The sequence below is a fragment of the Prauserella muralis genome (genome assembly GCF_003202285.1).
GTDB lineage: Bacteria > Actinomycetota > Actinomycetes > Mycobacteriales > Pseudonocardiaceae > Prauserella_B > Prauserella_B muralis.
In genome coordinates this window covers 1174276-1229686 of the sequence record NZ_MASW01000001.1, presented here as the reverse complement: position 1 = coordinate 1229686, position 55411 = coordinate 1174276, and the positions used below count along the sequence as shown (strand labels likewise).

The 55411-nt window shown below is 71.4% G+C and carries 54 protein-coding genes and 1 tRNA gene (2 of these 55 running past the window's edge); 20 read left to right on the top strand and 35 right to left on the bottom strand.

Annotated elements, in window-relative coordinates:
• A protein-coding gene (locus BAY60_RS06850) for a winged helix DNA-binding domain-containing protein (protein ID WP_112279924.1) crosses the window boundary here: on the top strand, positions 1-917 show its 3' portion. It extends 187 nt beyond the left edge of the window; the window shows 917 of its 1104 coding nt (coding positions 188-1104); its start codon lies off the left edge, out of view; its stop codon occupies positions 915-917.
• On the opposite strand, the gene BAY60_RS06845 is transcribed toward BAY60_RS06850, so the two are convergent.
• Together BAY60_RS06845 and BAY60_RS06840 are read right to left on the bottom strand one after the other, a co-directional pair.
• Positions 903-3200 carry a beta-glucosidase family protein gene (locus BAY60_RS06845; protein ID WP_245992356.1) on the bottom strand — a complete coding sequence of 766 codons (2298 nt, stop codon included), beginning with the start codon at positions 3198-3200 and terminating at the stop codon, positions 903-905. The genes BAY60_RS06850 and BAY60_RS06845 overlap by 15 nt on opposite strands.
• A gap of 57 nt (positions 3201-3257) precedes the next feature.
• A complete protein-coding gene (locus BAY60_RS06840; protein ID WP_112279923.1) occupies positions 3258-3962 on the bottom strand; it encodes a hypothetical protein in 705 nt (234 codons plus the stop codon).
• Between the two features lie 363 nt (positions 3963-4325).
• Between BAY60_RS06840 and BAY60_RS06835 the strand changes: the two genes are divergently transcribed.
• The 3 genes from BAY60_RS06835 to BAY60_RS06825 all read left to right on the top strand — a co-directional run bounded on the left by BAY60_RS06835 (position 4326) and on the right by BAY60_RS06825 (position 7473).
• Positions 4326-4736, top strand: coding sequence for an SsgA family sporulation/cell division regulator (locus tag BAY60_RS06835; protein ID WP_112279922.1), 411 nt, complete (start codon positions 4326-4328; stop codon positions 4734-4736).
• A 133-nt stretch (positions 4737-4869) separates the two neighbouring features.
• Positions 4870-5382, top strand: coding sequence for a hypothetical protein (locus BAY60_RS06830; protein WP_112279921.1), 513 nt, complete (start codon positions 4870-4872; stop codon positions 5380-5382).
• Positions 5383-7473: a bifunctional polysaccharide deacetylase/glycosyltransferase family 2 protein gene (locus BAY60_RS06825; protein ID WP_245992355.1), complete on the top strand. Its 2091-nt coding sequence runs from the start codon at positions 5383-5385 to the stop codon at positions 7471-7473. It begins immediately after the preceding gene.
• Here BAY60_RS06825 and BAY60_RS06820 read toward each other — a convergent pair.
• From BAY60_RS06820 to BAY60_RS06810, 3 genes are all read right to left on the bottom strand, one after another.
• Positions 7470-8639 carry a glycoside hydrolase family 3 N-terminal domain-containing protein gene (locus tag BAY60_RS06820; RefSeq protein WP_112279920.1) on the bottom strand — a complete coding sequence of 390 codons (1170 nt, stop codon included), beginning with the start codon at positions 8637-8639 and terminating at the stop codon, positions 7470-7472. The two genes, BAY60_RS06825 and BAY60_RS06820, sit on opposite strands and share 4 nt — an antisense overlap.
• A 2-nt stretch (positions 8640-8641) precedes the next feature.
• Positions 8642-9244, bottom strand: coding sequence for an RNA polymerase sigma factor (locus BAY60_RS06815; RefSeq protein ID WP_112279919.1), 603 nt, complete (start codon positions 9242-9244; stop codon positions 8642-8644).
• A 67-nt stretch (positions 9245-9311) separates the two neighbouring features.
• The gene (locus BAY60_RS06810) at positions 9312-9536 is read right to left on the bottom strand and encodes a DUF2188 domain-containing protein (RefSeq protein WP_112279918.1); all 225 of its coding nucleotides are present in this window, start codon (positions 9534-9536) and stop codon (positions 9312-9314) included.
• A 118-nt stretch (positions 9537-9654) separates the two neighbouring features.
• On the opposite strand from BAY60_RS06810, the gene BAY60_RS06805 reads away from it, so the two are divergent.
• Together BAY60_RS06805 and BAY60_RS06800 are read left to right on the top strand one after the other, a co-directional pair.
• On the top strand, positions 9655-10026 hold the full coding sequence (locus BAY60_RS06805; protein ID WP_112279917.1) for a helix-turn-helix domain-containing protein: 372 nt from the start codon (positions 9655-9657) through the stop codon (positions 10024-10026).
• A 1-nt stretch (position 10027) separates the two neighbouring features.
• Entirely contained in the window at positions 10028-10621 is a 594-nt protein-coding gene (locus BAY60_RS06800) for an ImmA/IrrE family metallo-endopeptidase (RefSeq protein ID WP_112279916.1), read from the top strand.
• Positions 10622-10796: 175 nt separating this feature from the next.
• Here BAY60_RS06800 and BAY60_RS06795 read toward each other — a convergent pair whose 3' ends face one another.
• The gene (locus tag BAY60_RS06795; RefSeq protein ID WP_112279915.1) at positions 10797-11270 is read right to left on the bottom strand and encodes a carboxymuconolactone decarboxylase family protein; all 474 of its coding nucleotides are present in this window, start codon (positions 11268-11270) and stop codon (positions 10797-10799) included.
• A 203-nt stretch (positions 11271-11473) separates the two neighbouring features.
• Here BAY60_RS06795 and BAY60_RS06790 point away from each other — a divergent pair, with 203 nt between their 5' ends.
• Positions 11474-11992: a pyridoxamine 5'-phosphate oxidase family protein gene (locus BAY60_RS06790; RefSeq protein ID WP_112279914.1), complete on the top strand. Its 519-nt coding sequence runs from the start codon at positions 11474-11476 to the stop codon at positions 11990-11992.
• Between the two features lie 22 nt (positions 11993-12014).
• Here BAY60_RS06790 and BAY60_RS06785 read toward each other — a convergent pair whose 3' ends face one another.
• From BAY60_RS06785 to BAY60_RS06770, 4 genes are all read right to left on the bottom strand, one after another.
• Positions 12015-12356: a VOC family protein gene (locus tag BAY60_RS06785; protein WP_112280767.1), complete on the bottom strand. Its 342-nt coding sequence runs from the start codon at positions 12354-12356 to the stop codon at positions 12015-12017.
• A 161-nt stretch (positions 12357-12517) separates the two neighbouring features.
• A tRNA-Ser gene (locus BAY60_RS06780) sits at positions 12518-12602 on the bottom strand.
• Positions 12603-12622: 20 nt separating this feature from the next.
• The gene (locus tag BAY60_RS06775; protein ID WP_112279913.1) at positions 12623-13099 is read right to left on the bottom strand and encodes a MarR family winged helix-turn-helix transcriptional regulator; all 477 of its coding nucleotides are present in this window, start codon (positions 13097-13099) and stop codon (positions 12623-12625) included.
• A 620-nt stretch (positions 13100-13719) separates the two neighbouring features.
• The gene (locus tag BAY60_RS06770; protein ID WP_112279912.1) at positions 13720-15246 is read right to left on the bottom strand and encodes a M28 family metallopeptidase; all 1527 of its coding nucleotides are present in this window, start codon (positions 15244-15246) and stop codon (positions 13720-13722) included.
• Positions 15247-15369: 123 nt separating this feature from the next.
• Here BAY60_RS06770 and BAY60_RS06765 point away from each other — a divergent pair, with 123 nt between their 5' ends.
• A complete protein-coding gene (locus BAY60_RS06765; RefSeq protein ID WP_112279911.1) occupies positions 15370-16344 on the top strand; it encodes an NAD(P)H-quinone oxidoreductase in 975 nt (324 codons plus the stop codon).
• A 9-nt stretch (positions 16345-16353) separates the two neighbouring features.
• Here BAY60_RS06765 and BAY60_RS06760 read toward each other — a convergent pair whose 3' ends face one another.
• Positions 16354-17553: a cysteine desulfurase-like protein gene (locus tag BAY60_RS06760; RefSeq protein ID WP_112279910.1), complete on the bottom strand. Its 1200-nt coding sequence runs from the start codon at positions 17551-17553 to the stop codon at positions 16354-16356.
• Between the two features lie 143 nt (positions 17554-17696).
• Here BAY60_RS06760 and BAY60_RS06755 point away from each other — a divergent pair, with 143 nt between their 5' ends.
• Positions 17697-18266: a bacterial proteasome activator family protein gene (locus BAY60_RS06755; RefSeq protein ID WP_170160317.1), complete on the top strand. Its 570-nt coding sequence runs from the start codon at positions 17697-17699 to the stop codon at positions 18264-18266.
• Here BAY60_RS06755 and BAY60_RS06750 read toward each other — a convergent pair.
• From BAY60_RS06750 to BAY60_RS06740, 3 genes are read right to left on the bottom strand one after another with little or no spacing between them, the layout of a single operon-like run.
• Positions 18263-19774 (bottom strand): hypothetical protein, encoded by a 1512-nt coding sequence (locus tag BAY60_RS06750; protein WP_112279908.1) that lies wholly within the window; start codon positions 19772-19774, stop codon positions 18263-18265. The genes BAY60_RS06755 and BAY60_RS06750 overlap by 4 nt on opposite strands.
• The gene (locus tag BAY60_RS06745; protein WP_112279907.1) at positions 19771-20757 is read right to left on the bottom strand and encodes a spore coat protein; all 987 of its coding nucleotides are present in this window, start codon (positions 20755-20757) and stop codon (positions 19771-19773) included. The genes BAY60_RS06750 and BAY60_RS06745 overlap by 4 nt, the downstream gene beginning before the upstream one ends.
• Positions 20754-21500, bottom strand: a complete 747-nt coding sequence (locus BAY60_RS06740; protein WP_112279906.1) for a cytidylyltransferase domain-containing protein — start codon at positions 21498-21500, stop codon at positions 20754-20756. Before BAY60_RS06740 ends, BAY60_RS06745 begins: the two co-directional genes overlap by 4 nt.
• A 40-nt stretch (positions 21501-21540) precedes the next feature.
• Here BAY60_RS06740 and pseB point away from each other — a divergent pair, with 40 nt between their 5' ends.
• Positions 21541-22524, top strand: a complete 984-nt coding sequence (gene pseB / locus BAY60_RS06735; RefSeq protein WP_112279905.1) for a UDP-N-acetylglucosamine 4,6-dehydratase (inverting) — start codon at positions 21541-21543, stop codon at positions 22522-22524.
• Entirely contained in the window at positions 22517-23653 is a 1137-nt protein-coding gene (locus BAY60_RS06730) for a DegT/DnrJ/EryC1/StrS family aminotransferase (protein WP_112279904.1), read from the top strand. Before pseB ends, BAY60_RS06730 begins: the two co-directional genes overlap by 8 nt.
• Before the next feature lie 7 nt (positions 23654-23660).
• On the opposite strand, the gene pseI is transcribed toward BAY60_RS06730, so the two are convergent.
• Genes pseI through BAY60_RS06710 form a run of 4 tightly spaced genes read right to left on the bottom strand, consistent with a single transcriptional unit; the run spans position 23661 to position 26377 of the window.
• Complete coding sequence (gene pseI / locus BAY60_RS06725) at positions 23661-24722, bottom strand: pseudaminic acid synthase (RefSeq protein WP_112279903.1); 1062 nt, start codon at positions 24720-24722, stop codon at positions 23661-23663.
• Entirely contained in the window at positions 24719-25219 is a 501-nt protein-coding gene (locus BAY60_RS06720) for a GNAT family N-acetyltransferase (RefSeq protein ID WP_112279902.1), read from the bottom strand. The genes pseI and BAY60_RS06720 overlap by 4 nt, the downstream gene beginning before the upstream one ends.
• 3 nt (positions 25220-25222) lie before the next feature.
• The gene (locus tag BAY60_RS06715; protein ID WP_112279901.1) at positions 25223-25690 is read right to left on the bottom strand and encodes a hypothetical protein; all 468 of its coding nucleotides are present in this window, start codon (positions 25688-25690) and stop codon (positions 25223-25225) included.
• Between the two features lie 27 nt (positions 25691-25717).
• Complete coding sequence (locus tag BAY60_RS06710; RefSeq protein WP_112279900.1) at positions 25718-26377, bottom strand: hypothetical protein; 660 nt, start codon at positions 26375-26377, stop codon at positions 25718-25720.
• Positions 26378-26463: 86 nt separating this feature from the next.
• Between BAY60_RS06710 and BAY60_RS06705 the strand changes: the two genes are divergently transcribed.
• Genes BAY60_RS06705 through glfT1 form a run of 4 tightly spaced genes read left to right on the top strand, consistent with a single transcriptional unit; the run spans position 26464 to position 29956 of the window.
• Positions 26464-27246, top strand: a complete 783-nt coding sequence (locus BAY60_RS06705) for a class I SAM-dependent methyltransferase (protein WP_112279899.1) — start codon at positions 26464-26466, stop codon at positions 27244-27246.
• Between the two features lie 50 nt (positions 27247-27296).
• The gene (wzm, locus tag BAY60_RS06700; RefSeq protein ID WP_425466445.1) at positions 27297-28244 is read left to right on the top strand and encodes a galactan export ABC transporter permease subunit Wzm/RfbD; all 948 of its coding nucleotides are present in this window, start codon (positions 27297-27299) and stop codon (positions 28242-28244) included.
• Positions 28245-28248: 4 nt separating this feature from the next.
• Positions 28249-29055, top strand: a complete 807-nt coding sequence (gene wzt / locus BAY60_RS06695; RefSeq protein WP_112279897.1) for a galactan export ABC transporter ATP-binding subunit Wzt/RfbE — start codon at positions 28249-28251, stop codon at positions 29053-29055.
• A 1-nt stretch (position 29056) separates the two neighbouring features.
• Positions 29057-29956 (top strand): galactofuranosyltransferase GlfT1, encoded by a 900-nt coding sequence (gene glfT1 / locus BAY60_RS06690; RefSeq protein WP_112279896.1) that lies wholly within the window; start codon positions 29057-29059, stop codon positions 29954-29956.
• A gap of 45 nt (positions 29957-30001) precedes the next feature.
• On the opposite strand, the gene BAY60_RS06685 is transcribed toward glfT1, so the two are convergent.
• The 4 genes from BAY60_RS06685 to BAY60_RS06670 all read right to left on the bottom strand — a co-directional run bounded on the left by BAY60_RS06685 (position 30002) and on the right by BAY60_RS06670 (position 33530).
• Positions 30002-31564, bottom strand: a complete 1563-nt coding sequence (locus BAY60_RS06685) for a PPE domain-containing protein (RefSeq protein WP_146770977.1) — start codon at positions 31562-31564, stop codon at positions 30002-30004.
• Between the two features lie 6 nt (positions 31565-31570).
• Positions 31571-32143, bottom strand: a complete 573-nt coding sequence (locus BAY60_RS06680) for a DUF3558 domain-containing protein (protein ID WP_112279894.1) — start codon at positions 32141-32143, stop codon at positions 31571-31573.
• Positions 32144-32149: 6 nt separating this feature from the next.
• Entirely contained in the window at positions 32150-32620 is a 471-nt protein-coding gene (locus BAY60_RS06675; protein WP_245992354.1) for a hypothetical protein, read from the bottom strand.
• A 133-nt stretch (positions 32621-32753) separates the two neighbouring features.
• Positions 32754-33530 carry an ESX secretion-associated protein EspG gene (locus BAY60_RS06670; protein ID WP_112279893.1) on the bottom strand — a complete coding sequence of 259 codons (777 nt, stop codon included), beginning with the start codon at positions 33528-33530 and terminating at the stop codon, positions 32754-32756.
• A 125-nt stretch (positions 33531-33655) separates the two neighbouring features.
• Here BAY60_RS06670 and BAY60_RS06665 point away from each other — a divergent pair, with 125 nt between their 5' ends.
• Complete coding sequence (locus BAY60_RS06665) at positions 33656-33898, top strand: hypothetical protein (RefSeq protein ID WP_112280765.1); 243 nt, start codon at positions 33656-33658, stop codon at positions 33896-33898.
• Between the two features lie 46 nt (positions 33899-33944).
• On the opposite strand, the gene BAY60_RS06660 is transcribed toward BAY60_RS06665, so the two are convergent.
• Together BAY60_RS06660 and BAY60_RS06655 are read right to left on the bottom strand one after the other, a co-directional pair.
• Positions 33945-35897 (bottom strand): glycosyltransferase, encoded by a 1953-nt coding sequence (locus tag BAY60_RS06660; RefSeq protein WP_112279892.1) that lies wholly within the window; start codon positions 35895-35897, stop codon positions 33945-33947.
• Positions 35898-35976: 79 nt separating this feature from the next.
• Positions 35977-36420 (bottom strand): GtrA family protein, encoded by a 444-nt coding sequence (locus BAY60_RS06655; RefSeq protein ID WP_112279891.1) that lies wholly within the window; start codon positions 36418-36420, stop codon positions 35977-35979.
• Positions 36421-36544: 124 nt separating this feature from the next.
• Between BAY60_RS06655 and dprE1 the strand changes: the two genes are divergently transcribed.
• A complete protein-coding gene (gene dprE1 / locus BAY60_RS06650) occupies positions 36545-37906 on the top strand; it encodes a decaprenylphosphoryl-beta-D-ribose oxidase (RefSeq protein ID WP_112280764.1) in 1362 nt (453 codons plus the stop codon).
• Positions 37903-38658, top strand: coding sequence for a decaprenylphospho-beta-D-erythro-pentofuranosid-2-ulose 2-reductase (gene dprE2 / locus BAY60_RS06645; RefSeq protein ID WP_112279890.1), 756 nt, complete (start codon positions 37903-37905; stop codon positions 38656-38658). The genes dprE1 and dprE2 overlap by 4 nt, the downstream gene beginning before the upstream one ends.
• 95 nt (positions 38659-38753) lie before the next feature.
• Here the strand turns inward: dprE2 and BAY60_RS06640 are convergent, their stop codons facing one another.
• The 6 genes from BAY60_RS06640 to BAY60_RS06615 form a co-directional block, all read right to left on the bottom strand.
• Positions 38754-40907, bottom strand: coding sequence for a hypothetical protein (locus tag BAY60_RS06640; RefSeq protein WP_211330191.1), 2154 nt, complete (start codon positions 40905-40907; stop codon positions 38754-38756).
• An 89-nt stretch (positions 40908-40996) separates the two neighbouring features.
• Complete coding sequence (locus tag BAY60_RS06635; protein WP_245992353.1) at positions 40997-42928, bottom strand: arabinofuranosyltransferase; 1932 nt, start codon at positions 42926-42928, stop codon at positions 40997-40999.
• Between the two features lie 45 nt (positions 42929-42973).
• Positions 42974-43906, bottom strand: coding sequence for a decaprenyl-phosphate phosphoribosyltransferase (locus BAY60_RS06630; protein WP_112279888.1), 933 nt, complete (start codon positions 43904-43906; stop codon positions 42974-42976).
• Positions 43903-44439 carry a phosphatase PAP2 family protein gene (locus tag BAY60_RS06625; protein WP_112279887.1) on the bottom strand — a complete coding sequence of 179 codons (537 nt, stop codon included), beginning with the start codon at positions 44437-44439 and terminating at the stop codon, positions 43903-43905. The genes BAY60_RS06630 and BAY60_RS06625 overlap by 4 nt, the downstream gene beginning before the upstream one ends.
• Positions 44432-45658, bottom strand: a complete 1227-nt coding sequence (glf, locus tag BAY60_RS06620; RefSeq protein ID WP_112279886.1) for a UDP-galactopyranose mutase — start codon at positions 45656-45658, stop codon at positions 44432-44434. Before glf ends, BAY60_RS06625 begins: the two co-directional genes overlap by 8 nt.
• 203 nt (positions 45659-45861) lie before the next feature.
• A complete protein-coding gene (locus tag BAY60_RS06615; protein ID WP_112279885.1) occupies positions 45862-46743 on the bottom strand; it encodes an LLM class flavin-dependent oxidoreductase in 882 nt (293 codons plus the stop codon).
• Between the two features lie 68 nt (positions 46744-46811).
• Here BAY60_RS06615 and BAY60_RS06610 point away from each other — a divergent pair, with 68 nt between their 5' ends.
• Entirely contained in the window at positions 46812-47627 is an 816-nt protein-coding gene (locus BAY60_RS06610) for an HAD family hydrolase (RefSeq protein WP_112279884.1), read from the top strand.
• Positions 47628-47717: 90 nt separating this feature from the next.
• On the opposite strand, the gene BAY60_RS06605 is transcribed toward BAY60_RS06610, so the two are convergent.
• On the bottom strand, positions 47718-49412 hold the full coding sequence (locus BAY60_RS06605) for a glycosyltransferase family protein (protein WP_112279883.1): 1695 nt from the start codon (positions 49410-49412) through the stop codon (positions 47718-47720).
• Positions 49413-49572: 160 nt separating this feature from the next.
• Here BAY60_RS06605 and BAY60_RS37005 point away from each other — a divergent pair, with 160 nt between their 5' ends.
• Entirely contained in the window at positions 49573-51531 is a 1959-nt protein-coding gene (locus tag BAY60_RS37005; protein WP_342769752.1) for a DUF6541 family protein, read from the top strand.
• A 107-nt stretch (positions 51532-51638) separates the two neighbouring features.
• Here the strand turns inward: BAY60_RS37005 and BAY60_RS06595 are convergent, their stop codons facing one another.
• The 4 genes in view from BAY60_RS06595 to BAY60_RS06580 are tightly spaced (each overlapping or abutting the next) and all read right to left on the bottom strand, a layout consistent with a single transcriptional unit that may run on beyond the window.
• Positions 51639-52574 (bottom strand): lysylphosphatidylglycerol synthase transmembrane domain-containing protein, encoded by a 936-nt coding sequence (locus tag BAY60_RS06595; RefSeq protein ID WP_112279882.1) that lies wholly within the window; start codon positions 52572-52574, stop codon positions 51639-51641.
• Positions 52571-53800 carry an acyl-CoA reductase gene (locus tag BAY60_RS06590; RefSeq protein ID WP_112279881.1) on the bottom strand — a complete coding sequence of 410 codons (1230 nt, stop codon included), beginning with the start codon at positions 53798-53800 and terminating at the stop codon, positions 52571-52573. Before BAY60_RS06590 ends, BAY60_RS06595 begins: the two co-directional genes overlap by 4 nt.
• Positions 53797-54840, bottom strand: a complete 1044-nt coding sequence (locus BAY60_RS06585; protein WP_112279880.1) for a LuxE/PaaK family acyltransferase — start codon at positions 54838-54840, stop codon at positions 53797-53799. The genes BAY60_RS06590 and BAY60_RS06585 overlap by 4 nt, the downstream gene beginning before the upstream one ends.
• A protein-coding gene (locus BAY60_RS06580; RefSeq protein ID WP_211330190.1) for an AMP-binding protein crosses the window boundary here: on the bottom strand, positions 54837-55411 show its 3' end. The gene runs 826 nt beyond the window's last position; 575 of the gene's 1401 nt are visible here — the last part of the coding sequence; its start codon lies off the right edge, out of view — the gene reads right to left on this strand; the stop codon is at positions 54837-54839. The genes BAY60_RS06585 and BAY60_RS06580 overlap by 4 nt, the downstream gene beginning before the upstream one ends.

Below are 55411 nucleotides of genomic sequence, written 5' to 3'. Positions count from 1 at the left end.
GGCTGCTGCTCGACCGCGAGGTCGTGCGGATCGTGCTGATGCGCGGCACCGTGCACCTGGTCAGCGCGGCCGATGCCGCCGCGCTGCGCCCGCTCACCCAGCCGATCCTCGACCGCGACCTGCGAGGCAACACGACGTTCACGCCCAAGCTCGCCGGGCTCGACCTCGGCGAGCTGGAACGTGAGACCCGCACGATCCTCTCCGGCGCACCGCACACCTCGGCCGAGCTGGGCAGAGCCCTCGCGCGGCGCTGGCCGGACCGCGAACCGGCCGCCCTCACCTACGCCGCACGCAACCGGCTGCCGCTGGTGCAGGTGCCGCCGCGCGCGGTGTGGGGCCGCAGCGGCCAGACCGCCTACGCCACCGTCGACGAGTGGCTCGGCAGGCCGGTCGACGAGCACCCCGACGCCGAACGGATGGTGCTGCGCTATCTCGCCGCGTTCGGTCCGGCGTCGGTGCGCGACGTGCAGGCGTGGTGCGGGCTGACGCGGCTCGGCGACGTGGTGGCGCGGCTGCGGCCCCGGCTGTGCGTGTTCCGCGGCGCGGACGGCCGGGAGCTCTTCGACCTGCCCGGCGCGCCAAGGCCCGACCCGGCCACCCCGGCCCCGCCCCGGTTCGTGCCCGAGTTCGACAACCTGCTGTTCTCCCACGCCGACCGCACGCGGGTCATCAGCGACGCCGACCGCAAGGGGATCAGCACCCGCAACGCCGTCGCGCCGGCCGTCCTGCTGGTCAACGGCTTCGTGCGGGCCACCTGGCGCATCGAACGCGGCAAGGAGTCTGCGGTGCTGGACGTGCGGCCGCTGCGCGCACTGTCGAAAAAGGACACGGCGGCCGTGCGGGCCGAGGGCAGGCGGCTGCTGCGCTTCGCGGGCGTCGAGGACGGCGAGGTGCGGGTCGGCTCAGCCGGCGCCTGAGGGGTCGCGCGGCGGGGTCTGCGCCTGCTTAGGGCGCGGCAGGCCGGTCACCGACGCCGCGCCGAGCGCGGCCGCGAACGTCGCCTCGGTGGGGCACTGCACGGCTCCGGCGGCGGTGTCGAGCAGCCCGGGGTTGCCTGCGGGCGCGCCGGGCGGCGGGGGCGGGGTCGGCTCACCCGTGGGCACCGTCTCGGCGAACGACACCGTGCCGGTGAGCGGGAGGTCACGCGACGAGCCGCCCACCGAGACGGCGTAGTCGCCCGCACTGCGCACCCAGCGGTGGGCCCCGGAGTCCCAGTGCGAGAAGTCGCGGGCGTTCAGGGTGAAGCTCACCCGCGCGCTGCGACCCGGATCGAGCGTGACCTTGTCGAACGCCGCGAGCTTGCGTGGCGGCTCCCCGTCGGCGGCCGGGTTTCCGAGGTAGAGCTGGGCCACCTCGGCTCCGCGGCGCTCGCCGGTGTTGGTCACCTCGGCGTGCACGGTGACCGAGCCGTCCGCGCCGACCGGCCCGATCGCCAGCCCGCCGTAGCGGAACGTGGTGTAGGACAGGCCGAAGCCGAACGGGAACAACGGGTCGGTGCCCTGTTGGTCGTACCAGCGGTACCCGATCGCCAGCCCCTCGTCGTGCCTGCCGCCGGGAAAGCGCGCCGGGTCGCTCGCGGGCACCTGGTCCAGGCTCGCGGGGAAGGTCACCGGCAGCCTGCCGGACGGGTTGACGTCGCCGAACAGCAGCGAGGCGATGGCGTTGCCGTACTCCTGCCCCGGATACCAGGCTGCGAGCACACCGGCGACCCTGCCGAGCCACGGCATCTCCACTCCGGCACCCGTGTTGAGCACCACCACGGTGTTCGGGTTGGCCTTCGCGACCTCCTCGATCATGGAGTTGTCCCGTGTGGACAGCCGGATCCCGGTGTGGTCCTTCGACTCGCTGTACCACTTGCCGACGAACACGATCGCCGCCTCCGCCTCGCGCGCGACCCTGGCCGCGTCGCCGCCGTCGTCGAAGGCCACGGTCCGGCCCGCCTGCTCCGCCCTGCGTGCGATGCCGTCATAGGGCGTCACGATCGCGGGGGCGATGACGTGCGGGCTGCCGCCGCCGGAGCCGATCACCTCGGAGCCGGCCGCCTTGCCGATCACCGCGATCGGCCCGGAGCCGGTCAGCGGCAGCACCTCGCGGTCGTTCCTGAGCAGCACGGTGCCCTGTTCGGCGACCTCGCGGGCGATCGCGACGTGCTCGGGGCCGGTCACGACGGCGTCGGGCGATCCGGTGGCGGGCCGGTCGAACAGGCCGTGCCGGAACATCGACCGCAGGATGCGGCCGACCATGTCCTCCAGGCGCGACTCGGCGACCCTGCCGGAACGCACCGCGTTGCCGAGCCGGGTGCCGAACTGGCAGCCGCCGGGCATCTGCATGTCCAGGCCCGCCCGTGCCGATGTCGGGCCGTCGTGGGTGGCGAACCAGTCGGAGGTGACGAAACCGTCGAAGCCGAGCTGTCCTTTCAGGACCTGCGACACGAGGTAGGTGTTGTTGCAGGCGTGCACGCCGTTGACGTGGTTGTACCCGCACATCACCGACGCCACCCCGGCGTCGACGGCATCGGCGAACGGAGCGAGGTAGAGCTCCTGCAGGGCTCGCTCGGACACGACGGCGTTGCCGGCCCTGGTGTTGCGAAAGGTCTCCTGCGTGTAGGCGGCGAGGTGCTTGGCCTGCGCCAGCACCCCGCGCTCCTGCACGGCGCGGATCTGCGCGGCGGCGAGGCTGCCGACCAGCCGCGGATCCTCACCGAGCGTCTCGAAGGCCCGTCCGGCACGGGGGTCGCGCAGCAGGTCCACGCTGGGTGTGAGCGCGACGTTGGCGCCCTTGCCGCTGACTTCCTCGGCGATCACGCCACCGTAGGCCGCGGCCAGGCCGGTGTCCCACGTGGCGCCGAGCGCGAGCGGCGCGGGCAGTTGCGTGACGCCGGTGTGCTCGTTGCCGACTCCGGCGGGCCCGTCGGACAGCCCGAGCTGCGGAATGCACAGGCGCGGGACGGCGGGCACGAGGCCCGCGTAGACCGGCCCGACGAACTCGAAGGGCCCCGCGGAGCCGTGCACCATGCCCAGCTTCTCGTCGAGGGTCATCCTCGACAGCACCTGGGCGAACCGCTCGTCGACGGGCGCGTCCGAGCCGACCCACGGGCAGTCCGGGGCGGACGGCTCGGGCTCGGCGCCCGAGGCGGGCATCGGGGCCGCCAGCACGCCCGCCAGTATCGCCGCACCGAACACGACCACGCCACGCCGCATGACCCCGCCTTCCATCACCAGAAGAACGCGAGTCAGTTTCACATATTTGGTGAGCGGCTACCAGCCTCGTGTGGAGAACCAGTAACGTTCCCACTTCTGGGAGCCCGCGGAGTACCCGGAGTAGTCACCCGTGCCGGAGCGGGCCTCCGAGCGCTGGCGGCTCAGCTGCTGCTCGTACAGGTCGATCATGGGTTCGATGAACTCCCGGACCTGGTGCCGGTAGTCGGGCACGGCACCACCGCGTGGCACGTCGACGCCGGTCTCGGGGACCACGTCGATCCGGGGCTGGGTCTCGGGCTCGGCCTGCGGCACGGGCTCCGCCTGCGGCTGCGGCGCGGACTCGGCGAGCACCGCCGTGTCCGGTTCCGGCTCCGGCTCGGGCGGCGCGGCAGGCGCGGGTGCCGGCTTCGGCGCGGGCTTCCTCGGCTTCACCGGCGGCGGGTGCTGGTCCTGGTGTGAGTCGGCCTGCCCTGCGCCGGCCCGCGGCGCGGCGACCACGGCGGGTTCCCGCGCGGCGCCGCCTCCGACCGGCCCGCTGGGCCACTGCCCATCGAACACGGTCGTGGCCGCCACCACGAACATCAGCACCGCGGCGGCCATGCTCGCGACACCCGAGCGGTTGAGGCCGGCGCGCCGCAGCGCGCCGGTGGCGAGGTCCTCGACGAGGGCGTCGTGCCGCCCCGCCTGGCTCGCGGCGATGATGCCCGTGCGGTCGACCAACTCAGCGTCGTGCGGCGTGTGCCGCAGCACCGTTGGCGCCATCAGGTCCCTCCATCGACGTTGTCCCCCAGAGCCCGCCGGCACGGACACAGCCACAGGCCCGATCGCTGTCTACTCCCCGGCCACACCGCTGTCACTAGTCCACCCCGAGCCGAGCGACAGAACGACTCGATCGAGTGAACGACTTCCGGGTAACTCTGTGGCGCGCCGAGAATCCGCGAAGACGCGTCCACACGGGCCACTCGGCCGGGCTAGTTCCCGCAGGGAGCACCCACCGTGGCTCTACTCGGAGTTGATCGCGAACTTCTCACCCGAATGGCGCATCACAACGCGGCCGGATGGACGTCTTTCCAGTAGGACGGTCGCCCGCAGCACACGGGCGACCCGGACAGACGGGAGGGTGCCGTGCGCAACGACGCCGTACACCAGAGCCAGTTCGTGTACCTCAACGGCTGCAGCACACCGGTGCTGTCCCGCCTCGCCTACACCACGGCGGAGCCCTTCACCGTCGCGCTGGCCTTCCGCATCGAGCCCGGCGAGTGGGTCGAGTGGGAGTTCGCCCGCGACCTGCTCATCACCGGCCTCACCGAGCCCGCGGGCATCGGGGACGTCCGCGTGCGGCCCGACCTGTCCCTCGACGAGGGCATCCTGGTGCTCGAGCTGGAGTCGCCGGACGGCTACGCGGTGGTGGAACTGGGCCGGGACGACGTGGCCCGCTTCGTGCAGGCGACGACGGAGTTCGTCGCCCCCGGTGCGGAGAGCGAGCACCTGGACCTCGACTCCCTCATCGCCGACCTGACCGCTGCCCGGCCCTGACCGGGCCTCGCCGCTCCGGGACGCCGGAAGCCATTCCCGGACCCGTTGGGAGGTAAGGGAATTCCTGCCCGACGTGGTGCGAACCTCACCGGCCGCATTGTCTAGATTGGGGTTCCCCGTCCCGGAGCGAGCGATGGTCCCCGAGCACCCGAACGACGACACGGCCGAACTGGAGCCGGTGTTCGCCGACCCCACCGGACGAAGACGCAGGGTCCTGCGGCATGTCGCGGTCGCGGGCGTCGCGCTGGTCACCCTGTACGTGGCGGTACTGGTCGCCACCCTGCTCGGCGCGCGGATCGCACCGGCCGCGTTGCTGCCACTGCCCGGCTCCCCCACCCACGAGCGGTCTGTTCCCCCGGCGCCGTCCTCCGAAAGCACGGCGCCCACGCCCCCGCCCACACCGCGCCGCTCCGCCGTCGAACCACTGCCTCCCCGCACCCCGCCGGCCGCACCGGCCGCGCACCGCGCTCCCCCCACCACCGCGTCACCGACCGCGGACCCCGGTGACCTCACCCAGGGCCCGCAGGAACCGCCCGAGCCCGGCGACGAGCCGGAACCCGAGTCCGGCGAGCCACCGGGCCGGAACAAGCCGGGCGACCACGGCAGGCCGGACAAACCCGGCCGCGGGCCAGGAGCCGGCGACTAGGTGCCCCACCACGCCCGGACCCCGGTACCGCGAACGCACTGGCTGCTCCTGTCGAGTGGGCTCGCCATGGCCCTGCTGTTGCTCGGCCTCCACGCACTCGCGCACCACGTGCCGCCCGCGCCAGCACCGGCGTCACGCGGCGGCGTCGGCGACGTGCCCGCCGCCGTGCGCGGGGGCGGTTCGGTGATCGACGCCCGCGCCGATCCCGCCGTGGCGTTGCGGCCGCCGGACGGCACACTCGCACTGACCTTCGAGGACGGCCCCGATCCCGTGTGGACACCTCGGATCCTCGACGTGCTCGAGGCGCACGAGGTGCGGGCCACGTTCTTCGTCACCGGCGCCCGCGCCGCCCGCCATCCGGGGCTGGTGCGGGAGATCGCCGCACGCGGGCACGAGATCGGCGGGCACACCGCGACCCACGGCGACCTGCGGGAGGCCGGCGAACTGCGCACCTCGTTGGAGCTGCGCGGCACGGACGCCGCGCTGGGTGGCGCCGCCGGGCTGGCCACGACGCTGGTGCGCCCGCCCTACCCGGCTGTTCCGGAGCTGATGGACGACGCCGCGTGGCGGGCGGCCGAGCGGATCGGCGCGGAAGGCAAGCTCATCGTGCTGTCCAACCTGGACTCCGGGGACCGGGGACAGCCGGGGGTCGAGCGGATCGTGGCGGCGTCGACACCGCGCGGCAGCGAGGGCGTGGTGCTGCGGATGCACGACGGCGGGGGTGAACGGGCGCAGACCGTGGCGGCGTTGGACCGGCTCCTGCCGTGGCTGCGGGCCGGGGGCTGGACGGTCACCACGGTCGGCTCGGCCATGGGGCTGCCGGGCGAACGGGCGGAGGCTCCCGCACACCTCGTCGTGGGTGGGTGGCTGCTCGTGGGCGCGGTGCAGGTCGCGGGGATCTTCGCGGCGTTGCTCGACGTGGTGCTCGTGCTGGTCTGCGCGCTGGCCGGGCTGCGCCTGGTGCTGGCTGCCGTGGCGTGCCGGCCGCGGCGCACGCGGGCCAGGGCACGCGCGCCGCGGTTCGCCGAGCCGGTGACCGTCATCGTGCCCGCGCGCAACGAGCGCGAGCGGATCGCGGAGACCGTGCGTTCGGCGCTGGCCGCACGGCATCCGGTGCGGGTGCTGGTGGTGGACGACGGCTCCACCGACGGCACGGCCGACGTCGTGGAGGCGCTCGGCCTGCCTCGCGTGCGGGCGATCCGGCAGGCCTGGGCCGGAAGGGCGGCGGCCCTCAACACCGGCCTCGCCGCGGCGGGCACCGACGTCGTGCTGTTGCTCGATGCGGGAACCGTGCTCGACCCGGACGCGGTGCCCAGGCTGGTGCGGTACTTCGCGGTGCCGGGCGTCGGGGCGGTGTCCGGCGCCGCGCATCCCACCGGGCCCGGCGGGATGCTCGGTGGCTGGCAGCACCTCGAGTACGTCGCGGGGTTCGGCCTCGACCGCCGGATGTCCGGTCTGCTCGGTTGCGTGCCGCCGGCGCCGGGTGGGGCGAGCGCGTTCCGCCGCGCGGCGGTGCAGCGCCTCGGCGGAGTGCCAGCCGGCACGCTCACCGAGGACGCCGACCTGATGATGACGCTCCAACGGGCCGGGTGGCGTGTGGTCCACGAGCCGAGGGCGGCCGCGTCGACCGCGGTGCCCGGCACGCTCGGCGCGCTGTGGCGGCAGCGCCACCGCTGGTGCCACGGCACGCTGCAGACGGTGTGGAAGCACCGCAGGGCGCTGTTCGGCTCCGGCAGCGCGGGCAGGCTCGGCAGGCGCGGCCTGCCGTACCTGCTGGCGACGCGGGTGGTGCAGCCGGTGCTGGCGCCGCTGGCGGACCTGGCGGCGGTGTTCGGGCTGCTCACCGGCGACGGGGTGGCCCCGCTGCTCTGGCTCGGCGTGCTCGCGGCGAGGGCCGCCACGGCCGCGCTCGCCTTCCGGATGGCCGGCGAGCGCGCCCGGCCGCTGGCGCTGGTGCCGCTGGAACACCTGCTCTACCGGCCGCTGCTGTCGCTGGTCGTCGTGCAGTCGCTGGTGACGGCTCTCGCGGGTGTGCGGCTGCCCCGCCACCGCATGCGCCGCTCGAGGGCGCCGGTGGCGCGCCACCCCTAGCGGCAGGCTCCCTTGGCCAGCAGCACGCGCCGCAGGGACTCCTCGACCCGCTGTGCGGGCAACTCGCCGGCGGCCACGGCCTGCTCCAGGCGGTCGAGCACGGGGCCGACATCGCCGCCGGAGGACCACAGCGCCTGGTCGGCGCCGGCCTGGAGCGCCCGCAGCACCGCGTCCGGCAGGGGGTAGCGGTCGGTGATCGCACGCATGGCGCCCACGTCGTCGGTGACGACCGGGCCGGTGAAGCCGTAGTCGGTGCGCAGCAGCTCGTACGCGCGGGGGGACAGTGACGCGGGTTGGTCGCCGGTGAGCCCCGGCACGGTCAGGTGGCCGACCATCACGCTCACGTCGCCGTACTCGCCGATCCGCTCGTAGGGCCGCAGGTCGGTCTTGCGCAGCTCGGCCAGCGGCGGCGTCGTGACCAGGCCGGTGTGCGAGTCGCCGCTGGCATGGCCGTGGCCGGGAAAGTGCTTGAGCACGGGCCGGACACCGGCGTCGGCGAGCCCCGTGGCGAAGGCCAGCGCGTAGCGGCGGGCGACGGCGGGGTCGGCGCTGAACGACCGGTCGCCGATGGCGGCGTCGGCGGCCTCGCCGGTGACGTCCACGGTCGGGGCGTAGTTCACCGTCACGCCGCGCGCGAGCAGGGCGCGGCCCCGCTGCTCGGCGAGGGCGCGCACCTCCTCCGGCGTCATGGTGCCGGCCATCTCGCGGGCGCTGGGCAGCTCGCCGTCCAGTTCGTCGACGCGCTGAACCCGGCCGCCCTCGTCGTCGACGGCGATCGAGACGGGCACGCGGGCGGCCTGCTGGAGGCGGTCGAGCGCGTTGCCGGTGAGCAGGTCGGTGGCGTTGCCGCCGATGAAGATGCCACCCACCTGCTCCTGGCGCACCAGCGCGGTCGCCGCGGCTGGATCGCTCGGCTCGACGCCGACCACGAGCAGCTGCGCGACCCGCTCGCGGGGGCTCAGCTCCGCGATCACCGGGGCGCAGTCGGGCGCGCTGTCGGCGGACCCGGTGGTGGGCGGAGCCTCGCTCGAGGAGGCCGCGGTCGACGTGGTCGGCGGCGGCTTGGACGCCGCGGTGCCGGGTACCGTCGCGCTTCCGCGTTCGCTCGCGGAGCCGCAGGCGGCCAGCAGGAAGACCAGGACGATGGGCAACAGCAAACGGTTCATCGTCAGCCAACGGTACGGGGGGCGTCTCCACCCGCCGGGAGGTGCCGGGTCAGACGGTGTGGCGGCACGATGGACCCGGCGTCGTCGTCCTCGACCGTCGTGGCGAGCCCGGGGCCGTGCTGGCCTGGCCCTGGCGCCCACGGCGCGGGCGGTCCGGACCTGGCCGCCCACACCAGGACGCCGACGGCCACCAGCAGAGCGACGGCGATGCTCAGGGCCAGGGAAAGCCTGCGCGACCGCCCCGCAGGCGGACCCTGCAGTGCCGTGTGGTCGAGCACCTGCGTCCGCAGCCCGGGTGGCGCAGGCACGAACTCCACCGGCCCGGCGGCGTCACCGGGCATCGCCCTGCCCTGCCGGGCCAGCACGTCGCGAGCGGCCGCGGCGAGCCATGGCCAGAGCTGGTCGGGATCGCGCAGCCGCCCGAGCCTGTGCACGGCGAGGACCAGCGCGTCGTGGCAGGCCTCGGTCGCGGCGCGCCGGTCGCCCAGTGCCGCCCAGCACAGGTCGTGCAGCGGGTCGGCATAGCGGTCGTAGACGGCCGCGAGCGCGTCGCGGTCGCCTGCCAGCACGCCGAGGACCAGGTCGGCGTCGGTGGGCGGGCTCATGAGTGCCCTTCCGTCGAAGGGTGTGCGGCTCTCCCCACCCGGTGTGTCGCCGCGAGGCCCGCCGCCGCTACTTCCGGCGCACCCGGCCGTATCTTCGCCGCTCCTGCTCCGAGCCGTCCATGCGCCGGACCAGGAGCATCGACGGTGGGTCCGCCCTGGCGAACCTGGCGCCGTCGCTGACGGCGTCCCGCTTGCGGATGTGCCGCACGAGCACCTTGCCCGCGTGCCTGACCAGCCACGTCATCGAGTCCGGCGAGAACCGGAACTCCACGGTGTAGCGCTTGCGTGCCATGGGTGCCCCCCTTGCACTCGCGTTGTAGTACTGCAATAACATAGCAGTGTTGCGACGAATGGCAGAGTTGACACACCCCTGTGATAGTGAAAAGGAGCGACTCACGGGAGGCGGGACCATGGACGGCCGGATGGACGCGCGGCGGCTCTACGACGCGCTCGACGCGCAGCGGAGGGCGCGCGGCATGTCGTGGCGGCAGCTTGCGGACGAGTCCGGGGTGAGCCCGTCGCTGCTGAGCAGGATGGGCAACGGGCACCGGCCCGATCTCGACGGGTTCATCGCGCTGGTGCAGTGGCTCGGCGCACCCGCCGAGGACTTCATGGTGTGGCCGTCCGAAGGGCCGCGCGAGCGGGAAGGGCCCGCGCTGGAGACGCAGCTGGCGATGCTGCTGCGGGCGAGGGAGGAGCTCTCCGAGGCCGACAAGCAGTATCTGCTGGACATCCTCGGAGCCACGATGAGACGGATCAAGGCCGACCGGCGGGAGAACTGACGTGGCCCTGCGGCGAGGATTCAAGGCCGAGGCGAAGCGCCTCGCGCTTCAGGTACGCGAGGAGCTGGGCGTCGCCGTGTTCGCCCCGCTGGATCCGTACGCCCTCGCCGAGCTGTACGGCATCGAGGTGTGCGACCTGAGCCATCCCACGCTGCCTGCCGACGCCGTGCGGCACTTCACCGGCCCCGCGGCCGCGGCGTTCTCCGGCGCGCTGCTCGCGGTGGGCACCGGGCGGGTCATCGTCGAGAACCACGTGCACGAGCCCACCCGGCGCCGCTCGACGATCGCGCACGAGATGGCCCATGTGCTGCTGGAGCACGACGTCGACCTGCTGCTCACCGCAGAGGATCTGTGCCAGTCGTCCGCGTCGGCCGTCGAGCAGGAGGCCAACGAGCTCGCGGGTGAGCTGCTGGTGCCGAGGGACGCGGCGACGGTGGCGGCGTTCCGGGGCTGGACCGACGCGTCGGTGGCCAGGTACTTCCGGGTCAGCGAGAGCATGGCGCGCTGGCGGATGAACGCCACGGCCGCGCGGCGTGTCGCCTGCCGGTCGCGGAACAAGTGGCTGCGGCCTGCCGTCAACGCGGGCACCGCGTGAGCGGCACCGTGCGGAGCGACCAGCGGACGGTCCACACCGGACCTCGGCGGTCAGCTCGCCGCCCGCCGCGCGGCGGGCACGCCAGGCTTCACGTGCGGGCGTTTCGTGACCTGACCGCATGCGAGTGGGTGTTCAGCGGGCTCCGGCCCACCGAACACCCACGGCCCCAGTCAGCTCAGCCCCACTGGCCGGGCACGTAGTCACCGGCCGGGGTACGGGCGATGACGTTGACCCGGTTCCAGGCGTTGATCGTCGCCACGACAGCGATCAGCGCGGCGATCTGGTCGTCGTCGTAGTGCTTGCGCACCTGCTCCCAGGTCTCGTCGCTCACGCCCTCGTGCGCGTCGGCGAGGCGGGTTCCTTCCTCGGCCAGCGCCAGGGCTGCACGCTCGGCCTCGGTGAACACCGTCGCCTCGCGCCAGGTGGCGATCAGGTGCAGCCGCTGGTGGGTCTCCCCGGCGTGCGCGGCGTCCTTGGTGTGCATGTCGGTGCAGTACGCGCAGCCGTTGATCTGACTGGCCCGGATCTTCACCAGTTCCTGAGTCGCTCTGGGCAGCGACGACTCCTCGAACACGTGGCCAAGGGCGATCAGCCGCTTGACGAACTTGCCGGCGATCTCGTTGCCGAACAGCGAAACACGCGGTTCCATCGGTCTCGTCCCTTCACTCGGTTCCGACGTCCACAGGTAGGACACGGTGGCTCGCCGAAATGTGACCAACCCCAGGTCAGAGCCGGTTTCGCCGTGTTCTGCGGGAACCACGACACAAGGTGTCAGGGTTTCGATCGATGCTGATGTCACCGGTCCGCACGACGGCGAACGCGGACGAGCCACCGAAGAGACAAGGACAACCATTGCGCGAAACACCCGAGGAACTCGCAGAGTTGCAGGCCCTGCTCGACTCCTCCCTGTCCCGCTCGACGTCGCACCTCCGCTCGATCGTCACCGAGCGCACCCTCACCGCGAAGCAGCTCACGCAGGTGCTCACCGGCATGTGCACCCTCGCGCTGTCCACCGTCACGGCGAAGGGTGAGCCGCGGATCAGCGCTGTGGACGGGCATTTCCTGCACGGCCGGTGGGTCTTCGGCACCGCGCGCAACGCCGCCAAGGCCCGTCACCTCGCGGCCCGCCCGGCGGCCAGCGCCGCGCACCTGCGCGGGGAGGACCTCGGTGTGTTCACCCATGGCACGGTGGAGATCCTCACCCAGGCGAACGGACAGCACGCCGCGGACTGGCCGGACCTGCTCGCGTACTTCAAGGAGTTCTACGGCGACGACGCCTTCGACTGGGACGAAGAGGTGGTCTACTACCGGCTGCACCCGCACTGGATGACCGTCTACGCGCCGGACTTCGGCACGCTGGCCGCCGGCTGACGTCGCCGGGGCGTCACCGGCGTCAGCGTGGGCCGCCGCCGAGACTGATCTCGTTGCCGTCCGAGTCCCGGTAGGTCACCTTGGTGACTCCGCCTTCATAGTTCTCGCGCTTGACGGGTTCGATGCCCCGCCGGGCGATCTCGGCGACCCGGTCGTCGAGATCGTCGACGAACGAGAGCACCAAGGCATGCCCCGCCCGTTCCGGATCCTGCACGATGTAGATGTAGCGGTCGGCGGCCACCTCCCACACCGCCTCGATGTCGTTCGGAAGGAACGACGGTTGCCGCCCGAAGAACCGCTCGTACCACGGCAACGACCGGGTGTAGTCGATGACGGGGATGCCCGCGAAGAGGCCCGAGGCCATGTCGCCCTCCATGCGTCGTCGATGTGTCGTCAGTACTGACGATCGGCAGCGCCGAAACTGATCGGTCGAACGACGAGCATGGCGGCCGGATGACAGACCAGGGCGGGCCCGCACGACGTGTTCGGAGGCCACGCTGAGCGGTTTCGCCCTGGTCACAGACGCGGAAGCGGAGGGATTTGAACCCCCGGTCCCTTGCGGGACGCTCGCTTTCAAGGCGAGTGCATTCGGCCGCTCTGCCACGCTTCCCTGCGGCCCAGCGTAACGCCTCAGTCGTCCAGCTCCTGCAGGTGATCGAGCACCCGCGTGAACGCCTCGCCCATCATCACCTGCTCCTCCGTGGTCAGCAGGTCGATCAGATGCGCCCGGACGCCTGCGACGTGCGAAGGTGCGGCCCGGCTCAGCAGCTGCACGCCCTTCTCGGTGAGCTCGGCGGTGACCCCGCGCCGGTCCTCGGGGTCCTTGACCCTGCGCACGTAGCCCGCGTCCTCCATGCGGCCCACCTGGTGCGACAGCCTGCTCTTCGTGGAGCCCAGCATGGTGGCCAGCTCGCTCATCCGCATCCGGTTGTCCGGCATCGAGGAGAGGCAGACCAGCACCTCGTAGTCGATCAGCGAGACGTCGTGCTGCTCGACCAGCTCGCGGTGCAGGCGCTGCCGCAGTTTCAGCGTCGACACGATGTAGGCGCGCCACGCGGTCATCTCCGTCTCGGAGAGCCAGCGGACACTGCCGGTTGCCTCGGCCATGCTACGGAGAGTAGGACCTGCTTCCGACATACCGGTCACCGGACCGGGGGTTCCGCGACATCACCGGATGGTGGGCCGCGCCAGAGGTTGTGACGTTGCTCCGGAGGGTGGATTCTGGAGGGCAACGGAGGAGCCGGAGCCGAGCCACGGACTCCCACCCGGGGAGCGCCGGTTCGCCCGTCCCGCCGGGAGAGGGCAGGTGGTGCCGTGACGAATGATTCCGCGCGGTTGACCGTCCGCTGTTTTCCCGCGGCTGGAGCGGCCTGAACCGACCCAGCCGTGACCGCGAGCAGCACGGGTGTCTACGCGTCTTCACGCACGACGGCGTCCGTCGAGCCTGTCTCGGCCCGGTTTCCGCGACCGTGCCGCAGCGCTTGTCGCCGGCCCGTTCCGTGGTCGACCGCCCGACAACTGGACAACCTCGGTAGATCCTGGGTGCGGTGCGCTGGCGTACCGCACCCAGGCGTGTTCGGGGTGTCGCGGCGATTCTCGGCACCCGCGACACGGCACCACAGCCCGCGCCGAAGGGCACCTTGGGTACGTGTTGCGCACCCAAGGTGCCCTTCGGCTCGTCACCGGCCGCTCACGGGGCGGGCCGACGACTCGGTGCCGAGGTGGGGTCAGGCGGCTTCGGCATGGTCGTGGGCCGCCATGGTGGCGAGCGACCGCTGCGCCGCGCGCTGCTTGGCGACCTCGGCCCTGCTCTTCGCCTCCTGCGGCGCCACGCCGTTGACCTCCTCGGTGCTGACGGCGTACTTGCCGGTCACCCACGCCATCGCGTCGGCGTTGCGGTCGAGCGCGACGCGGTCGACGTTGCCGAGGGTGTCGCAGGCCTGGTGGTAGCACGGGTCGTAGGCCACGCCCGCCTCACCGCCCCACTTGGCGGCCTGCTCCTCCGTCTTGATCCCTTCGGCGCCGGTGAACAGGCCACCGGCCGGGATGCCGACCTCGATGAACCGGCCGTAGTCCGACCGGCCGGTGAAGTCGGTGCCCTCGGTCTCCACGCCGTTCTCGGCGAGATAACCGACGAAGGACTGCTCGATCTGCGCCGAGCCGTACGGGCCCGCACCGGCGCCAACGCCGTCCGAGTCGTCCCCGTCGTAGACGAAGTACGCCGCGTTCGGCGAGCCGATCATGTCGAAGTTCAGGTACAGCGCGATGTCGAGCTGCTGCTCGAACGACAGCGAGTCGACGTAGTGGGTCGAGCCGACGAGGCCGAACTCCTCGGCGCTCCACCACGCGAACCGCACCGCGTTGTTGACCTTGGGGCTGCCGCCCAGCTGCAGTGCCGTCTCCAGCAGCGCGGCGGAGCCGGTGCCGTTGTCGTTGATGCCGGGACCCTCCGTGACGCTGTCGAGGTGCGCCCCGGCCATCACCACGTTGTCCTTGCGGCCCGTCTTGGTCTCGGCGATGACGTTGTAGGTCGTTCGCTCCTCCTGCAGGGCCCGCAGGTCGAGCGTCACCTCAGCGCCCTCCTGCCCGGCGAGCGCCTGGCCGTCGGCGAGCGTGATGCCGCCGGTGGGGATGCGCGCCGCGGCCGGGTCGCCGAGCGTGCCGTTCAGCTCCCCGTCGACGTTGTTGTAGATGATCGCGCCGACCGCGCCCGCGTCGGCGGCGGAGGCCTGCTTCTGCGCGAACGTGCACGCGCCGCGCTGGATGAGCGCGATCTGGCCCGTGACGTCGCCGTAGTCGGAGGCCTCACAGCCCGGGGTGTCGTCGGGCTCGATCACCGCGAGCGGCGCCGTGATGCCGCCCTCCGGGGTGGACGGGCTGTAGCTCATGATGATGATCGGCACGTCCGTGCCATCCACCGTCAGGCTCTCGGCCAGCGTCTCGGTGTAGGTGAACGGGAACTCCTGGCGCGTGACGTTGTAGCCGGCCGCTTCCAGCTTGCCCGCGACGTACTCGGCCGACCGGTTGTATCCCTCGGTGCTCGCGGCCCGGTTGCCTCCGGTGGAGTCGGCGATGCGCTGCATCGCGATGAGGTGCCGGTTGATCTTGCCGACCTCGACGTTGCGGGCCAGCTTGTCGCCGAGCCGGTCGCCGGGCGACGGCTGCGCCGCCGCGGTGGCGGCGGTGGTGAGGGTGAGGCCCGCGCACGCCGCGATGACGACGGCCGGCCTCAGTCTGTCTCTGAGTGCTGACATAGAACACGTCCCCTTCGTGACAGATGGACGCGTCACTTTTGTTCGTTTCGCCGGGAGATACAAGGGTCCGTTCGTATGGTCTGGCGGCTCCCGCGAACTTGCCCCGTGGCCTACAGTCCCGGTATGCACGCGATCATGATCCGGGAGCCGGGTGGCCCGGAGAACCTCGAGTGGACCGAGGTCCCCGACCCCGTGCCCGGCAGGGGCGAGGTGCTCATCGACGTGGCCGCGACGGCCGTGAACCGGGCTGACCTGCTGCAACGGCAGGGCAACTACCCGCCGCCGCGAGGGGCCAGCGAGATCCTCGGCCTGGAGTGCTCCGGCACGGTCGCCGAGCTCGGCGAGGGCGTCGAGGGCTGGCAGGTCGGCGACGAGGTGTGCGCGCTGCTGTCCGGCGGTGGTTACGCCGAAAAGGTGGCCGTTCCCGCGGTGCAGCTGCTGCCGGTGCCGGGCGAGGTGGAGCTGACGGCCGCGGCCGGGCTGCCCGAGGTGGCCTGCACCGTGTGGTCCAACGTCGTCATGCTCGCCGGCCTCAAGGAGGGCGACGTGCTGCTCGCGCACGGCGGCGCGGGCGGCATCGGCACGCACGCGATCCAGGTGGGCAAGGCGCTGGGTGCGACCGTGGCGGTCACCGCGGGCTCGGCGGAGCGGCTGGAGCGCTGCCGCCAGCTCGGCGCCGACATCGTGATCAACTACCGCGAGCAGGACTTCGTCGAGGAGCTGAGGAGCCAGACCAAGGGCGCCGACGTCATCCTCGACAACATGGGCGCCAAGTACCTCGGCCGCAACGTCGACGCGCTGGCCACGGGCGGCAGGCTCGTCGTCATCGGCATGCAGGGCGGCGTGAAGGGCGAGCTGAACCTGGGCAAGCTCATCGCCAAGCGCGGCAGCATCTCGGCCACCACGCTGCGGGCCCGCCCGGTCGAGGAGAAGGGCGAGATCGTCGCCGCGGTGCGCGAGCACCTGTGGCCGCTGGTGGAACGTGGCTCCGTGCAGCCGGTGATCGGGCAGGTGCTGCCGCTGGCCGAGGCCGCCGACGGGCATCGCGCCCTGGACGAGGGCGGTGTGTTCGGCAAGATCGTGCTGATGGCGAAGTGACCCGCAGGCTCAGCCCAGCTCCTCCAGCACCCGCACCAGCTGGTTGATCTCGAAGACGTTGGAGTAGTGCGCGAGGCCGATCCGCACGGCGCCGCCGACCTCGCCGACGCCGAGTGCGGCGAACAGCCCGCTGGTGCCCTCGTCGGCGAACGCGCACAGGCCCTGCGAGGCCAGGAACTCGGCGACCTCGGCGGCCTTCTTGTCGGCCACGGTGAACGCCAGCGCGGGGATGCGGCGCATGGCGTCGCCGATGACCATGACGTGCCGCAGCGAGCGCAGCTCCGTGGACAGCTGCGCCAGCAGCCCGGCGTGGTAGGACTTGGCCGAGCCCAGCGAGGTGAGCAGCCGCTCGCGGCGCGAGCCGGTGGCCGCGTCGTCCAGCCCGGCCAGGTAGTCCACCGACGCGATGAGCCCGGCCAGCAGCGGATAGGCGTGAGGCCCCAGTTCCAGCCGCGCGGAGCCGCGGGCCTCCGGTTCCAGCGACACCGACGGCAGCCGTTCCAGCAGGTCCGGGTCACGGAACGCGAGCGCGCCCACGGCGGGGCCGCCCCAGGCCTGCGCCGACAGCACGGCGACGTCGGCGCCGAGCGCGTTGAGATCGAGCGGGACGAACGGCGCCGCGTAGGTCGCGTCCACCACGACCAGCGCGCCGACCCGCTTCGCGATCTCCACCACGGTCGGCACGTCCGGCCTGGTGCCGACCGAGCCGGACGCGCACGTGACGGCGACCGCCTTGGTACGGGCGTTGACCAGGTTCTCGTACTGCCACGCGGGCAGCTCGCACGTCTCGATGTCGATCTCGCCCCACCGGACGTTCGCCCCGACGCGCTTGGCCGCACGGCGCCAGGGCGCGATGTTGGCCTCCTCGTCGAGCCGGGAGACCACGACCTCGTCGCCGAGCGTCCACCGGTCCGAGAGGGCGTCGACGAGTCTGCTCAGCAGCACCGAGGCACTGGGACCGAGCACGACACCCTCGGGGCTGACGCCGACGAGGTCGGCGACGGCGCGGCGGGCGGCCGCGACGATGCTCTCCGCGCGCTGGGAGGCCGGAAAGGCTCCGCCCGGCCCGGAAACCGGAGCCCTCATCGCAGTCGAAACAGCGGACGCGACCTGTTCGGGTACCAGCATTCCGGCAGCACCGTCGAAGTGAATCCAGCCGTCACCCAGTGCGGGAAACAACCCACGTATCCGAGCGACGTCAAACGCCATGCAGACACCGTACGGAGGCGTAGTTTTGCTGCGCGTTCGGGGTTGCCCTGGTGAACACGGGCAGCGACCGTTCCCGCTACGCTCGGATATCAGGTATGCGGATGTGCCGCCAAGACGTTCCGATGTGAGCCAGGATGGAGCATATGACCGAGCCGAATTCCCCGAATTCACATACAGCCGGTAGCCAAACGGGAGAACAATCACACCACGTGGTGGTCGTCGGCCCGGACGGGTCGCCGGTCGGTACCGCGCGCATCAATCCGGACGCCGAGAATGACAAGAGCGAGTCGGTCGGCGACATGGTCGAGGAGCCGGCCAAGGTCATGCGGATCGGCACCATGATCAAGCAGCTGCTCGAGGAGGTGCGGGCCGCACCGCTCGACGACGCCAGCCGCAACCGGCTCAAGGAGATCCACGCGACCTCCATCAAGGAGCTGGAGCAGGCGCTGGCGCCGGAGCTGCAGGACGAGCTCGAACGGCTCGTGGCGCCGTTCACCAGCGACAGCACGCCGTCGGACGCGGAGCTGCGGATCGCGCAGGCTCAGCTCGTCGGCTGGCTGGAAGGCCTCTTCCACGGCATCCAGACCGCGCTGTTCGCCCAGCAGATGGCCGCACGGGTGCAGCTGGAGCACATGCGCCGCGGCCTGCCCCAGGGCGCGGGCGGCGCCGAAGGGCACGGCCCCGGCATCGGCAACACCGGCCAGTACCTCTAGGAGCCACTCCGCCCGCTCAGCCGGTCGAGCCAGCGGTTGATGGTCAGCTCGTACCGCCCGGGGTCGTAGGTGCGCTGCGCCTCACTGACGCTCGCGTTGATGGCCGCCCCGACCCCGGGCGCCCAGCCGCGCACCACGAACACGTGCTGCCAGTAGTCCTCCCGCATGCGCACCCCGGCCACGTGGGTGTAGCCCGCGGTGACCTCCCGGACCCGCATGCCGTACTTGACCGGGGGCACCTGGGGTCCGTTCGAGGTCACCACGATCACCATCGGCTGCGCCCTGCGCACGACGTCCGTCGGGTCGGCGCCGTGGGCGATCGCCTCGTCGTTGAGGCCGAGGTAGTCGATCGACCGCCAGTCGCTGAGGTACGGAATGGCGCCCGCGTCGCTCACCGCCAGCGTGCGGAACTCCGCCGGCACGTCCGCGTTCGCCCGCGCCAGGCCCTCCCCGATGGCCATGTGGGCCCGGTGCAGATCCACCCCGTAGTTGGCGATCACCGGCAACCCCGGCAGCCTTGCTCCCAGCACGGCGACCCAGCCGACGGCGGCAACCCCGGCCACGGCGGCCAGCCAGCGCGGGCCGAACCGTGCCACGGCCAGGCCCGCGCCGAGGCACAGCACCGGAAACGCGTGGTAGGCGAACCGCGCGAGGTAGTCCATGGTCGGCCCGGACAGCGCGTACGTCGCACCGGTGGCCAGCACGGTGCCGAGCAGCAGCAGGCCGTGCAGGCGCGTGTCCCGCCACACCAGCAGTGAGAGCGTGAGCAGCAGCAGCGGCGCGAACAGCAGCAGCGTGTCCTGGGTCCACACCAGTCCCGCGTCCAGGTTGCCGAACTTGACGTAGAACGTGTTGGGCAGCGGGTGGCCGTAGTAGACCCAGCGCCAGACGAAGTAGCCGAGCCCGGCCACCGCCGCCGCGACCAGCCAGCGCTTCGGGCCCGGCCGGTCGCGCTCGTACCAGAACCACACGGCGACCGCGGGCAGCGTGGCCAGCACACCCTCGGGGCGCAGCAGGCCGGCCACCAGCAGGAGCACGGGCGGCTCCCAGTCCCAGACCCGCTCGCCCTCGATGACCCGGGTGCCGACGATCGCGGCGCGCAGCACGACCGCCGCGAACGCCACCGTCTCCAGACCGCCCGCGAGGTGGAAGTACGTCGGCACGAACAGCACGAACGCGAGGGTGGCGACCACCGAGCCCGCGCCCTCGGTGGCCCGCAGCAGCAGCACGAGGATCAGCACCGCGAGCACCAGCGAGGTCACCTTCGCGACGATCACCGGGTCGAACTCGAGCCACGCGGCCAGGGCGTGCCACGCCATCCAGCCGAAGTTGGTGAAGCCCTCCACCGGGTCACCGCCGACGTTCCAGACGGGACCGTGTCCCTGCGCGAGGTGCTCGCTGTAGCGGAAGGTGATGAACGCGTCGTCGATGACGAACGACCACGCCATCCAGGTGCCGAACGCGAGCAGCGCGAGCAGGCCCGCGACGCCGAGGGCGCGGCGGCTCACCGCAGCACGTCCTCGACGGCGTCGAGCACGCGGGCGGCGCCGCGCCCGTCGACGGTGGCGGCCGCGTCGGCGGCCATCCGCTCGCGCGCAACCCGGTCGGCGAGCAGCCGGGCGAGCACGCCGGTGGCGTGCGCGGGCGAGGCGGCCAGCTCCCCGGCTGTGCCGAGCCCGGCGGCGAGGCCGCGCTCGACGGCGGCCAGGTACCCGGCCCGCTGGTTGTCCACCAGGCACACCAGCGCCGCCGGCACGCCGACGCAGCACAGCTCCAGCAGCGTCACCCCCGCCGCGCTGACGGCGAGGTCGGTGGCGGCCAGCCGCTTCGGCAGCTCGGTGTCCGGCTTCGCGAGCTGGAACCGCTGCCCCGGCGCGGGCTCGGGAAGCTCCGGCTCGCCGTGCGCGAGCACGTCGGCGGTGAACGGAAGGCCGGTGTCACGCAGGGCCCGCAGCAGACCGGTGACCGTGTCCCGCCACAGGGCGCCGCCGCCGACCACCACGACCACCCTGGGCGGGCCCGAGCCCGGTTGCCGCTGCTCCCGCGCATCGACGACCGCGCGGCGCAGCGGTGCGAACCGCGGCCCGGACAACACGACCGGCGATCCGTCTGGCGGGCGGGGCTCGCCGTGCAGGCCGGCGTCGACGACGATGTCGGCGGCCCGGCGGCCGAACGTGCCGCCCTCCAGCGACACCAGGGCGGCACCAGCCCGGTTCAGCGGCTGCCGCAGCTCGCCGAGGTCGTAGTGGTCCACGAGCACGGCGTCGACGTCGGCCGCCAGCTGCCCGAGCGCCGCCTCGTCGGCGGGCGGAAGGTGGCGCACGCCCAGCTCGCCGAGCCGGTCGGCGAACCAGTCCGCACCGTCGAGCAGGCCGGAGAAGGTGACGTCCCAGCCCCGCTCGCACGCCTCCTCGGCGAACGCCACCGCCCTGGCGACGTGGCCGATGCCGATCGAGCCAGACCCGTCCGCGCGCAGCAGGAGTCTCGTCACGGGGCGACCTTCTTCTGCTCGACGTGCGCGTTGAGGGCCACGAGATCCGGCCGCGCGCGCAACAGGGCCACCACATCCTGCCAGCGGGGCGGGGCGTCACCCAGCTCGGCGACCACCTGCTCCAGCACCGCCCAGTCCTCGGCGGTGTCGAGCGTGACGCGCAGGTCGTCGGCGGCGGGCGCCACGACGATGCCTTCGCAGGCGTAGCGGTCCGGCCGGTTCTTCACGCCGTAGGTGACGTGCTCCCGGTGCGGCCCCTCGGGCTCCCGGCCCTGCTCGGCCAGAACCGGCGTGCGCACCAGCTCGGCGTCGAACCCGCGCGGCAGCGTCCGCACCAGCGTCGTGCTGACGTAGTCCAGGTGCGGCTGGGCGCGCCAGAGCGCCACCACGGAGCCGATCAGCGCGGGATCGTGCAGCGGGCAGTCGGCCGTCAGCCGCACCACCGCATCAGCGGGATGCCGCTCGCAGGCGAGCAGGAAGCGCGCCAGCACGTCGTCCAGCGGTCCGCGCACCACCTCGGCGCCGTGGCGCAGGGCGTCGTCGGCGACCGCGTCGTCGTCAGACGCCTCGGACGTGGCCACCACGACGGCGTCGACGCCGTCGGCGGCCCGCGCCGCGCGGACCACCCAGCCGAGCACGCTGCGGCCGCCCAGCTCGCGCAGAACCTTGCCGGGCAGCCGCGTGGACGAGACGCGTGCCTGTATGACGACGTTCACCACGGGCCGGTGCGGCATGAGTGCCATGATGGCGTTTGTCGATCCGGCGGCAACACGGAGGTGACCGATGGCAGAGCTCGACGGTGCGAGCATCCTGCTCACCGGGGGGACGGGCTCCTTCGGCAAGGCGTTCATCACGCATGCGCTGGAGCGGCTGAACCCGCGCAGGCTGGTGGTGCTCTCCCGCGACGAGCTCAAGCAGTACGAGGTGCGCCGGCACTTCGGCGACGACCCCCGGCTGCGGTGGTTCATCGGCGACGTGCGCGACCGCAGGCGGCTGGAACGCGCCATGCACGGCGTCGACTACGTGGTGCACGCCGCCGCGCTCAAGCAGGTGGACACCGGCGAGTACAACCCGTTCGAGTTCGTCCAGACCAATGTGATGGGCTCGCAGAACGTCATCGAGGCCGCCATCGACACCGGGGTGCGCAAGGTCGTGGCGCTGTCCACCGACAAGGCCTCCAGCCCGATCAACCTCTACGGGGCCACGAAGCTGTGCGCCGACCGGATGTTCATCAGCGCCAACCACTACGCCGCGACGCACCCGACGCGGTTCTCCGTGGTGCGCTACGGCAACGTGATGGCGTCGCGGGGCAGCGTGATCCCGTTCTTCCGCTCGCTGGCCGAGCGCGGCGAGTCGCTGCCGATCACGCACAAGGAGATGACGCGGTTCTGGATCACGCTGCCGCAGGCGGTGCGGTTCGTGGTCGACTCGTTCGACCAGATGCACGGCGGCGAGCTGTACGTGCCGCGGATCCCGAGCATGCGGCTGGTGGACCTGGCGCAGGCCATCGCACCGGGCAGCCCGATGCACGAGGTCGGCATCCGGCCCGGCGAGAAGCTGCACGAGGAGATGATCGCGCCCGACGACTCGCGCCGGACCCTGCGGCTGGAGGACCGTTACGTGGTGCAGCCGCACATCGCGGGCTGGGGCTACGAGCCTCCCGAGCACGGCACGCCGGTGGCCGAGGGCTTCGCCTACCGCTCGGACACCAACGACCTGTGGCTGAACACCGAGCAGATCCAGGAGTTGCTGGCGACCTATGAGTGACATGCTCCCGTACGGGCGGCAGTCGATCTCCGAGGAGGACGTCGAGGCCGTGGCCGCCGTGCTGCGCGGTGACTGGCTCACCACCGGGCCCGCCGTGAGCGCGTTCGAGGCCGACCTCGCCGCCCACACCGGCGGAACACCCGCCGTGGCGGTCACGTCCGGCACGGCCGCGCTGCACGTCGCCTACGCGGCCGCCGGGATCGGTCCCGGCGACGAGGTGGTGACCACGCCGATGACGTTCGTGGCCACGGCGTCGGCGGCGGCGCTGCACGGCGCGACGGTGGTGTTCGCCGACGTCGAGTCCGACACCGGCAACCTGGACCCGGCGGCGGCCAGGGCGGCGGTCACCGACCGCACGAGGGTCGTGGCCGCCGTGGACTACGCGGGCCATCCCGCCGAGCTGGACGAGCTGCGGGGCGTGGCGGGCACGGCGGGCGCGCTGCTGCTGGAGGACGCCGCGCACTCCGTCGGCAGCGCCTGGCGGGGCAGGCCGGTGGGGTCGCTGGCCGACCTCACGACGTTCTCGTTCTTCGCGACCAAGAACCTCACCACGGCCGAGGGCGGCGCCGTGGTGTCGCCCTCGGAGGAGCTGCTGGCGCGGGCCAGGGCCTTCCGCAACCACGGGCTGGTCCGCGACCGCGCCGCCCAGCGCCACCCGGACGAGGGCGGCTGGCACCAGGAGGTGCACGCGTTCGGGCTGAACTACCGGCTGCCGGACGTGCTGTGTGCGCTGGGCAGCAGCCAGCTGCGCCGGCTGGAGGGCTTCAAACGCCGCCGCGCCGAGTTGCACGCCCGCTACGACAAGGCGCTGGCCGACCTGGACGGGGTGCGCACGCCGGTCACCCGCGAGGGGGCGGACGTGCTGTGGCACCTGTACCCGCTGCGCGTGCTCGACGGCAGGCGCCGGGCGTTGTACGAGCACCTGCGCGCCCGCGACATCGGGGTTCAGGTCAACTACCTACCCGCGTACTGGCACCCTGTGTTCGAGGACCTGGGCTATCGCAGGGGCCTGTGCCCGAATGCGGAGCGGTTCTACGCCGAGCAGCTGTCGCTGCCGCTGTACCCGGACCTCACCGACTCCGAGGCCGACCGCGTGATCGAGGCCGTGCGGGACTTCTTCGGCGCGTAGGCCGTCGCTACAGCAGGTCCCACGTCAGCGGCGTGCCCTTGGCGGCGTCCACGCGGAACGTGCGGCCGAGGACCGTGCGGATCTCGGCAGGCGGCAGGCCGCCGGCCGGGCGGATCGAGCGGACGTTGCGCTCGGTCACCTCCTCGCCCGCACGCACGTCCTCCACGACATACAGCGAACGGCGCAATCGGAGTCCCTCCCGCTCACTCGGCTTCGGCCCGAGTACGGGCCTGCCAAGGGCCTGCCAGGCTCGCTTCGTCTCCGTCACGAGGGCCGCCAGCTCGTGCGGCTCGAGGGAGAACGCGGAGTCCACTCCCCCGTCGGCCCGGGACAGGGTGACGTGTTTCTCGATCGCGCACGCACCGAAGGCCACGGCGGCGAGCGGCACGCCGATGCCCATCGTGTGGTCCGAGAGCCCCACCACGGCGCCGAACGCCTGCGCCAGCACCGGCAGGGCCCGCAGGTTGGAGTCCCGTGCGGGCGCCGGGTAGGAGGCGGTGCAGCCGAGCACGACGAGCTGATCGTTGCCCGCGTCCCTGGCGGTGCGGACGGCGGCGTCGATCTCGGCGATGCTCGCCTTACCCGTGGAGAGCACCAGGGGCTTGCCGGTGCGCGCGCACCGCTCGATCAGGGGCAGGTCCACGATCTCCGACGAGGCGATCTTGTAGGCGGGTGCGTCCAGCGACTCCAGCAGATCCACCGCCGTCGGGTCGAACGGGCTCGAGAACACCTCCAGACCGTGTTCGCGGGCCCTCGCGAAGATCGGCTCGTGCCACTCCCACGGCGTGTGCGCACGGTCGTAGAGGGCGTAGAGGTTCTCGCCGTCCCACAGCGAGTCCTTGTTCGCGATGCGGAAGGCTGGGGTGTCGACGTCGATCGTGATCGTGTCCGCCCGGTAGGTCTGCAGCTTCAGAGCGTGCGCCCCGCTGTCGGCCACCGCGTCGACGATCGCGAACGCGCGGTCCAGGTCTCCGTTGTGGTTGCCCGACATCTCGGCGATGACGAACGGCGGGTGCGCGGGGCCGATCGTGTGCCTGCCGAACCGGACCTCGGCAACGCCTGCCGTCATGACCTGCCCTCTCGCCACGTCGTCGCGCTCAGCTCGTTCCACACGACCTCTCTGGACTCGCCTCCGACCTCACGCGTGTAGCGGCGCACCTCGGTGAAGCCGACCCGCTCGTGCAACCGCAGCACCGGCGTGTTCGCGGCGAGGGTGGCCGCTCCGATCCGGGTCGCGCCGAGCACGTCGAACGCGTAGTCGATGGCCTCGTGCTCCAGCTCTTCCCACGCGGCGCCGCGGTCGGTGCCCAGTCCCTCGACATCGACGTACTTGCTCCACTCGACGGTGCCCTCGCCGATGTCGGTGAACACCACGACCCCGGCGGGCGAGCCGGCCCGCTCATAGATCAGCACGTGCCGCGACGGATCGCCGCACACCGACTCCCACCAGGCCCGGTGTTCCTCCTGACCGATCTCGTGGGTGGTGAAGCTGGCCCGGCGCACCTTCGGATGGTTGCGCCAGCGCCGGATGGACTCCACGTCGGCATCGGTCGCGGGGCGAAGCATCGGCTACTTCCCGGCGCCGCTGTTCGCCTGCTCTTCCAGCCTGCGCAGGCGTTCCTCGTACCGGGCGATGCCGGTGAGCCGCACCCGGATCTGCGCGTGCTGGCGCTGCACCTCCTCGATGAGGGAGCGCGCCTCGGCGACCTCGGCCTGGTCGGCCGCCGGTGCCAGCGCCAGCTTGCCGCGCAGGTCCTCCAGCTGCGCCTCCTGCGCCGCGACGTGCGGGATCAGCCGCTTGACCTCGCTGGTGGTCCAGAGCAGGTCGCCACGCACGGTCTCCAGGTTCTTCTGCAGGGAGTCCAGCCTCTTCCGCTGCTCGTCGAGCCTGCGGCCGTGCTCGTCGAGCCGGTCGGCATGCCTGGCCAGCCGCGACACGTGCTCGCGGATGCGCTCGTCGATGCGGAAGTCCACCAGCCGTGCAAGGCGCGCGCCGATGCCATCCCGAACGACCCGCAGCGGACTGCCTGACGTCATTGACTTGTTCCTTCGCTCAGCAGGGTTTCACCGGAGGAGCGTCGTCCTGCCCGATCTCGTCCACGAGTCCAGGAGTCTGCCCTCGGCGGCGATCTGGTGCTCAGGACCCACAATGCACGAATCTCCGGCAGCGTGCTCCCAGGACGTCTGATTCGGATCGTCGATGAACGAGAAGCCGCTGAGGACCAGTTCGGCGTCGGGGAACGACGTCCTGGCGATCCAGGCGGCCATCGTGCCGGTGGTGGACCACGTGGGCTCCACGCGCGTCGGCAGGCCCAGCGCGTCCGACAGCGGCAGCGTCACGTCGTAGTTGGAGACGGGAACGAAGCCGAGGTCCTCCGGCCACCAGCCGGGGAGGTCCTCCGGTTCCCAGTGCAGTCTGCCGGGCTCGACGAGCAGGTACAGCCGCGACCGGTAGTTGCGGAAGACCCACTTGGTGGCGCGCAGTGCGCGGTTGAAGACCACGACGTGCGTCCTGGCGCCCACGGCCTGCGGGCCCTCCGGTTCGTCGCACACGAAGCCGTTGACGCGGATCACGAGGTCGCAGGCGTCGATGGCCTTGGCGCGGGCCGGGTCCGGCTCCAGCGGCTGGTTGCCGACCACGGCGACAGAGCGCGGGGCCGGCCGGTCCGCATAGGCCTCCAGCAGGCTGACGAGCAGGCTGGGCGCGCCGACGGCGGTATCCATGATTCGCCAAGCTAGCAGGACACCGGCTGTGCGCAACGGGTACACGCAGTGCTACCCACTGCAGAATCCGGTGGACGGCGCCTACCATGCGCGGGATGCGTGACATGGCCCTGCGCGCCCGGCGGCTCCTCCGCCGCGTGCGCCCAGCGGAGTCCGACCGGCTCGAACGCCTCGAAGGCGAGGTCGCGGCGCTGCGCAAGGACGTCGCCCGCGTGCTCGACAGGGTGGTGGAGTTCGAGGTCCGCAGCAGAAGGGACCTCGTCTACGCGGGCGACCGCCAGGCGGCGCTCGAGAGCCACCGCTTCGCCAACGAGCACCTGCTGGGCGTGCCGCATTTCCGCAGAGCCACGCAGACGCGCGACTACGGGCTCTCCCTTGCCCCGCAGGGCGGCATGGCGCTGGAGTTCGGTGTGGCCACCGGCAACACGCTCCGCGGCATCGCCCGGCAGCGTGGCGGCGAACGGGTGTACGGGTTCGACTCGTTCGAGGGCCTGCCCGAGGCATGGCTGGCCGGAATCCCCGCGGGCACCTTCGCGAGGAAGGACATTCCGGAGATACCCGGCGCCGAACTGGTGGTGGGGCTGTTCGAGGACACGCTGCCCAAGTTCCTCGCCGAGCACGACGGCCCGGTGGACTTCGTGCACGTCGACAGCGACCTCTACAGCTCGGCGAAGACGGTGCTGGAGCACGTCGGCCCTCGGCTGCGGCCCGGCAGCGTGCTGGTGTTCGACGAGTACTTCAACTACCCCGGCTGGCAGGAGCACGAGCACCGAGCCTGGCTGGAGTACGTCGAACGCACCGGGACACGGTTCGCCTACGAGGCGTATTCCTACGAGGATCGCCAGGTCGTGGTGCGGATCCGAGCGTGACGGCGGGCGCGCGCAACCGGCCTCATGCGCCGCCAGTACCCTCGTATCTCGTGCACGCCGCAAGCACTGTCGAGCCCCCTGAGATGACGGCGACGAACCCGACACCGCCGGTGTCGGACAGCCGGACATTCAAGCGCGCCATCGAGGACATCAAGGCCGGAGTGTCCCACCGTGAGCTGTGGAGCCACCTCGGCTGGCAGGACATCAAGCAGCGCTACCGCAGGTCGGTGATCGGGCCGTTCTGGATCACGATCAGCCAGGGCGTCATCGCGCTCGGCCTCGGCCTGCTGTACTCGCAGCTGTTCAACCTGCACATCCAGACGTTCCTGCCCTACATCAGTACGGGGTTCATCGTCTGGACATTCATCAGCGGCTGCCTCACCGAGGGCATGGAGACCTTCATCTCCAACGAGGGCCTGATCAAGCAGATGCCCGCACCGCTGTCGGTGTACGCCCTGCGAACGGTGTGGCGCCAGACGCTGATGTTCGTGCACAACCTGATCGTCTACGTCATCATCGTCTCGATCTTCTTCACCAGCCTGAACCATCAGTACGGTTTGCAGGAGGGCGTCTGCACCGACGTCGGCCTCTGTCACCCTGGCATCGGCTGGTACTCGCTGAGCGCCCTCCCGGCGTTCCTGCTGCTGGCCATCAACGCCGGGTGGGTCACGCTGATGCTGGGCGTCATCTCGACCCGCTACCGCGACATCCCGCAGGTGATCAGCTCGCTGATCCAGCTGCTGTTCTACCTGACGCCGATCGTGTGGCCGGTGGACCAGCTCTACCACGGCGGCGGGCGTGAGGCCGTGTCGTGGGCCCTGCCGTTCATCCACCTGAACCCGCTGTACCACTTCATCCAGATCATCCGAGCGCCCCTGATCGGGCAGCAGGTGAGCATCAACAGCTGGTTCGTGGTCATCGGCATCACGGTGGTCGGGTGGGTCCTGGCCCTGCTCGTGATGCGCAACTACCGTGCCCGTGTCTCGTATTGGGTGTGACTGAATGGTCAGCATTGACGTCCGCAACGCCTACGTCGACTTTCCGATCTTCGACGCCAAGACCCGGTCGCTGAAGAAGAAGGTGCTCGGCAAGGTCGGCGGCAAGATCGGCACCGAGAGCAAGGTGCCGATCATCGAGGCCCTCCACGACGTGACGCTGTCGCTGAAGGAGGGCGACCGGGTGGCCCTGGTCGGTCACAACGGCGCGGGCAAGTCCACGCTGCTGCGGCTGCTGTCGGGCATCTACGAGCCCACCAGGGGCTCGGCGAGGGTCGTCGGCAAGGTCGCACCGGTGTTCGACCTCGGTGTCGGCATGGACCCGGAGATCTCCGGCTTCGAGAACATCCTCATCCGCGGGTTGTTCCTGGGCATGACCCGCAAGGAGATGGAGAAGCGGCTCGACGACATCGCCGAGTTCACCGAGCTCGGCGACTACCTCGCGATGCCGCTGCGGACCTACTCGACCGGTATGCGGGTACGCCTGGCGCTGGGCGTGGTGACCTCGATCGACCCGGAGATCCTGATCCTCGACGAGGGCATCGGCGCCGTGGACGCGGCGTTTCTCAACAAGGCGCGGGACAGGCTCAAGGACCTGGTCCGGCGCTCCGGCATGCTGGTGTTCGCCAGCCACTCCGACGAGCTGCTGATCGAGCTGTGCGACACCGCCGTCTGGATGGACGAGGGCCACGTCCGCCAGCACGGCTCGCTCCGCGAGGTGCTCACGGCCTACAAGGGCAAGGACCCCTTCAAGAACCTGAGCCGCGAGGCACTCGAGCGCATCGGCCAGGCGCCGGCAATGAGCGGTGACTGACATGACGGGGCCGCTGAGGGAAGGTGCCGTGGTGGCCGTCGTGGTCACCCGGCACCGCCGCGACCTGCTCGCCGACTCGTTGAAGGTGATCGCGGCCCAGACCCGGCCCGTGGATCACCTCGTCGTCGTGGACAACGGTCCCGACGAGCCCGCGCGCGACGTGGTGGAGGTGTTCCCGCAGCCGCACACCTACCTGCCCTCGTACCACAACCTCGGCGGGGCGGGCGGGTTCGCGCTCGGCATGCTGCACGCGCTGGCGCTGGGCGCCGACTGGGTGTGGCTGGCCGACGACGACGGCAGGCCCGCCGACGAGAACGTGCTGGCCGTGCTGCTGGAGGAGGCGCAGCGGCGCGGGCTCGCCGAGGTGTCGCCGGTGGTCGCCAACATCGACGACCCGGACAGGCTGGCGTTTCCCCTGCGCAGGGGCCTGACGTGGAAGCGCTCGTCGGCCGAGCTGGGCACCGACTTCCTGCCGGGGATCGCGTCGCTGATGAACGGTGCGCTCTTCCGCGCCTCCACGCTGGAGGTGACGGGCGTGCCCGACCTGCGGCTGTTCTTCCGCGGTGACGAGGTGGAGCTGCACCGCAGGCTGGTGCGCTCAGGCCTGCCGTTCGGCACGTCGCTGAAGACGGCGTACCTGCACCCCAACGGCTCGGACGAGTTCAAGCCGATGCTCGGGGGCCGGTTCCACGCGCAGGACCCGGAGAACGAGGTGAAGCGGTACTACACGTACCGCAACCGCGGCTACCTGCTGTCGCAGCCGGGTATGCGCAAGATCGGCGCGCTGGAGGTCGCCCGCTTCGGCCTGTACTTCATCGGTGTCAAGCGCGACCCGAAGGCGTTCCTGCAGTGGCTGCGGCTCGTCCGGCAGGGCCGCAGGGAGCGCTTCTTCCGCTACTGACCGCTGAGCGACCCCGGGTGAGCCGGGGCCGCTCGGCTTGATGTCCTACTCGCCGATCACCGGCGGTGCCGTCCGCTGGTCGGTGCCGAACACCTCGTCGGGGTCGCCCTCGACCAGGTACGTGGGCCGCTGGTGCTCCTCGTCCTCAGCGCCCTGGCCGCCACGGCCGGCACCGGCGCCCATGCCACCGGCCATGCCGCCCCGGCCTGCCGCCGCTGCCGCACCGGCCCCACCAGGCATCGCGCCACCGGCCGCGCCCGGCATACCGGCTCGCGCGCCCGAGGCCGCCCCTGGGCTGGCACCCGACCCGGCTCCGGCGCTGCCGCCCGGCCCGAAGCCACCGGCGCCGGCACCCCGGCCCAGCTTGCTGCTGTAGTCGGAGCCGCCACCGAGGCCGCCCGCACCACCCATGCCGCCGACGGGCACCGGACCCATGCCGCCGAAGTTGGTGTTGCTGTTCCGGCCGGAGCTACGCGGGATCGGCGTGCGCGGTGCCTGGTAGCCGGACGGGCGGGTGTTCCCCTGGCCTGGCAGCGAGCCGGAGCCGGTGGTGCTGCCACCCGGCAGCGGAGCCGGCACGTAGCTGCCGCCGCCCGAACCGGAGCCGCCGGGATACGAGCCGCCACCGGAGGGCACCGAGCCGCCACCGGGTACGCCGCCGCCTCCCGGGACGCCACCACCGGGGACTCCGCCGGTGTAGCCGGAGGCGTCCGTGCCGCCGTTGCCGCCGGGCATGTCGATGGACCTCGGCGGGGTGACCCCACCAGGTCCACCGCCGTCGCCGAACTTCGGCGGCTCGGCGAACACCGGCTGCTTGGAGGCCGCCTCGTACAGGGCCGTGTCGTACTGGGTCATGACCTGCGCGGCCTGGGAGTGGGCCTCCTGGCTGCGCTGGTAGGTCTCGATCGAGTTGTTGATGTTGTCGATGATGCTGAGTGGGTTGCTACCCCACTTCTTCATCTCGGTTTCCCAGTTGAACGGCACCTCTTCGGGCATGCTGTTCTTCGCGCTGCTCGCCGCCTCGGACTGCTGGTACACCGTCTGCGAGGCGAGCTGCGCGTTCTGGGAGTTCGCGTCCGACCAGTCCCGCAGGCTCGCGAAGTAGCCCCGTGCCTTGTCGGCCGCCGGGCCCTCCCATTCGTTCTGGGAACGGTCGATCGCGGTCTTCAGCTCGTCAGCGAAGGTCTGGAAGGTCTTGTGCAGCTCGTGGTAAGCATTCGACACCTCCGCGACCTGCGACGAATCGATGTCGCCGACGTACTTCGACATCGCGGCGTGCTGCTCGCCCTGGTAGTCGTGGTTCGACGGCTCCAAGCCCTCGACGTATTGCCGGTCACCCGATGTGTACGCGCGCATGCGGTCGTCCTGGGCCCGCTCAGCGTCCGCGCCCGCGCGAACGTGCGCCATCGTCCGCTCGAGAAAGCCGGTGATCCCGCCTTCCTCGATGCCCGCGGCCTCCCTGTTCGCGTAGTAGCCCCCGACCTGCGTCGGCGGAAGCTCCTGGATCTGCCTGTCGGTGAGGTGCGGCGGGACTCCACCGGAGTCGAGGTACGCCTGACGGTCCTCGACCGACATCTCGACAAATTCGTTCGCCGTCGGATTAGCCATTTCGCCTCACCCCTCAGGAAGCTTCGGTTCGACGATTGCCGCAGCCTTATCGGCAAGCTCACAGGACTGCTGGGTATCGAATCCCGAATTGGCACGTACGTCGACGCGGGAGCTGTCACCGACGCCGATAGCCACGATGCAACCGCCGGACTTCATCGGGATCCGTGCCAGCTGCCGACCATTCACCTCGACGGTGTCGACGCCAAGACCCCCGTCTTGGACGTCGCTGATCCCCTGATTGTCCTGCATGCCGAGAGCAACCGACATGACGGAGCTGCCCTTCATGGTGCGCCAAGAGCACACCCGCGCACCACCCTGCGTGGCCGCCTGCGGGTCGTCATTGAAGGTCGCGAACTCGGCCAGCTCCTCCTTACTGAGCAGGGCACAGGGATCCAGGTCGGCAGTCGGGGAACCTGGCGATACCGATCCTGAGGTCGTTGGTGTGGTGGCACTCGAACCGCCTGTCGCGGTTGGGGCACGTGTGGCCAGCGCAGTGCCGCCCTCGTCGCTGGTACAGGCGGCTGCAAATCCTGCTACGGCTAGCATCGAAAGCGCCGAGACGAAACGCTGCAATTTCAAAACGCCTCAATTCCCGCCGAATGTGGACTGCTGATTCTCCTCGTTGGCCTTGTAGGCCTTGCTCGCCTGCGTCAGCGCCTCACTGGCCTGCCTGACGACCTCCCCGAACTGCCTCAGCACCACAGCGGCGGAGCCAAGCTCGTTCGCAGCGGATTTCTGATCATGCGAGGCCACCGTCTGCCCATAGGCATGGCTGCCCAGCTTGGGCGCTTGGGTCAGAAAGTCCATGCTCTGCGTGAGCATGTCCAGCTCCATGGTCATCTTGGTGAGGGCATCCTGCAAAGGGGCTACTCCCTCTTCGCTGATGCGGAAGCCACCCGACTTCGCCTCGGCGACCAGCCGCTGCGTCGCAGCCTTGGTCGCTTCGACGGCCTTCGCGTCGATCGCACCGATGGCCTTCGCCGCGGCGCCGCCGAAGACCGCTCCGATTCCCACACCGGTGTCGACCGGATCGTCGAAGAAGCCACCCGAGGTCATCGTTTCCCCACATCCTCGCCTGCGTCGTCCGACGGCAGTTTACAAGCCGGGCACCGTGTGCGACGGCCGTTCACTGGAACCTCTCCCCGACCCCGCTCTGACGCGAGACGGGCCCTCATCGTTCCCTCGCCGCTCACAAATAGCCCTCGAGCTGCGAATACAGGTGCTGCGCGATGCGGGCGTTGTCCGCGGGCGCGTAGGTGATCCAGTGCTGGCCGTCCTCGGCGGCCCGCTGCGTGCAGAAGTAGCGCCCGTCCTCGGTGTCGAACCACGCGATCGGACCGAACGGGGCCTCCTTGCCCTCCGGGTTGCGGGCGAAGGCGGTGAACTGGCCGATCCGCAGCTTCGGCTTCTCGAACAGTCGTGCGATCGCACGCTCCTGCGACGCCGAGTGCGAGCGCGGCGGGGCAACCCCGGCGAACGGGTCGTACCCGCCCTCGTCGGCACGGTGGCGCGGGCGGCGCGGAGCCGGTTTGGGCACGGTCAGCGACTGCCCCGGAGCCGGTGGCGTGAGCGGCAGCAGGTCGACGACGGCCGACACCACGTTCGTGGGCCTGACCTCCTCGAACACGATCAGGTTGCCGTCCTGCCTTCCGACCACCGCGAACTGGCCGTCCGACGCCGCGCGGGCGAAAAGCCGGTCGTCGTCCTTCAGCTGCGCGGTCGCGGTGATGGACACCGGCGATCGGGCGAACGTCTGCAGCGCCAGCTCGGCGTCGGCGTCGAGCCTGCCCTGCTGCATCAGCCCGCGCCCCTCGAGGTCGCGGAACACCGCTTCCCTCACCTGGGCACGCTGTTCGAAGGTCGTACCGATGTGGGGGACCTCGAACGGAAACGGCGCCCTGCCGAGTTTCAGGTGTTCGAACAGCATGTCCACGGCTGCCAATGACAGCGAGAACGAATGCCCCATCGCGCCGAATCCCCCCGCACAGATCCCTCTGAAGTGTCGGAAAGGCACGTTAGCAGCACGCTCAGGCCTCCGCTGTCAGCGAACCCTGCTTGCCGCCACGATCACGGGCTGCTGTTGTGGATCTCATGGCCGATGAGAAACCCACGCTCGTGCTGCACCTGGTGAGCGGCGGCGAACCGCTGCTGTTCACGCTGCGGCCCGAGGACGTTCCCGAGCTGGCGAAGCAGCTGCACCTGCACCTCGAGCACGGCTCGGTGCAGTCGATCCGCACCAAGGAGGACATCGAGATCAAGGTCAACTTCGCCCACGTCGCCGTCGCCTACATCGACGACCTGCAGCGCAAGGGCAAGGTGTTCGGCCTGCACTGACACCGCAGCGGCGGCGACGGCACCCGTCGCCGCCGTCGCGCCGGTGTCACAGACCGTAGAGCCGGGTCCAGTTCTCGCGGCTGGTGAGCTCCGGCATGGCGCGCTTGTACTGCGCCTGCACGGCGTGGCCCTCCTTGCGCAGCCGGTTGATGACCTTCACACCCCGCTTGGCCAGGTCGAACATCCGGTCGCGGTCGTAGCTGCGGACCCGCACGCCCTCCTGCGACGCGTCGGTGACCACGGCGGTCTTGAACAGCGACACGTGCCACCAGTGCGCCTCGTCGGTCGGGATCGCGCCGAGCCCGAAACGGTGCTTGCCGAGCAGGCGGTTGAGCAGCCGCTTGAGCAGCACGGCCCGCTGCATGCTCGGCCGTGGCGCGGTGTTGATGATCCCGATGTCGTTGGAGGCGATGCCCGGCACCTCCGTGGCCTTGTGCCGCTTGGTCTCCGGGTACTGGGCGCGGATCTCGCGGATCTCCTTCATCGCCGCGACACCGCCGTCGTGCAGGATCTCCGGACCCTCCAGGAAGTCCTCGATCGCCTTGATGAGCGTCGCCGACAGCCCGTACTGCATCCCCAGCAGGTAGCGCACCAGCTGCGCCATGAGCACCCTCGACAGCAGGTTCAGGTCGAACGGGCTGTGCAGCGCGGCCGTGATGATCGAGTTACGCAGGTTGAAGTAGCGGTGCCACTCGTCCCAGTCCTTCCAGTGGAAGTCGGCGTGCCACACGCCCGCGCCGGGAAGGGTGACCGTGGGAAAGCCGTGCGCACGGGCCCGGTAGCTGTACTCGGCGTCGTCCCACTGGAAGAAGAACGGCATCGGGTAGCCGACCTTCTTGACCACCTCGTACGGGATCAGGCACGACCACCAGCCGTTGTAGCCGGCGTCGAGGCGCCGCTCCTGGTTGTTGGGCTTGCCGGTCTTGCGGTCGACGCCGAGCAGATCGGCCGTAGCGAGGCTGTGCGGCACCGGCTGGCCCGGCTCCAGCGTGTTGAGCCGCGCGTACTCGGCGCCCACGTGCAGCTGGTTCGGGTGCAGCAGGTTCAGCATCTGCCCGCCGACGATCATCGGGTTCGCCGCGCGGTTCGAGAACGCGGTCAGCCGGACCACCAGGTCGGGCTCGAGCAGCACGTCGTCGTCCATGAACAGGACGTTCGCGTGCTCGGTCTCGGTGTGGCCCGCGACCTCGTACAGACCGCGGGTGAAACCGCCTGCGCCGCCGAGGTTGGGCTGCTTGATGTAGCGCAGTTTGCCGCCGAGGCGCTCGGCGACCTCGGCGAAGCCCTGACGCGAGTCGACCGTGTCGGTGCCCTGGTCGGCGACGTAGATCGCGTCGAGCGTGTCCAGCGCGGGCAGCGAGTCGGCCAGCGCCCGCAGGTTGTTCAGGCAGTCGTCGGCGCGGTTCATCGTGCAGATGGTGACCGCGGTGGGCCGGACCTTCTCCGGCGGCTCCACCGTCCAGCGCACCTTCGACACGCCCAGCCGCTCACCGGCCTCGGTCTCCAGGTCGAGCCACAACGCGCCGCCGTCGAAGAACTTGTCGATCTTGGCTTCCAGCGCCACGAGCGTGGGCTTCTCGGCGTTCTCCACCGCCCTGGCGGCCACGGTCCTGGCGACGCCGTCGACGTCGGAGGCGCGCACGGCCAGGTGCCCGGAACCGGTGACGACCGCCTCGACGGTCACGGTCGAAACGTTGGTCCAGCGCTGCCAGTAGCTGGCCGGGAACCGGCCGAAGTAGGTGTTGCCCGACACCTGCGCGGAGGGCTCCAGCTGCACGGTGTCGCGCTTGCGGGCGGCCACACCCCTGACGACCGCGGCGTAGAGGTCCTTGCTCACCACATCGGACGGCCCCGCGAACAGGCCACGCTGGGCGAGCAGCCTGCCTTGCGGTGCGTGTTCGGAGAACAGAGGCTGCTCCTCACTCGTGGTCGCACCAGCCGGCGCCTTGCCATTGGCGGCCGGCTGTCGCTCGGTGGCCGATGCTGCTTTACCGGGCATGAGACCTCAGTCCTCCAGGGATTTCACGCGGGGCTGCCCAGTAAGGTACAGGTCGCCTTCGCGCACTTCGCACGGTGGCTCAGCCGCGCGGCTCGCGGAACACGACCCACTTGAGCATCACGAAATTGATCGTGGTCGCGGTCCCCTGCGCGATGATCCACGCCAGCGCGACCCGCCAGGTGAAGTCCGGCAACAGGTGCAGGGCCAGCGCGTTCGTGCCCACGTTGACGAAGAACGTCACCGTGTACAGCAGCATGAAACCGCCGATTTGACCTGCGCCACCTTTTTGCGCGGCCTTGAATGTGAACCTGCGGTTAAGGAAATACGCCGTGGTGGTTCCGGCGATGAAACTGATCGCCTTCGCCAGGTGGACCCAGAGGCCGAGTTCGAGCAGCAGCCAGTAGATCCCCGAGTCGACCAGCGCACAGAAGCCGCCGATCAGGGCAAACCGGACGAGCTGCGCCATCAGGCCTGGAGAGGGCGTGCGCGCCACGTCGCTCGCCTGCGAGTCCGTCGCCACCACTTCGCCACCTCGTCGGCCGGGATTCGTCGTCGCTGCAGAGTGTAGGAAATACGGGAAGCCGGTCACCGGCGGGCCGTATTCCGGCATGGCTACCCTGGTCCGGGTGAGCGCAGCGACTCCAGAAATCCACACCGAACGCCGGACACTCGCCGGCTGGGGCCGCACGGCCCCCACCATCGCGAACGTCCTCAGCACGCCGGACGTCGAGGCCATCGCCACGGCCGTGGCCCGGGCCGGCGAGCGCGGTGTCATCGCGCGCGGGCTGGGCCGGTCGTACGGCGACCCGGCGCAGAACGCGGGCGGTCTCGTCGTGGACATGACGGCGCTCGACCGCATCCACTCGATCGACCCGGACACCGGGCAGGTTGACGTCGACGCCGGGGTGAGCCTCGACGCGCTGATGCGGGCCGCGCTGCCGCACGGGCTGTGGGTGCCGGTGCTGCCGGGCACGCGGCAGGTCACCATCGGCGGCGCGATCGCCAACGACATCCACGGCAAGAACCACCACAGCGCGGGCAGCTTCGGCAACCACGTGGTGTCGATGGACCTCCTCACCGCGGACGGGCGGGTCCGCACGCTGACGCCGGAAGGTCCCGAGTCCGAACTGTTCTGGGCGACCGTCGCCGGTATCGGCCTCACCGGCATCATCCTGCGCGCGACGATCCGGATGAAGAAGACCGAGAGCGCGTACTTCATCGTCGACGCCGACCGCACGAACAACCTGGACGAGACGCTGGCGCTGTTCACCGACGGCTCCGACCTCAACTACGACTACTCGATGGCGGTGCCGGATCTCATCTCGCGCGGGGACAACCTCGGCCGCGCGACCTTCTCGCGTGGCTCACTGGCCACACTGGACCAGCTGCCCGAGAACCTGCGCTCCGACCCGCTGAAGTTCGACGCGCCACAGCTGATGACGCTGCCGGACGTGTTCCCGAACGGGCTCGGCAACAAGCTCACGTTCGGACTGATCAACAACCTGTGGCAGCGGACGGTGCCGAAGAAGGGCGCGCGGGGCAAGATCCAGAACCTGACGCAGTTCTATCACCCGCTCGACATGCTCAGCGAGTGGAACCGCGCGTACGGGCCCGCCGGCTTCCTGCAGTACCAGTTCTCCGTGCCGTTCGGCCGCGAGGACGACCTCAAACGCATCTGCCACAAGATCGCGAACTCGGGGCACTACTCGTTCCTCAACGTCATCAAGCGCATGGGCGAGGCCAACCCGGCCCCGCTGTCGTGGCCGTCGCCCGGCTGGATGCTCAGCGTGGACTTCCCCACGAAGGACGGGCTCGGCCGGTTCTGCACCGAACTCGACGCCGACGTGCTTGCCGCGGGCGGCAGGCTCTACACGGCGAAGGACTCGCGGACGTCTGCGGAGGTCTTCCACCGCATGTACCCGCGCCTCGACGAGTGGCGGAAGGTGCGCCACTCGGTCGACCCCGACGGCATCTTCATCTCCGACATGGCCAGGAGGCTGGAACTGTGATCGACGCGGTGGGCAACCCTCAGTCCCTGCTGCTGCTCGGCGGCACCTCGGACATCGCACTCGCGATCGCCGAGAAGTACCTCGCGCAGCGTCCACTCAGGATCGTGCTGGCGGCGCGGCCCTCCGCTCGCCTCGACGCGGCCGCCCAGCGTCTGCGCGACAAGGGCGCCGAGGTCTCCACCCTGGACTTCGACGCCAAGGACACCGCCTCGCATCCGGCGGCGCTGGACAAGGCGTTCGCCGACGGTGACGTCGACGTGACCGTGGTGGCCTTCGGCCTGCTCGGCGACGCCGAGCAGGCGTGGCAGGACCACGCCACCGCCGTGGAGCTGGCCACCGTCAACTACACGGCCGCCGTCTCCGCGGGCGTCGCACTGGCCGACAGGCTCAAGAAGCAGGGGCACGGCGCGGTGATCGCCCTGTCGTCGGTGGCCGGTGAGCGCGTGCGCAGGTCCAACTTCGTCTATGGCTCCACCAAGGCCGGCTTCGACGGCTTCTACCTGGGCCTCGGCGAGGCGCTGCGGCCCTTCGGCGTGCACGTCACCGTCGTGCGCCCCGGGCAGGTGCGCACCAAGATGACCGAGGGCATGGACAAGGCGCCGCTGGAGCAGACCGCCGAGCAGGTCGCCGACGTCGCCGTCAACGCGGTGCGCTCCGGCAAGGAACTGGTGTGGGCGCCGTCGGCGTTCCGGCTCGTGATGTCGGCGCTGCGCCACGTGCCCAGGCCGATCTTCCGCAAGCTTCCCATCTAGCCGCGCGGCAAGCTCCCCAATGCGGCATTGGTGGCGCTCAACGCTACGAATGCCGCATTGGGGAAGTTGAACGCTACAAATGTGGCATTGGGGAGCTACTGGAGGAACCAGTAGCCGAACGAGGTGTACTCCGGGTAGGGGGCGAGCAGCGGGCGTTCCGGCTGCAGCTCGATGGTGGCCGTGGAGGACGTCACCGCGTCGGCGGGGACGGTGAACTCCTCCACCGTCCACTCGTTGTCCTTCGCCGAGAACCTCCACGTGCCCACGTCCTGGCCGTTCACCAGCACCCGCACGCTCTTCACCTGACCGGGCGCCAGCACCCGCGACGCGATGGTCAGCGGCTCGCCCGGCTTGAGGTTGTGGGCGGTGAACGTCTCGCCGCCGACGATGACGCGGCCGCTGTCGATCACGTTGCCCTGCCTGCGCAGCAGGCTCTCCGGCTGCAGCCCCGTCAGCGCCATCCGCGGCTCGTAGTCGTGGTGCTCCTCGCTGTCCAGGGCACCGGTGTTGAGGTAGTCCCGCACGTCGCCGTCCACCGGGGAGCGCTCGCCGCTGCCGGCCAGCTGCCAGTTCGCCGGGTACACCTTCGTGTCCGTGAACGGCACGATCCGGCGGCCGTCGAGATCGAACGGGGCCCGGACCGGGAACACGGCGATCGGGGCGCCGAGCACCCCGGCGTCGATCAGCGGCTGCATGGGCGCGCCGGGCCTCGGCTCGTAGACGGCGAAGTAGTCGGGCCGGTCCTCCTCCGGCAGCCTCCACAGCGCCTCGTACAGGGAGCCCGTGCCGTTGTTGCTGGCCTCGGCGAGACCGTTGGTGGCGAGGCCGATCGTGTCGACGACCTTGCGATCGCCGAAGTAGGCGATGGCACCGACATCCTTGACGCCGACGACCGCGTCGGCGGGCAGGTTGCCCCGGATCCACGCGCCCACGCTCACGTCGGTGTCGCGGATCGTCGCCGCCTCCCGGCCGAGCCGCACGCCCCAGACGGGCAAGGCGACCAGCGAGAACAGCAGCACCACGACCAGCGCGGTGTGCAGGCCGATCCGGCGCGACCGCTCATTGCGCGCCACCCGCGACAGCGCGTACGCGCCGCACACGATGAGCAGGAGGTACAGCGGCATGAACGGGTGGAAGTAGCGCAACTCGTGGATGAGCGCGGTGTTGAGCGTCGACACGGAGAGGACGACGCCCGCGAACCCGAGGCCGATCACGACGAGCAGCGGCCGCCACGTCCGCCTGGTCGCCAGCAGGTAGGCCAGCCCGAGCAGGAACACGGCCAGCGCACCGGGGAACGCGAAGTCCTGGTTGGTGGTGCCGTTGAAGAAGCCGATGGCCCCGCGCACGTTGTGCATCACCTGGTCGACGAACTCGCCGAGGTAGAACACCGGCTGGTGCGTCAGGAAGGACTTCGACTGCACGCCGTTGGCGCTGAACGTCCCGGTGGCGATCCGGTAGAACAGGTACTGGCCCGCCGTGGTGACGAGCGGCAGCAGCGTCCAGGCCGCAGCCCGCCACGCGCCGCCGCGCAGCCTGCCCGCCCGGCGGGCACCGCGCAGCGTCCACAGCATGGCACCGACGAGCAGCAACGCGAAGACCATGCCCTCGGGCCGCACGATGGCGAGCAGCGCCGCCAGCACGGGCGTCCACACGAAGCGCTCCCCCGGCCGCTCGCGGGTGAACGACAGCAGCGTGGCCATCACGAGCAGCGCGGTGAGCCCGACCTCCATCCCGCTGGCCGCGCCCCACTGCAGGGGCCCGCTGACGGCGACGAGCACACCGGCCCAGACGCCGACCGTCCTGCCGACGAGCGTGCGGCCGAGGTGGTACGTGAGCCCGGCGGTCACCGCGAGGCACACCACACCGAGGACGACGGCGAAAACGAGGAACAGGCTGCCCTGGAAGCCGATCGCGTACGCCGCGCCGAGCACGAAGGCGTACAGCAGGCTGCTGGCGCCGGTGCTGACCGGGTCGCCGTCGTTGTAGCGGAACGGCTGCCCCTGGCCGAACTGCTCGCCGTACTGCAGGTGGATGTAGACGTCGTCCAGCGGCGCGATGAGATTGCCCTGGTTGTACGCGAGGTCGATGACCACGAACACGGCGCCGATGAGCAGCGTGACGGCACCGATGAGCCACGCGAGCGGGTCGCGCCCGGCCAGCAGCCTGCGCCCGCGCTCACTTCGCTCCGGCCGAGTGTCCTCGGCACCCTCCGGCATCGTCCGTCTGTCCGTGTCGGCTGTCGTGGTCATCTCTCTCCGCCCGTCCGGCATGTGCCCGTAAGCTACCGACCAAACCGCTGGGCAGCGGGACGGGGGCCACCGAGACGGCCCCCGAAGCCTCAGCGGAGCGCGATCACCGTATACGGGCCGACGTCGCGGCGCTCGAACCGCGGCGAGTCGAACAGTGCCGGGTCGAAGGTCACCGGATCACCGGCCACGGGGATCTTCCGGGGGAACGTGTCGTACTTGATGGTGTAGCGCAGGCTCCCGTCCGGCTCGCGGCGCAGGACGAGCATCGTGGGCGCGGGCTCGAACGGGCCGTCGTGCATGCGCGTCCAGAGCTGGTCGGGGCTGGTCGACGCCGCCCACGTGCGCACCTCCGCCGAGCGCGCCTTGTACCGGCCGAGCGGGTTGGCGTAGTGCGGGGTCAGCTCGTGGAAACCCCAGTACGGCCGGAAGATCATCACCTGGCTGTGCTCGGACAGCAGGATCTCGTCCGTGGGCTCGCCGGTGCCCAGCCGGTCGATGGTCCTGATCAGCGCGCCCGTCCAGGCACCGGGGTCGGACACGTCCCGCGTGCGGGACGGGGTGTGGCCGCTCGGGTAGTAGTCGGTCTCGGCGCGCTCGATCACCTTGCTGAGTGAGCCGCGCATGCCGTCCTGCAGCAGGGCGATCGAGCCGAGCGAGGCCAGCACGACGGCCAGCGCCAGCACCGGCCGCCGCCACTGCCGCCAGGTCCGCACGACGTACCCGAGCAGTTCCAGCGTGCCGAACACACCGGCCACGGCGAGCACGACGCTGAGCGTGGCGAGGAACCGGAACGCCAACAGCGTGGTGTTCATGGCCAGCGCCATCGTGGAGAGGGCGAACCACGCATACACCAGCGCCGCGCAGGTCAGCAGCACGAACGCGACGGGACTGCGGCGCGCCCGCAACACCGACCACACCAGCCCGGCAAGGCACAGCAGGCCGAAGGCGCTGTCGGGCACGAACGGAATCGGCAGGTACGCGCTGCCCGACGGCAGGAAGCGCGCCGCCGCGTTGTCCTCGCCGAGACCGCCCTGCAGGATGAACGGCGCCCACACCACCAGCGCCAGCACGGCCGACAGCGCCCCGACGAGTACCAGCCTCGGCAGGAGCCTGCGGACCACCGAGCCGGCCCGTTCGCCCTCGCGCACCGCGAGCACCCCGGCCAGCACGGTGAACAGCACCACGAGCAGCGCACCGAAGCCCAGGTGCAGCGTGTAGGTGACCGCGCAGGCGCCGAGATACACCGCGACGAGCACGAACGGCCACCACGGGGCGCGGTCGCGGCGGCGCAGCTGCGTCCACGTCAGCACCGCGATCGGCGGCAGCCAGGCCGTCGTCGGCCAGGCGTAGGGCTCCTCGACGCCCGAGGTGACGAACCCGGCGAGCAACGTCGCCATGCTGGCCAGCAGGGCCGTCCGGCGGCGCACGACGAGCGACCACAGCACGAACGCGAGGACGGCCGACAGCGACGCCCACAGGATCGAGTACGGCTTGTACGCCTCCCAGCCCTGCAGGCCGGCCAGGTTGGCGAAGCGGCCGCCGAGCCAGAACCAGCCGCCCGGATAGTAGGGCGCGACGCCCTGGTAGTTCATGTCGTTCAGGCCGGCCGACGAGGCCATGCGCTCGAAGTAGCGCAGGCGGAAGCTGTTGTCGACCGACGACCCACCGAGGAAGAACCGCGTGGTCTGCAGCCGCAGCGCCAGCACCGCGGTGGGCAGCGCCGCCAGCAGCGTCCACACCCCCGCCAGCCGCAGCCAGCCCGGCCAGCGCTGCAGCGGGGCGTAGCGGAGCAGGCCGAACGTCAGCACGAGCAGCACACCGCCGGCGAGCGCCATCAGCGCCGCGGGCACGTTCGTCCCCGGCAGCAGCGTGGGAAGCCGGTTGACGCCGAACTGGATCGCCAGGCTCACCAGCACGGTGAGCAGACCGGCGAGCACCAGTTCGGCGGTGAAGCGGCCCGGGCCGAGCAGCGGCGGCGACGGCCGCCTTCCGGACGGCGCCGCCTCCTCGGCTCGCGTCACGGGAAGATCCACGGGAAGGGTTTTCGTCATGGCTTCCCAGGCGGATCAGAGGTAGTAGGAGAAGACGAGCGTGACCACCCAGGACGCACCGAGCACCTGCAGCACGCGGTCGCGCAGGGCGATCTCCTCGGGCTCGCCCGCATTGCCGCCGTCGACGTCGACGGCGTAGCGCAGCACCGCGATGACGAACGGCACCATCGAGATGACGCTCCACACGGAGCCGCCCATCCGCTGTTCCTGCTCGAAGGCCCACAGCGAGTACGACATGATCAGGATCGCCGCGGAGGTGGCCCACACGAAGCGCAGGTAGCTGGCCGAGTACTTCTTCAGCGACGAGCGGATCTTGGCGCCCGTGCGCTCGAACAGCATGATCTCGGCGTAGCGCTTGCCCGCCACCATGAACAGCGAGCCGAACGCGGTCACCAGCAGGAACCACTGGGACAGGCTGATGCCGGTGGCGACACCGCCCGCGATGAGCCGCATGAGGAAGCCGGACCCGACGATCGCCAGGTCGACCACCGGCTGGTGCTTGAGGCCGAAGCAGTAGCCGAGCTGCACCGCCTGGTACACGAGCAGCACGATCAGCAGCCGCCAGTCGGCGAGCAGGCTCACCGCACAGCCGAGGGCGAAGAACGCCACCGCCGCGCCGTAGGCGAGCGGGACGGGCACGATCCCGGCGGCGATCGGCCGGTTGCGCTTGGTGGGGTGCGCGCGGTCGGCCTCGACGTCGACCGCGTCGTTGATGAGGTAGACCGAGCTCGCGACGAGCGAGAACGCCACGAACGCGACCAGCGCGTCCTTCAGCACGGCCAGGTTCGCGATCTCGCCTGCCGTGAACGGCGCGGCCAGCACGAGGACGTTCTTCACCCACTGGCGGGGCCGTGCGGTCTTGACCACGCCGAACACGGTCCCGATCGGACCCTTCTTGCCGGCGGGGGCGCTGGTGCTCACTTCGGCACGTTCGGTCGTCTCACTCATCGTGGTTTCCGCTTTCGTGAGTTCAGCTTGCGGCGCAGGATGCCACCGACAGCGCCACCCAGCGCCGCGCCGGCAAGGACGTCGGTCGGATAGTGCACGCCGAGCACCAGCCGGGAGGCCAGCATCGGAGGCACCAGTGCGGGCACGAGGTTACGCCCGGTGAGTCCCGAGTAGAGCACGGCCGCCGCCGTCGTGGAGGTGGCGTGCGAGGACGGGAAGCTCAGCTTGCTGGGTGTGCCGACCCCGATCTCGACGCTGGGGTGGTCGGGCCGGGGGCGGCGCACCACGCGTTTCACCGCGATCGACGCGGCGTGCGCACCGACGACACCGGCGGCGGCGGTGAGCCAGTCCTTGCGGCGGTCCCTGTCGACCGCCGCGGCGACGAGCCCCAGCGCGAACCAGCCCGCGCTGTGCTCACCGAAGTGCGACAGCCCGCGCGCGGCCTTGACGGTGGCCGGGCGCGCGAGCGCCTTCTGCACCCCCGCGAGGACGGCGACCTCGCCGGTCGCCGGCTTGATCTCTTTCTCAAGCATCGAGGGTTCCGTCCAGCGGTGCGCCATCGGAAAGGTGCGGGGCGATCTTGTTGTCGAACATCGACAGCGCCGAGCCGATCGCCATGTGCATGTCCAGGTACTTGTACGTGCCGAGCCTGCCACCGAAGAGGATGTTGCGCTCCCGCGCCTCCTGCTTGGCCAGTTCGCGGTAGCGCTCGAGCTTGTCCCGGTCCTCGGTGGTGTTGATCGGGTAGTACGGCTCGTCGTCGTCCTTGGCGAACCGGGAGTACTCCCGCACGATGACCGTCTTGTCGTCGGGGTAGTAGTCGCGCTCGGGGTGGAAGTGCCGGAACTCGTGGATCCGGGTGAAGGGCACGTCCTCGTCGTTGTAGTTCATGACCGACGTGCCCTGGTAGTCGCCCGTCGGGACGACCTCCTGCTCGAAGTCCAGCGTCCGCCAGCCGAGCCGCCCCTCCGAGTAGCCGAAGTACCGGTCGAGCGGACCGGTGTAGACCGTCGGCGTGCCCGCGGGGATCGCGTCGCGCACGTCGAAGTAGTCGACGTCGCACCGCACCTCGATGTTCGGGTGCTCGGCCATGCGCTCCAGCCAGGCGGTGTAGCCGTCGACCGGCAGGCCCTCGTAGGTGTCGTTGAAGTAGCGGTTGTTGAAGTTGTAGCGCACCGGCAGCCGCGTGATGATCGACGCCGACAGCTCCTTCGGGTCGGTCTGCCACTGCTTGGCCGTGTAGCCGCGCACGAACGCCTCGTAGAGCGGGCGGCCGATCAGCGAGATGGCCTTCTCCTCGAGGTTCTGCGCGTCCTTGGTGTCGATCTCGCTGGACTGCTCCGCGATGAGCGCACGGGCCTCGTCCGGCGAGTGGGACCTGCCGAAGAACTGGTTGATGAGCCCCAGGTTCATCGGCAGGGGGTAGACCTGCCCCTGGTACTTGCCGAACACCCGGTGCTGGTAGCCGGTGAAGTCGGTGAACTGGTTCACGTAGTCCCACACGCGCTTGTTGGACGTGTGGAACAGGTGCGCACCGTAGCGGTGCACCTCGATGCCGGTCTCCGGTTCGGCCTCCGAGTAGGCGTTGCCGCCGAGGTGGCTGCGCCGCTCGAGCACGAGGACGCGCTTGTCGAGCTGGCTGGCCGCCCGTTCGGCCACCGTGAGGCCGAAGAAGCCGGAGCCGACCACGACGAGGTCGAACCCGGCGAGGTCGCCCCCGGGGATGTCTGCGGATTTCGTGTGCGCGCTCACGGGCGAAAAGGCTACCGGCGGCCCGCGGCCCTCGTGCGGCGAGGCTCCGGTCCCGGCCTGACCTCCGGCAACCGTCCGCGCCTGCCTGCCGCACGAGGGCCGGCGCACCCCGCACCCCCGGGTCGCGTCCTCACGTCATGCGAGAGGACCGACGCGAAGGCCCGGCGATCGGTTCCCGGAGTAAGGAGACTCACCCGATCGGGCTAGTCCTGCTGCAACGTCGGCAGCAGCTCGTCGGCGACGCGCTCGAGCACGGCCTCCCGGCCCTGATATGGCGTGCCGCTGCGCGGCCAGTGCGCCACCACGTCGGTGAAGCCCAGCTCACCTGCGCGGCCCGCGGCCTCGGCGAAGGCGTCGAAGCTGGACAGCGAGAACACCGGGGCGGCGTCCAGGCTCAGGTAGCGGTGGACGGCGCCGGGATCGCGCCCCTGGCTGCTCAGCGCCTCGTCGAAGGCCGAGGACAACTCGGCCACCGAGCGCCACCACGCGTCCTGGTCGTCGGTGTCGGCGCCGGTGGTCACCCAGCCCTCACCGAGCCGGGCCGCCAGCCGCATCGTGCGCGGCCCGTTGGCGGCCACGAGGAACGGAAGGCGCGGCCGCTGCACCGGGCCGGGCAGGTTCCGGGCGCCTCGGGCCGTGTAGTGGGCGCCGTCGTGGTCGTACCCGTCGTTGCGCAGCAGGCCGTCCAGCGCCTCGACGAATTCGACGAACCGGTCGGCCCGCTGCTTGGGGGTGAGTTCCTTGCCGCCGAAGACGTCGACGTCGTAGCCGGTGCCGCCTGCGCCGACGCCGAGCACCAGCCTGCCGTCCGCGAGGTCGTCGAGCGTGATCAGCTCACGCGTGAACGGGACGGGGTGCCGGAAGTTCGGCGACGCCACGTACGTGCCCAGCCGGATCCGCGAGGTGACCATGGCGGCCGCGCTCAGCGTGGGCACGGCGCCGAACCACGGCCCGTCGACCAGCGACCGCCAGCCCAGGTGGTCGTAGGTCCACGCGTGGTCGAAGCCGTACTCCTCGGCGGCCCGCCATTTCGGCTCGGCCGCCCACCACCGGTCCTCCGGAAGGATCACAATGCCTACCCGCACGGCGCCACACGCTATCGGTGGGGCACGACACGCGGGACCCCCGGTCGAGCTCTGGGAAACTGGGAGGTGTGGAGAAGCCCCGCCTGATCGCCTCGGACGTCGACGGAACGCTGCTGTCGTCCGCCGTGCATGTGAGCGAGCGCACAGTGGACGTGGTCGGCAGGGCCGTCGACGACGGGGTGCCCGTGGTGCTGGTGAGCGGCAGGCCGCCGCGGTGGATCCCGGAGGTCGCCGAGCAGGCGGAGCTGACCGGCTACGCCGTGTGCGCCAACGGCGCGGTGCTCTACGACATCGGCGCCGACCGGGTGCTCGACGTGCACGGGCTGCTCGACCCTGCCCTGCTGCAGGAGGTGGCGCGCGCCCTCGACGTGGCCCTGCCCGGCTGCAGGCTGGCCGCCGAACGGATCGGCACGAGAGCCGTGGACACCGACCTGCGCAACTTCGTCATCGAAAGCGACTACTACAACCCGTGGGGCGACGGCGAGGGCAACGTGGTGCCGCGCGCCGAGGTGCTCGGACATGCGGCGGTGAAGCTGCTGGTCAGCCATGCCGCGATGACGTCGGACGAGATGGCGGCGGCGGCCAGGGCGGTGCTCGACTGCACCGTGGACGTCACGTTCTCCTCCGGCGGCGGGCTCATCGAACTGGCCGCTCACGGGGTCACGAAGGCCACCGGCCTGAGCGCGGTCGCGCAGCGGCTCTCGGTGGCCGCCGAGCACACGATCGCGTTCGGCGACATGCCCAACGACCTGGAGATGCTGCGCTGGTCCGGGCACGGCGTCGCCGTGGCCAACGCCCATCCCGCGGTGCTCGAGGTCGCCGACGAGGTCACCGCGCCCCACACGGAGGACGGGGTCGCGCAGGTGCTGGAGCGCTGGTTCTAGCCGGGCGAGGCCGACGTCGGCGCCGAGCCCAAGGTGCCCTCGGGTACCTGCCGGGTACCCGAGGGCCCCTTCGGCTCGCCGCCGGGCGAGTCACGCGCACGGCACGTGGGTGAACCGCGGGTCGGCGTTCAGCGTCTCGATGAGCTGCTGTGCCTGCGGCCTGCGCAGGTACAGCGCGATCCAGGCGCCGGTTCCGGCCCTGCGGAACGTCGCCACCTCGTAGAGCCCGGCATAGGCGGGATTGATTCCGCAATGCTGGCGGTCGCCGTAGCCGCTGCCGTTGTCGATCGCGACCGCGGGCCTGCGCACGTTCACGACGTAGTCGTAGTCACGGGCGATGTGGCCCACCATGCCCGCCGACTCCACCCGCTCGCCCTGACGCGCGATGTGCTCGTCGGTGAGGCCGAGGACGTCCACCACGATCAGGTGCGACCCGGCCCGATAGGACAGCGCGCCGTTGGCGTAGGTGGCGATGACGGTGCCGGGCGGAAGCCGTTCCCCCAGCCAGGAGCCCGTCTCCGCGAGGTCGCCGATGGCCGCCCGCCATTCGTGCATGGCCGGCTGCATGCGCGGATGGGTGGTGCTCACCACCAGCGACAGCCCGCACAGGGCCAGCGCCACGATCGGCACCGCACGCCGCTCGGCGAGCGCCCGCCCCCGCGGCCGGGGTGACGGCGCGCCGGGTTGTTCTCCCGCCACGAGGTGCACGCCGTGCGCGGCGGTCGCGGCGACGGCCAGCAGCGGCGGCACGGGCGCGAGCAGGCGCCAGGCGGGCATCCAGTCGCCGCCGACGGCGACGATGAAGGCCACGTGCGCGACGGCGAGCAGGAACACGAGCCACACCAGCGAGCGGCCGCGCACCGCGGGGTCGCCCGCAGGGCGGCGCCGGGCGGCAAGGTACGCCACGGCGATGGCCGCGAGCAGCAGGAAACCCTGGTAGGTGCGCGCGAACCCGGCGAGGTAGGCCCAGCCGTGCTCGAGCTGCCAGCCGAGCGAACCGCCGGACTTCGCCACGATCGCGTTGGGTATCAGGTGGCCGTAGTAGGTGACGCGCCACGCCGTCCACGGCACCACGAGCACCAGCGCGCCCAGCACGTACCCGAGCGGCGCCCATCCCGTGGCTCGCCTGCGCAGTGCCGCGGTGACCAGCCACAGGCCGGCGAGCACGGCGACGACCACGCCGTCGGGCCTGGTCATCGTGGCCAGGGCCACCAGCACTCCGGCCACGACGGGACGGCCCGCGGCGAGCGCGTAGCAGACGGCCAGCACGAGCAGCACGAACAGCGGCGTCTCCAGGCCGGACGGCCCGTAGGCGGCGAGCGGGCCCGCGCCCGCGGTGAGCACGGCGGCGGCCACGCCGAGCGCGGGCAGCCCGGGGCCCTCCGGCTGGGCGAGGCGCACGATGCGGTTCACCAGCAGGTGCGCCACCAGCACGCAGCCGAGCGTGCACAACACGCCGAGCACCACCCCGACACCCGCGACGCCGAGCCCGAACGTCGCCCTGGCCAGCGCCAGCAGGACCAGCCACAGGAAGTTCGAGTAGCCCTCGACCCGCTCCCCCGCGTTGAACACCGGCCCGAGGCCGTCGGCGACGTTGCGGGCGTAGCGGAAGGTGATGTAGGCGTCCTCGGCGACGGTCGAGAACAGCAGCTGGTGCGCCAGCGAGAACGCGAGGGCCAGTCCCAGCGCCGCCACCCGCCACGTCCGGTGGGTGTTGATCCGTTCCCACGCGGCGACGACGACGACGGCGAGCACCACCCAGGCGCCTGCCGCGACGGCGGTCAAGCCATCACCCCCACCCCGCGAACCCCCCGGAACCGATACGGCAAACTACCAGCTCAGCCAGCGCGTCCTTCAGTGTGACGTCGAGGTGCCGGCCGGGAGGCGGCGCGCTGGACCCGCTTACCCAACAGCGAGAGCCTGACCGGGCTGAAGGTGGTCTCTGGTGCCGACCAGTACGAGCATGCTCGAGTTCGCCGTGGTGGTCGCCGCGTACGCCACGGTGCTGTTCGCGCCCGGCGCGCTCGTCGGCGCGCTCGCGGGGGCGCGGGGCTGGCTGCTGGCCGGGGTCGCACCGTTGCTGACGTACGCGGTGGCGGGGCTGGCGGGCCCGTGGCTCGCGCTCGCGGGCCTGCCGTTCAACCTCCCGTGGTTCCTCGCCGCCGTCGCGCTCGCGGCCTGCGCGGCGCTGCTGCTGCGGCGGCGCGTGCGGCGACACGGGCGCGGCGGCTCGCCGTGGCCCCGCCCCGCGCACGGCGCCGTGCTGGTGTGCCTGCTGTTCGCGGCGGGCGTGGGCGCGTACACGATCGTGCGCGGCATGGGCTCGTTCGGCGCGATCGCCCAGGGCTTCGACGCCGTCTACCACGCCAACGGCATCCGCTACGTCGCCGACACCGGTGACGGCAGCCTCACCGGCACCAGCAGCGTCAACTGGTACGCCGACGGCACCGAGCTGTTCTACCCGAACGCCTACCACCTGCTCGGCTCGCTGGTGTACCGGCTGACCGGGGCCGACATCCCGGTGGTGCTCAACGCGGGCACGGTGCTGCTGCCCGGCCTGCTGGCGCTGGCGATGGTGGTGCTGGTGCGGCATTTCGCGGGCAGGGCGATGCTGGCGGGCACGGCCGCGCTGGTGTCGGTGGCGCCGGTGACGGTGCTCTACGAGTCGCTGGACCACGGGCCGCTGCTGCCGTTCCTGCTCGGACTCGCGCTGTCGTTCGTCGGCGTCGTCACGCTGCACGCGTTCCTCGCGCGGCCAGCGCCGGACACCGGGTTCGTCCTCGCGGGCGCGGTGCTGGGCCTGCTCACCGTGCACACGTCGACGCTGTTCACCGCCGTGCTGTTCGCACTGCCGCTGCTCGTGGCCAGGTGGGTGAGCGGGCGGGACTGGCGGCGCGTGCGCCGCGACGTGCTGGTGCTGCTGCCGGTGGCCGCCGCGTGCCTGGTGCTGGCGTGGCAGCAGCTGTTCGGCGCGCTCGGGCTGGCGGCGGGCTCGGAGTACGCCTACCAGGGCTGGCCGTCGAAGACCGAGTGGAACACGGCGTTCGGCATCCTGCTGACGTTCCAGCATTTCGAGCGGCAGCCGCAGCTGTGGCTCACCGCGGCGCTGCTGGTCGGGTGCGTGTGCGCGCGCTCGCTCGGCAGGCTGCGGTGGGTGGCGGGCACCGCGGCCGTGACGGGCCTGTTCGCGGTGGCGGTGATCGCCTCGGACAGCCCGCTGGTGATGGCGCTGTCGCGGCCGTGGTGGGACGACCCGTACCGGCTCATCGCCATGGCGGGCGTGCCGATGTCCCTGCTGGCGGCGCACGGCATCGCCGAGACGCAGCGCCGTGTGCGGGACGCGCTGGCGAGGCTGCCCCGGCTGCCGGCCTCACCGGCGGCGTGGGGGACGGCGGTCGTGGTGGTCGTGGCGTTCGTGTTCGCCACGAACCTGCTGTACTCGCGGGCCGACGCCGACGTCGTCCGGCCCGGGTTCGGTCCCCGGCCGGGCGTTCCGGAGCGACAGCTGCCGGTGAGCCGGGGCGAGGCGGCGGCGATGCTGCGGCTGGGCGAGCTGGCGCAGCCGGGTGACTGGGTGATGAACGCCCGCAACGACGGCACGGCCTGGGCCTACGCGCTGAGCGGCGTGCGGGTGGTGTCGGGGCACTTCGACCGGGGCCTGCAGCCGCCGGAGGCCGTGTTCCTCGTCAATCACTTCAACGAGTACGGCACGAGCGAGCGCGTGCGCGAGACCGTGCAACGGATGAACATCCGGTGGGTGATCACCGGCCGGGGTGGCTATCCGCGGGGCGCGCCCCGCCCGCAGGGGTTGAAGCACCTGGACCGGATGCCGTTTCTGGAGCTGGTGTACCGCAACGCCGACGCCTCCCTCTACCGGCTCGCACCGGGCTCGGCCGTCCCCTGACGCCGCGAGCGCAGAACTCGCGGGCCTGAGCGCAGGACTCGCGAGCCTGAACGCAGAACTCGCGGGCCCGAACGCAGGACTCGCGGGCGTGAGTGCAGGACTCGCGGTCAGTGGCGCGCGCGGGACAGGGCGGCGGCTCCGCCTGCCGTCAGCAGGTCGGCGACGGTGAACATCACGCGCGAGGCCAGGGCGAAGGCCAGCGCCTGGCCCGTCGGGATGCCGCCTGCCGCCAGCAGGGCCACCAGGACCAGCTCGCGCACCCCGGCACCGCTGGGCAGCAGGAAGGCGAACGTGCCCGCCGTCATCGCCACCGCCATGGCACCGATGCACAGCACGAGCCCGTCCACGCCGGGGGCTCCCACGGCGTTGACCAGCAGCCACAGGTGCACGCCCTGCAGGGTCCACGCGCCGAGCGCGGCGCCGAACACCCTGCCGATCGTGGTCCAGCCGAGCGGGCGCTCCAGCGGCGGCCTGCGCAGCAGGCGCAGCACCAGTGACGTGCCCCAGCTCAGCACCCGCGGATGCAGGGCGGCCACGCCGAGCGGCAGCAGCGCCAGCGGCCACCACGTGCCGAACCCGCCCTCCGGCACGGCGAGCACCGACAGGGCCAGCGCGGCCACCAGCCCGATGCCGAGCTGCACCAGCGAGCCGGTGAACACGCGGGCCCGCGCGAGCCCGGCGCGCCTGCCGAGCTCCATCTGCAGCAGGTAGGCCCACACCGAGCCGGGCACGTACTTGCCGAGCTGGCCGACGAGACAGATCTGGGCACCCCGCAGGTAGCCGACCGGTGGGCCGAGCCGGTCGACGAGCACCTGCCAGCCGTAGGTGGTCACGGCGATGGCCGCCACCAGCGCCACCAGGCTCAGCGCCGACGACTGCCACGCGATGGCCGTGATCGTGCCCCAGAACTCGGGCCAGTGCACGGCCACCTGCCGCGCGGCGAAGCCGAGCACGACGACGATCGCCACCCAGCGGGCGACGGCCAACGCCCGGGCCCGGGTGGTTCTCGCCGCGGGAACCTCCGCCGTCGTGGTGGCGCTCATCGGATCGTCACCAGCCTGGTGAACTCGGCGAGCAGGTCGTAGCCGTCCCACACCGCCGAGAACGCCAGCGCCGAGCCGAACGGCACCATGCGGTCCACGCCCCGGCCACCGAGCCGGGTGGCGAAGTCGGCCAGCTCGTCGCGGCCGAACCCGAAGTAGGTGACGGTCTGGTCCCTGCGCGCGACCACCGGCACGAGGTCGGCGAGGCTGGGCACGGCGGCGCAGGCGAACGTGCCCGCGCCGAGCCAGTCCCTCGGCCAGGCACCGGGTTCGGCCAGCTCCAGGGTCGCGAGCCCGTCCCCCGCCCCGGCGAAGCCGATGCGGGTGGCCGTGCCGTCGGCCGCCGCGGCGTACACGCCCGCGCGCTTGCGAACGGCCATCTCCGGCTCCCCGACGTGGCCCTCGGCGGCGAGCACGGCGGCGAGCAGCGCGCGGAACTCATCGGCGGCCTCGGCGGCCTCCGCCTCGCCGCCGACCCAGAACAGCGCCCGCGGTGACGAGCAGGCGGCTTGGCCGAACCAGTAGGCGTCGCTGTAGCAGCCACGGGCGGCCCGTTCCCGCTCCGCGGCGGTGGCCTGCCGCCAGCCGCGCACGGACGCCACGGCGAACGACGAGCGGTCGGGAAACGTCAGGTCGCGGGCATGCGGGGCCAGCGGGTGGCGGCGCAGTGCGTCGATCGTCGCGTCGCCGCCCCACAGCACCCGCAGGTCGCAGGCGGCCGACAGCGCGGCGCCGGCGGCGTCGTCCCGGTCGTAGGTCACCATCCGCTGGGTCGCGCCGATCACGCGCGCCGTCTCGGCGTCGACATCGGACAACGCGGCGTTCAGCGCGGCCAGCACCTCGGTGGTCGCCGCGCCGCCGCGCGGCGACACCCGCACCACGTTGCGGTTGCCCGCCAGCGCGGACAGCGCCCACGAGTACACGAACACGGTGTCCACGTTGGCCGGTGGCACGTGGAAGACCAGCCCACGCGGGAAGCGCAGCCCTTCACCGAGCCGCTCCAGCGCCGAGGCCAGCTCCCGCTTGCGCAGGAAGAACCCGAGCGACGCCAGTTCCGGATGGCGGCGGGCAACGCCGGGCGCGAGCAGCCTGCGCGCGAACGCGGCGAGAAACGCCACGACGCGCTCGTCGCCCACCCGCAGCGGCTCGCCCTCACCGAGCCGCGCGGCCAGCGCCTCCGGCCGCACCGGCTCGGCGACGGGAAACCGCTGCACCAGGCCGGTCATGCCGCCGCACCCGCGTAGGTGTCGGAGCAGCCGCGCACCTCGGCCTTCGGCAGCCTGCCGAGCACGGAGAATCGCTTGCCGGGCCAGTCGCCGTCGTCGATGCCGTGGCACACGCCGAGGTCCTCGGTGAGCAGCACGTGTCCCGGATACGAGCGGGGCAGCGTGCTCACCACCTCGATCACGCCGGGCTCGCCGAGCGGCTGCTCGGCCCACGTCACCGGGTCGCGGATCACGACGTCGGCGAAGTCGGGGCAGTACAGCGCGCCGCCGGAGGGGCCCTCCACGAACACGGTGCCGATCTGCTCGACCATGCCGTAGTAGTTGTGCACGCGCCTCAGCCCGGTGTCGGCGGCGAGGCGGCGGCGGAACTCCGCGTTGTCGACGGCGAGGTCGGCGAGCTTCTTCCAGCCGCCCGAGTGCACGAGGATGCCCTGCGACAGGTCGAGGGAGTGCTCGCGCGCCAGCGGGTACAGGTACTGCCACACGAGGAACGTGAACCCGAAGACCAGAAACGGCGTGTGGCCGTGCCTGCGCAGGAACCGCGTGACCGCCTCCGCGTCCGGCCGCTCGTGTTCGTCCAGCGCGTAGACATGGTCGCGGCCGAACGCCGCCATGCCGAGCACCCCGGCCCCGCGCGCGGAGAACGAACGCCGGTTCCCGATCACCGAGGGCGTGTCCACCACCAGCATCGGCAGCCGCCGGGAGCCCAGCACGGGCCGCAGCGCCTCCGCCAGCCGCCGGGGCTGCTCGGCGGCGGCCGCCCGGTCGAGCACGATCCGCGACGGCGCTCCCCCGGTGGTGCCCGAGGACGTGAGCACCTTGAACACCTCGTCGGCGCCGACGCTGGCGAGCTCGCGCTCCTTGAACAGCCGCACCGGCAGCCAGGGCAGGTCCGCGATGCGGCCGAAGGTGTCGGGCGTGCCCAGCGCGGTCAGGATGCGGTCGTAGGCGGCGCAGTGCGCGCGGTGGTGCGCGGTGAGCTCCACCAGCGCGGGCAGCAACCGCGCCTCGCGCTCGGCGTGGGTGAGCGTGCCGGTCACAGCCCGCGCTCCAGCACGCGGTAGTCGATCTTGCCACTGGCCAGCAGCGGGACGGTGTCGATGGGCCGCACGTCGAAGCCGCTGGAGTGCAGGTGCAGCCGGTCGGCGAGCGCGCGGGACACGGCCTTGCACTTCTCGGCGCCCGCTCCCTCGGCGAACAGCACCACCTTGTCGCCCGCGGGGACGGCCGCCACCACCTCGATGCCCTCGGCGGTGGCGCGGGCCGCGTGTTCCAGGTCGTCGAGGTTCACCCGGTTGCCGAACACCTTGCCGATGCGTTTGAGCCTGCCCGTGACGAACAGGAAACCTTCCTCGTCGAGGTAGCCGAGGTCGCCGGTGCCCAGCACGCCGCCCATCTCGTCGCCGTGGGCGAGCTGCGCGGCGGTCTCGGCGTAGCCCATCATCACGTTCGGGCCGCGGTAGACGATCTCGCCGACGATCTTGGGATGCGTGGTCTCCGCGCCGTCGTCGCGGCGGACGGACAGCGCGCCACCGGGCAGCGCCGTGCCCGCCGAGCCGAGCTTCTCGGGCAGCCGTTCCGCGGGCAGGGTCGCCATGCGCGGCGCCGCCT

What these genes read in the sequence shown, in the direction of transcription:
- BAY60_RS06795 (WP_112279915.1), bottom strand. Translation starts at nt 11,270, where the DNA reads ATGGAACCGCGTGTTTCGCTGTTCGGCAACGAGATCGCCGGCAAGTTC.
- BAY60_RS06705 (WP_112279899.1), top strand. Translation starts at nt 26,464, where the DNA reads ATGCGCGGGATGCGTGACATGGCCCTGCGCGCCCGGCGGCTCCTCCGC.
- wzt (WP_112279897.1), top strand. Translation starts at nt 28,249, where the DNA reads ATGGTCAGCATTGACGTCCGCAACGCCTACGTCGACTTTCCGATCTTC.
- BAY60_RS06675 (WP_245992354.1), bottom strand. Translation starts at nt 32,620, where the DNA reads ATGACCTCGGGTGGCTTCTTCGACGATCCGGTCGACACCGGTGTGGGA.
- BAY60_RS06805 (WP_112279917.1), top strand. Translation starts at nt 9,655, where the DNA reads ATGGACGGCCGGATGGACGCGCGGCGGCTCTACGACGCGCTCGACGCG.
- BAY60_RS06810 (WP_112279918.1), bottom strand. Translation starts at nt 9,536, where the DNA reads ATGGCACGCAAGCGCTACACCGTGGAGTTCCGGTTCTCGCCGGACTCG.
- BAY60_RS06590 (WP_112279881.1), bottom strand. Translation starts at nt 53,800, where the DNA reads ATGACCGGCCTGGTGCAGCGGTTTCCCGTCGCCGAGCCGGTGCGGCCG.
- BAY60_RS06730 (WP_112279904.1), top strand. Translation starts at nt 22,517, where the DNA reads ATGAGTGACATGCTCCCGTACGGGCGGCAGTCGATCTCCGAGGAGGAC.
- BAY60_RS06710 (WP_112279900.1), bottom strand. Translation starts at nt 26,377, where the DNA reads ATGGATACCGCCGTCGGCGCGCCCAGCCTGCTCGTCAGCCTGCTGGAG.
- BAY60_RS06685 (WP_146770977.1), bottom strand. Translation starts at nt 31,564, where the DNA reads ATGGCTAATCCGACGGCGAACGAATTTGTCGAGATGTCGGTCGAGGAC.
- pseB (WP_112279905.1), top strand. Translation starts at nt 21,541, where the DNA reads ATGGCAGAGCTCGACGGTGCGAGCATCCTGCTCACCGGGGGGACGGGC.
- BAY60_RS06830 (WP_112279921.1), top strand. Translation starts at nt 4,870, where the DNA reads ATGGTCCCCGAGCACCCGAACGACGACACGGCCGAACTGGAGCCGGTG.
- BAY60_RS06760 (WP_112279910.1), bottom strand. Translation starts at nt 17,553, where the DNA reads ATGGCGTTTGACGTCGCTCGGATACGTGGGTTGTTTCCCGCACTGGGT.
- BAY60_RS06665 (WP_112280765.1), top strand. Translation starts at nt 33,656, where the DNA reads ATGGCCGATGAGAAACCCACGCTCGTGCTGCACCTGGTGAGCGGCGGC.
- BAY60_RS06720 (WP_112279902.1), bottom strand. Translation starts at nt 25,219, where the DNA reads ATGCTTCGCCCCGCGACCGATGCCGACGTGGAGTCCATCCGGCGCTGG.
- BAY60_RS06640 (WP_211330191.1), bottom strand. Translation starts at nt 40,907, where the DNA reads ATGACCACGACAGCCGACACGGACAGACGGACGATGCCGGAGGGTGCC.
- BAY60_RS06670 (WP_112279893.1), bottom strand. Translation starts at nt 33,530, where the DNA reads ATGGGGCATTCGTTCTCGCTGTCATTGGCAGCCGTGGACATGCTGTTC.
- BAY60_RS06595 (WP_112279882.1), bottom strand. Translation starts at nt 52,574, where the DNA reads ATGAGCGCCACCACGACGGCGGAGGTTCCCGCGGCGAGAACCACCCGG.
- BAY60_RS06775 (WP_112279913.1), bottom strand. Translation starts at nt 13,099, where the DNA reads ATGGCCGAGGCAACCGGCAGTGTCCGCTGGCTCTCCGAGACGGAGATG.
- BAY60_RS06755 (WP_170160317.1), top strand. Translation starts at nt 17,697, where the DNA reads ATGACCGAGCCGAATTCCCCGAATTCACATACAGCCGGTAGCCAAACG.
- glfT1 (WP_112279896.1), top strand. Translation starts at nt 29,057, where the DNA reads ATGACGGGGCCGCTGAGGGAAGGTGCCGTGGTGGCCGTCGTGGTCACC.
- BAY60_RS06625 (WP_112279887.1), bottom strand. Translation starts at nt 44,439, where the DNA reads ATGCTTGAGAAAGAGATCAAGCCGGCGACCGGCGAGGTCGCCGTCCTC.
- BAY60_RS06815 (WP_112279919.1), bottom strand. Translation starts at nt 9,244, where the DNA reads ATGAGCCCGCCCACCGACGCCGACCTGGTCCTCGGCGTGCTGGCAGGC.
- pseI (WP_112279903.1), bottom strand. Translation starts at nt 24,722, where the DNA reads ATGACGGCAGGCGTTGCCGAGGTCCGGTTCGGCAGGCACACGATCGGC.
- BAY60_RS06770 (WP_112279912.1), bottom strand. Translation starts at nt 15,246, where the DNA reads ATGTCAGCACTCAGAGACAGACTGAGGCCGGCCGTCGTCATCGCGGCG.
- BAY60_RS06715 (WP_112279901.1), bottom strand. Translation starts at nt 25,690, where the DNA reads ATGACGTCAGGCAGTCCGCTGCGGGTCGTTCGGGATGGCATCGGCGCG.
- BAY60_RS06820 (WP_112279920.1), bottom strand. Translation starts at nt 8,639, where the DNA reads ATGAACCGTTTGCTGTTGCCCATCGTCCTGGTCTTCCTGCTGGCCGCC.
- BAY60_RS06785 (WP_112280767.1), bottom strand. Translation starts at nt 12,356, where the DNA reads ATGGCCTCGGGCCTCTTCGCGGGCATCCCCGTCATCGACTACACCCGG.
- BAY60_RS06845 (WP_245992356.1), bottom strand. Translation starts at nt 3,200, where the DNA reads ATGCGGCGTGGCGTGGTCGTGTTCGGTGCGGCGATACTGGCGGGCGTG.
- BAY60_RS06765 (WP_112279911.1), top strand. Translation starts at nt 15,370, where the DNA reads ATGCACGCGATCATGATCCGGGAGCCGGGTGGCCCGGAGAACCTCGAG.
- BAY60_RS06840 (WP_112279923.1), bottom strand. Translation starts at nt 3,962, where the DNA reads ATGGCGCCAACGGTGCTGCGGCACACGCCGCACGACGCTGAGTTGGTC.
- BAY60_RS06740 (WP_112279906.1), bottom strand. Translation starts at nt 21,500, where the DNA reads ATGGCACTCATGCCGCACCGGCCCGTGGTGAACGTCGTCATACAGGCA.
- BAY60_RS06660 (WP_112279892.1), bottom strand. Translation starts at nt 35,897, where the DNA reads ATGCCCGGTAAAGCAGCATCGGCCACCGAGCGACAGCCGGCCGCCAAT.
- BAY60_RS06630 (WP_112279888.1), bottom strand. Translation starts at nt 43,906, where the DNA reads ATGAGTGAGACGACCGAACGTGCCGAAGTGAGCACCAGCGCCCCCGCC.